Genomic DNA, 44,452 nt, shown 5'->3' with positions numbered 1-44,452 from the left:
ATGTCTGATGTCAGCATACTTTTTAGAACACCACCAAAAATTGGTTTATAAAAACTAAAAAAGCTGGGTAAGCACCCAGCTAATCGTCAATAAATTTGAGTTTTTATAAAAGTATTAAGCTATCCATGTTGCTCGCGTTCTACATAATAAAAGTAGGGCAAGCAACAATGGTTAATCTAATTTAGCCTTTTATTGACCATTTATTAACTAATGGATAACGGCGTTCACGTCCAAAGGCTTTGTGGCTAATTTTGGTGCCAATTGGCGCTTGTAAACGCTTATATTCACTATTGTCTACCATCTGGATGACTTTTGCGACCATTTCAGCCTCAAAGCCTTTATTAACAATGTCTTGATAGCCCATATCTTCATCGATGTATGACATTAAGATGCCATCTAACACATCATAGTCAGGCAAGCTGTCTTGGTCTTTTTGGTCTGGGCGTAACTCAGCAGATGGCGGGCGAGTGATGACACGCTCAGGGATGACTGGGGTGTCTTCCAAGCGGTTGCGATAACTGGCCAATTTATAAACCTGCGACTTATAAACGTCTTTTAACACATCAAAGCCGCCTGCCATATCACCATATAATGTTGAATAGCCGACTGCTAACTCAGACTTATTACCAGTGGTGATGACCAAGTGCCCAAACTTATTGGACAGCGCCATCAGTACCACACCGCGCGCACGCGCTTGGATATTTTCTTCAGTGGTGTCTGCTGGCGATTTGTTAAATAGTGGCGCTAAGGTATGACGGATGCCTTCAACCGCATCAAAAATAGGACAAACCGTATAAGAAACATTTAAGCGGCGAGCCTGTGCTTGAGCATCTTCTAGACTAATCTGAGAAGTATATTCATAAGGCATCATTACCGCATATACCTTGTCAGCACCCAAAGCATCAACAGCGATACATAGCGTTAAGGCAGAATCAATACCACCTGATAGACCAAGGATAATACCAGTGAATCCTGAATGGTTGACATAATCGCGCAGGCCAACGACCAGTGCTTGATACATCTCTGACTCACGGCTCAGTGTTAATGGCGCTTTAGTTTGACTATTAAACTTGGCAGTTTTGACGTCTAAAGTAGCAAGAAGCAACTGATTCATAAAACGTGGTGCTTCGTGGGCAACGCTACCATCAGCTTGCACCGCCATAGAACCACCGTCAAACACCAAGTCGTCTTGACCGCCAACGGCGTTGACATATACGATAGGCAAATTATTCTCACGGCTACGCTTGGCCAGCATCGTTTTACGATTGTCTTGTTTTTCGATCTCAAAAGGTGAGGCGTTCAAGCTAATAATCAGATCAGCACCTTGCTTTTTAAGCTCGGCAATAGGGCCTTTTTCCCACAAATCCTCACAGATAAGCAGACCGATTGTGATGCTTTTATAGTCAAATAAAACTTGGTTACGACCTTTATCAAAATAACGACGCTCATCAAATACGCCATAATTTGGCAAGATTTGCTTATGATAAAAGCCTTTTTGATGACCGTTATGCAAGATAGCAGCAGAGTTGAAAGTACCATGATGGTCGACATGTGGATAACCGACAATCATCACGATGTCATCGATATCACTTAAAGTAGACAAGGCGCTTTTGATGCGACCAGATAAGCTTGGGCGTAGTAATAAATCTTGCGGTGGGTAACCTAATAAAGCAAGTTCTGGGAAAATAATGACATCCGCACCTTGCTCGCGAGCTTGCAATGCGAGTGCACGCATTTTTTCAGCATTGGCAGTGATATCACCAACCAAAAAATGCGACTGAGCCAACGCAAAAGTAACGGTTTCTTGGGTTTTATTGGTCTTACTGGCCTCAGTTGAGGGAGTTATATTGGGATTATCATTGTCTTTTGACATTGTTATTGTTCCTATCGATATATGGTTTAAAATTTGTTGGGTCGTTGTTGATTTAAAATAAAATCAAAGTAGGTCCGAAATTCACTCAAAATAGCACTCTGTCATATCGAATTCTAATAGTGAACCGAGATGATGAGCTTGCTTACGCACAGTATCCAACGTTGTAACGCCCCTCTACAGGTTTGATCTTATGATAGTCTATAGAAAGACGATAAAAGAGGGCTGTAGCGCATCGTCTGAAAAATGTTATATATGTAGAATGATCCAAATAAATAAGAACAAACGAATTTAATGCTATTAAAAAGCTTAAAATAATTGCTTTAGTATAGCATCAATTATCGTTGCAAATAGAACGCGCCAGTGAATTACCTTTCAATAAGTCAGTTTACAGTATGAATGTAAAATATCCTTTTAGTGCCTTGTTTTTACATGTTAAATCTATGTGTCAACTTCTATCTATTAATGTCATCATCTAGTAAGCTTATACAGAGAAAGTTGTAAGTAAAGATTACAACATATCGTTATATCATTATCGTATTTTGCGGCATAATAAGCCGTGATAATCGCTTGATATTTATCTTGCGTTAGTCAAAACTATCGTCCGTAAGTATGTTACGGTATGCTACGATTTGATGCTCTCAAAGCAGGTTTACTGGTACTGATTGTTTACACCCCTCGCTAATGAATACCGCTAATGGACAGGGTCTTTTTATGGGCACCGTCTGTGAGTTGATATTCATCACACATTTATAAACTTGCCAGCAAGGTCGCGATAGATCTTCGCTGTCTGCTCTTGGTTTATACGCTATGATTGAAAATTGGACAAAAGAATTTATTATTCAGCGCTTATTGGCTATTACTCTGTTGGTGGTGCTGTTCGTACTGTGTTTTCAAGTGGTACAGTTTTTTATTGTACCCGCATTATGGGCGGCGATTTTAGCGTATGTTACCTTTCCTATTTATAACTTTTTTTACGAAAAAGTAAAGCTGAGTCCTAATTTTAGCGCTGCTATTATGACGGTGAGTATCTCCTTAATGATAGGTGTGCCACTGGTTATCGGTGTTTTTATTCTACAGCAAGAAGCCTTGAGCCTAATCAGTAACTTGATTTATCGTATAAAAGTGGGCTATTTAGATGTGCCTGATTCTATCAAAGATATGCCTATCATCGGTCAGCAAGTGAAAGATGTGCTGTGGAGAATCAATAAAAACCCAGAAGGGACGTTAGAGGCGTTTCGTATCTGGGTACAGTCACATTTATATTATGGCAAAGTAGCGTTTGATGTGGTGTTTAGTGGTCTTGCCAAGTTAGGTATGGCGCTGATGACGTTGTTTTTCTTTTATCGTGATGGTACCAGTTTGGTGCGTCAAATTCGTCAAGCACTGCGTAATATCATTGGCAATCGCATCGATGGCTATATTGATTCTGTGGGTACGACCACGCGTGCGGTGGTTTATGGCATTGGTTTGACGGCATTGGCACAAGCACTGCTCGCAGGTGTGGGTTACTACTTCGCTGGTGCACCAAGTCCTATCTTACTCACTATCGTAACCTTTATTATCGCCCTGATTCCGTTTGGCACGCCATTTGTCTGGGGTGGTGTATCCATTTGGTTGTTAAGCCAAGGTCATACTGTAGAAGGGATTGGCTTGGCACTATGGGGCACTTTGGTTATCAGCTGGGTTGACAATCTCATCCGTCCTATTGTGATTAGTGGCGCGACCAAAATCCCTTTTATTATTATTTTTATTGGTGTATTAGGTGGTTTAACGGCTTTTGGCTTTGTTGGTTTGTTTATCGGTCCTGTGGTGCTAGCCATCGGATTGGCGGTATGGCGAGAATGGATATCGCAGCATAAAAATGAGATATTTGCCCCGCAGGATTTGGTGTTGTCTGACAACCAAACGTTGCCACCAGTCAATGAATCAGAGTAGAGGCACGTAGAGGCACATAGTCATGTTAAATAAGAATACTGCAAACGTTATGCAAAATAGAGAGAACTCTATTGACAGCATTACTATCGTGGCCGATAGCAATATCGCAAGCGTAGATGCATTTTTTAATGCTTCGATGCTTGGACAGGTATCTGAGCAGACGGTCAATATCACCACCGTCGCTGGACGCGATATCAATGCGCAGTTGCTCGCAGAATTACAACCTGATGTGCTGTTGATACGCTCGGTGACGCCAGTTGGCGAGACACTGCTAGTCAATAATAACAGCGTAAAATTTGTCGGTTCAGCGACTATCGGTACCGATCATGTCGATCAAGACTATTTGGCGGCGCGAAATATCACTTTCGCCAATGCGGCTGGATGTAGTAAACATTCTGTCGCGCAGTATGTGTTGACGGCGATTTTGACGTTGCGTCCGCACTATTGGCAGCAATCCACGAAGCCATTAACATTGGGCATCATCGGACTTGGTAATATTGGTAGTACGCTCGCTCAGTATGCCATTGATTTAGGCTGGCAGGTACTAGGCTATGATCCATTACTGCCTACCTCGAATACAAATAATGCAAGCCTTGAGCAAGTGCTTAGCCAAAGCAATGTAGTGAGCTTACATGTGCCTTTAACCGATAAAAAAGATAGTACAAACCCTAGTGGCAGTGATTATCCAACAAAGCATCTGATTGACGCAACTACGCTGGCAGTGATGCCTGCGCATACCTTGTTGATTAATAGTGCGCGCGGACCAGTCATTAATGCGCGTGATTTAGAAGCAGATATTGAGCGCACAGATCGCCAAGTAGTGCTCGATGTGTTTGAATTTGAACCAGAGATTTCTGAGCACTTATTGTCCAAACTGGCTATCGCCACCCCTCATATCGCAGGCTATACGGTCGAAGGTAAACTGCGTGGTACGCAAATCATCTATGATGCGCTCTGTGAAAAGTTAGCAGTCTTGCCTGTATTGTCGATGCATAGTTTGCTACCGCTCAATACTTATCTCTGGTCTGAGCTAAAAGCACATCCAGACAGATTACAGAAGTTTTACGATATCATGCACGATGATGCTGCACTAAGAAGCAAGCTGGCTGACGGTCAAGTAAAGGGTGCTGACTTTGATCAGTTGCGCCGAGATTATCACTTACGCCGTGAATGGCAGTGGTAAAAGTTAGGTAGCCTTCAACCCTAAAGTAGCATCTGAGAACTTATTCTTATCCTTTAATTGCAGTAAATAATAATGACCCAAGCAAGTAATTCTTTTTCAAAACCCAGCTATGCGCCGACCATGACATTAGCAATGGCTCAGCAGCGTGCGCAATTGATGAGCACCGTTCGTCAGTTTTTTGCCACGCATCAAGTGCTTGAAGTGCAAACACCGCTACTATCGCAGGCTGGCAATACTGATACTTTCTTACAATCCGTCGCCGCGCAAGTGACGTATCAAGATAAACTTTGTACTTATTATCTGCATACTTCACCTGAGTTTGCCATGAAGCGTTTACTTGCCAGCTGGCAAGTGCCTATATATCAAATTTGCTCCGTATTTCGAGATAACGAAATAGGCGTACGCCATAATATCGAATTTACCATGCTTGAGTGGTATCAGCCGAATTATAGTTTGGACGATATGGCGGCTGAGCTGAGTGAATTATTAGCGGCGCTTTATGGACATTCAGTGGTAATGAGTCATTACCGCTATGTTGATGCGTTTATGGATTTTGTCGGCATACATCCGCTAACAGCTAGCCTTGATGTCCTGCAAGCAGTAGCAGAAGATAAGGGTTTGACAGGTTTTGATTTTAATAGCGACTTGGCTAACACAGAAGATGGCGAAGCAGATATTCGTCAAAGCTGGCTGGATTTGCTGTTTAGTCATGCGGTCGAGCCAAACTTGGGTCATGACTTACCGACCTTGATTATAGAATATCCACCTGCCACGGCGGCACTGGCAAAAACAGCGGTTGATAAAGAGGGCAATACAGTAGCTAAACGTTTCGAGCTGTATATCAATGGCATTGAGATTGCCAACGCTTATGATGAGCTAGCAGATGGACAAGCGTTAAAAGAACGGTTTGAGCGAGACAATCAACTGCGTAAGCGTCATAACCTGCCACAAATGCCAATCGATGAGCATTTATTAGCAGCGTCTGATGCTTTAATACCCTGTAGCGGTATCGCCGTTGGTATCGATAGATTACTCATGGTAATCACAGGCGCGAATAGCTTAGAAGATGTGATTTCGTTTCCGAGCGGTTTGGCCTAGTCGATTATTGATAGACTTAATATAGTTACCACTTATTTGACAAGCCTATTAGAAAAAAGCGAGTAACCCATTAGGCTTACTCGCTTTTTTCGTTTTAATCGCTGTAAAGTTGATTCTTATAATTTTGCAATCGCTTCATCAATCGCAGTCTCACCGTTATGCATACTAAAGACTTTCTTGATGGTATTATAGGCATTTAGGACGGCTGCCAGAGTAGTCGCCACATCGGCAATTGAGTTCTCTCCAGCATTATCATCGTTGACAGTGATTGTACCAGTTGCTTCGCGCTCTTTTAACGCCCCTGCTTGAACGATGGTGTAGTCAAGGCTACTATTATTAATCAACCACTGATCCGCGTAATGCTTGCAGATATAATATTCTTTTAGGTCAGCAATACCAGCATTGTCCCATTTACTGGTATCTAGTGAAAAGACGGTACTGAGCATGATATAGCGCTTAATGCCTTTGTCCTCTGCGGCTTGCATGGTTTTGACCGGCCCATGTAAATCCACTTCTAAGACGTCTTTGCCGCCAGACCCTGCAACGAAATAGACAGCGTCAATATCTTGGTCAATTTGCTTTTGTATAGTCTCTTTTTCGGCAGTGATATCTAAATCGAGTTGGCTATAATTGTCATCGGTAAACAGTTTTTCTTCTTGGCGTGTCGTGCCAACAACTTGATGGTTATCCGCTAATAGCTGCTTGACCAAATCCGTTCCCACTCGACCACTTGCCCCAATCACTAAAATTTTCATTGTCATTCCTATTCTTATATACGTTATCGTTGTTGTAAAAACTGACTATAGCGTATCAAGAAAAAAAGGCACACTTCGTTATGAAGCGTGCCGATTGCATAGTGTTTGGTTATGGCGTGTATACGGTTTGCAAAGTGGATAAGATCAAAAAATCAAAGACAAAGCGGGTGAAAACTAGCGTACCAACTTGTTTAATCCATCAGCAAAGGCTTTTTTATCACGATCGCCATAAGGTTTTTGACCACTCATTTCTTGTAGCTCGAGCACGCCAGTACCGCGCATGGTATCCATAAAATCACGCATATTGAGCTTTTGCTTGATATTATTTTTGTCGTAGACCATGCCGCGAGAGGTCAAGACCATACCACCTTTGTCCAGAATGTCATTAGCCAAAGGAATGTCGCTGGTAATAGCCAGATCGCCTGGCTGTATTTGCTCAACGATATAATCATCGGCTTTATCAAACCCTGATGGCACCACTGTCATGACAAGCAGTGGTGACTTACGCAGTTTGATCGGCTGATTGGCGACGAATATTGCCATGGTTTGCGTGCGTTCAGCGGTTTTGATAATCAAATCTTTGGCAATCAATGGCACTGAATCGGCATCTACCCAAATCTGCATTATTTCTTAACCTTTTCTGTTTTTGCCTTAGCGTCGATAGCCTGAGTTGTTTGGCTGTCATCGATATGGACTTCTATACTCTCTAAAATATTGTCATTGTCATTGTTATTGTCAGTAGTGATTAGACTATCTGCCGCTTTTGGCTGGCTATCAATCGCAGATGGTTTTTTCTCAAGTCCCATTTTATTGGGTAGCGTAGCGACGAGCTTGGCCAAAGCAGGCTCTAAGTCGGCAACGTCGTTTGGCATCAAGGTAATATGCGCAATTTTGCGGTCATCGCGTTCTGCTTTGTGGTAGCTATGATAGTGCGCACCATCGATATTTAGTACGTCGCTGATATCTGGATATTGCCCCAAGATATTGAGCATAATCGCTGGATGCACGTTGTCGGTATCACCTAATGGCAGATTGACGACGGCACGAATGTGGTTTTCAAATTGGCTGGTGACAGCGCCTTCAATACTCCAATGTCCTGAATTATGCACGCGCGGCGCAATTTCATTAGCGAGTAGCGTGTCATGACCACGCGCATCTTTGGTCACAAAGAGCTCAAGTGCCATTACACCAACATAGTCTAAGTGGTTCATGATCTTGGTGATGGCATCGGTTGCTTGTTTGAATAAATGACTGGTGCCAACGGCAGGCGCTTGGGTCTTGGCTAAAATACCATTATGATGATGGTTTTCGACCAAATCGTAGCAACGAACCTGACCATTTTGTGCGCGTGCGGCGATAATAGAAAGCTCGCGGCTAAAGTTAATGAAACCTTCTGCAATCAAAGGGGCGGGCGTTGGCGTTAGTGAGCCTTTACCAGTGACCGCATCTTTAAGATTTTGCCATGCCGCCTTGATATCACTGTCTTGTCTAATCACGAACTGACCTTTGCCATCATAACCGCCACGGCTGGTTTTTAGGACGATAGGCAGTCCTAATTCATGACAGGCTTGCTGCAAATCCGCTTCAGAGTTGACAGCCATAAAGGGTACAGTGGCGATCTCAAGTGAATTGAACATTTGCTTTTCTTTTAAGCGGTCTTGAGCGATATCAAGCGCAATCAATGGCGGAAACATACCTTGTTTACTACCTGATTTTGACAGATCGGTCAGCTGTTCCACTGTCGCAGTCGGTGTGTTTTCAAACTCTAAGGTGAAAACGTCTGCTGCTGCGATGAAGTCTTCCAATTGATCGCTATGAAAGACGCGACCGTATAGGCTAGCAGGGCAGTCAGCGCTGTCTTCTAAAAACACACATTGGTAGCCAAGTGGCATCGCTGCTTCGGCAAGCATCATACCAAGCTGACCACCGCCTAAAATACCGATGGTACGAATGGTTTGGGTAACAGGGTAAGCGTTCGCTGTAGTCATGGCAGGCTCTTTGAGTTAAAAATGAATAATATTTTGGGTGTAATAAAAGGCAAAAAGTCATCTATTAAAATAGGAAAAGGTGCATTACATGCACCTTGTATTAAGTAAAACCCATCTAAAAATAAACATCAAGTAAATAGCAGCTATATCTCAATAATGGGATTCAAGAACCGTTATAAAAGACAGGTAATTAGGTATTGATAATGCCTGGCGTTGGGCTGGAAAGGATGGTATCAGTTTGCATTTGGCGCAGATTGTCCAGCTTAGCCGCAATGTTCTCATCATTCAATGCTAACACTTGAATCGCAAGCAGGGCAGCATTGTAAGCGCCTGCTGAGCCAATCGCTAATGTGCCAACTGCGACGCCTTTAGGCATCTGTACGATAGACAAGAGACTATCCCAACCGCTGAGCATGGAAGACTTTACAGGAACACCAAACACAGGTAACGGCGTTTGGCTGGCACACATGCCAGGCAGATGAGCAGCACCGCCAGCGCCAGCGATGATAACTTGTAGACCGTTATCTTTTGCACTTTTTGCATAGTCAAACAATCTATCAGGGGTGCGGTGTGCTGACACTACTTCACAATCAAAAGCGATATCAAAGTCTGCGAGCAATTGCGCTGCCGCACTCATGGTTGCCCAATCAGATTGTGATCCCATAATAATGCCAACTTTCGGTTGACCAGCAGGGGAGGCGATAGGGCTGTTTTGATCCATCGTGTTAACAGTAGCTGTTGTGGTGCTCATGCTTTGATATCCTCAAAAAGACCATCATACAAAAGTTTTGTTGCTCTCGTAAAGCCAAGTTTGATTTTTAATAAGAAAGCGGGGGCAATAGTACCAATTTTATGGATTGGGGTTTGCAGATTTATCATGGTGATATTGGACAAAGTTACTGGCTCTTAGTGGCAGTGGTTGCTCAGTATTGAGCTGATAACAAGTTAGATATCCGCTGTCTACCGCCGCTGAATAATCAGTACAGGCAACTTGTGAACTCAGTGGCTCAGGCGTGCCAGTTAGCCAATAATGACCGACAAATACCGCTTTATCCGTTTTCAGAGCGAAATCAATATTTTCAGCCAACACCTCTTTTGGAATCTGAGCCAATGCTGATGCAGGCGCACGCGCCACCTCATAAAGACGGCGTTTATTCAGCCCGTCAAGCCACCAGCATACTCGAACGCGCTTGCGCTCAGTGCCTTCTTTATCGACCATGACTATGCCGTCGGGTAATGCTGTTTCTACACCTTTTAACACCCGCTCTAGCGCGTCAAATGGCGCCGTGTTTTCTTTGGCAGTGGCGACTAGCCCGTGCGGCGTTAAACAGTTATCGTCAGTCAATAGTGGCTGCAGTACCGCCATACTATCGACATCCCAGCAGGCATGAACAAAACAAGCGTCGTTTGTTTCAATCCATAAAGGCAGCTCGTATAACCGATTAAGCCAATATTGATGACGCTCTGAGCCAAAAGCTATTTCGGCTAAAAATGCCGCATGTTGGCGTGTATGTATGTCATTGTGCGAGCGCAGATATTGGCTGGAGTTATCAGGGTCAAGTGTGGCAAAGGCGAGGGCGTTATATTCATGATTACCCATTATCGCATCTGCCACGTTAGCGTCTAACATGGCAAAAACAATCTCTAAGGTAGCCAATTGCTGTGGTCCTCGGTCAATCAAGTCACCGATAAATAACGCCCGATGCCCTGCTGGCGGTACAAAGTACGTGCCATTATGAACGTAACCTAGCTGCTCTAATAAGCCAATTAACTTGTCTGCGTAGCCATGAATATCACCGATAACATCTATCATCATAATAATTATCAAATTCTTAAATAGTTTGTTGAGTATAAGTTTGTGCAAAACATAACGCGACGTTAATCATCGCTTAGTTACTTAAACTGTCATCATAACCCAAGTGCTCATTTCAATTTTTATCACTGAGTTTTATTTCAATTTTTACCACTGAGCTTTATTACTAAATTTAAAACCCAGGTGATAATAGCGCATTGATAAAATGCGGTAGGACTTGCGGTTCTAAAATAATCGTGGCAATAACCCCAAACGCGCCGCCCCACATATGCGCCATATGATTGATATTAGAGCCGCCCCGTTTGTCTGCATAGATACTATAAGCGATATAAGCGACGGCGAATAATATCGCAGGTATAGGAACAATCGCGAATAGGTAGATTTTCTCCCACGGTGCCAGCAAAATAAAAGCAAACAATACGGCTGATACACCGCCTGACGCGCCAAGGCTCAAATAGCTCGCATTGTTTTTATTCTTGAGGTAGCTTGGAATCATCGCAATGATAATAGCCAATACGTAAAAGACCACAAAACCATAACCAAATAAGAACGGCTGATACAGCCCTTCAATAGCACGACCAAAAAAATATAAAGTAAACATATTAAAGAGCAGGTGCATGCTATCGGCATGAATAAAGCCATGCGTGACAAAACGGTCCCACTGCCCATTATTTACCGCTGGCGGATAAAAAATGAGTCGATTAAATACTGTCTTGTTTTGCCATGCCACTAAGCTGACAATAACCGTGATAATAATAATAAGGGTCGTATGATTGAACAAAGGAAAATCCTTAGGCTGCGCCTGATATGTGACAAGGTGATGAATAACAATGTTCAAAGCCTACGCATTATGGCTGAGTGCAAACTAAATAGGACTGACAAGCAATTATTAAGCATGAGATATTTATAATAAAGTAATACTAACAGTAGTTATGACAATGCAAAAACTTATTATGTGACAAAATAGTGCATTTATATGCTTTTATAGTGAATAATATAGCAGGCTGTCAGGCAAATTGAGTAATGCTTCGTATCTTGACGGTAATGGTGGGTTAAATGAGAGCGGTATCCAAGAATACAGACGCTAACGACAAGTAAAATAAACGTTTCATGCGTTGGTAAATTTAAAATAAAGGCCGAAAGAGGCAGTAATCTATGAGTATTATCGACGAATTAGAAAAGAGCGTAACGCCAGCTGTCATAGGTGAGCGCAATAGTCATGATAGTGTGGCTTACATTAGCTTATTGGAGCAGTTTTATGCCATCTTGGCATCACGTCTCGCCTTGCCGCAAGTGTACTCACAATTTATCTGCGCCGAGCAAGGGATGGTTGATAGAGTCACAGAAAGTCCACTGTTCGAACAACTGTGGCAAGATAAAAGCATACAACAGCTTATGATCCGAGAGCTGTCTGCCACCCATCATATTGATGAGTCTGCTACGTTACAGCTGCTCATCAATGCCGCGCCACTGGCTTATCGTGAGCTGACAGTATTGGCAAACGGACAGTTTTTGCCAGCGTTTTTGCAGGGAGAGCAGGCAGCATTGCGTCAGTATTTACCGATGTGGTCAGCACCTATTATTACTGCTCCTCAAAACGTCAATAGCGCATCAGAAGCACACCCACACATCGCCGCAGATATTGATAGCGTACCAGTGCGCGACACCTCTTTGGATGGACGACAAAATTCTCATATAGACACCAGTACGATCGCCGCAGCGCCAGCCGCTTATAGGCAAAATGCTGATACAGCAGATAAAATAGATATTGGAAATACTGATGTAGAAAGTATGAAGATAGGTGATACCGATGGTCATTTTAGCGCTCATACTGGCGCCATTCATGCCAATCCATCCGCGCATCATTTGGCAGAAAATAGCAGTATGAAGCAAGAAAAAGTACGTACTCGCAATCAACGTAATGATTTACTGGTACGGGTGGGTTTATTAATAGTAGCCATTGCCGCGATAGGGCTTGCTGCTTGGGCAATATTGATCAGACCGAACAACGCGCCGCCTGTAGAAGCCGCTGCGACAGTGCCTGTTGTGGTAGCACCAGCGCCCGCACCAGTAGCGCAGGTAATGACTCCCATTGAGCTAATCGTTGGCGTAGATAACAGCGGTAATCTGTATGCCTGTAGCGCTACCATTGGCGATGCAGCGCTGCAAAGTACCTTGCAACAAGCGCTCAATACCAGCTTTGGTGAGCAAGCGAGTATTTGCGAATTAACAGTGCAGGCTGGAGTTGCCAGTAGTATTGCTAATTTACCAGAGGAAGTACTGCCCAATGTCTTGACGATGATTAGGTCTACGCCATTTGCACGCCTACATTTGCAGAATGATCGTCTTATGTTAGAAGCGCCAGACAGTATGCTCTTGCAACGACTGGTTACGGATATGCGTACTTTGATACCTGCCATGGTCATCGATAGTACTGCACCATTACCATTGCCTGAAAATAACGATGCCAATGCAATGAATAATACGAATAATCAGTTTGAAAATGAGGGAGCTGCCAACAATCAGTATGCTAATGACTATAACAACAGTGGGTCTGGAGAGTTCCAAGCAGCAGATGATGATACAGGCGATCGTATCGTACCTAATCCTGCACCCAACAATTATAGTAACAATGCCAACAATATTCCCAGCAACATTCCTAACAATATCCCTAACAGTGCACCGATGAATAACAGACCGTCAGGTTCTATTTCAGAATCGGAGGTAGATGATATGGCAAGCACACTCATCATTGCTGAACCTGCGCAAGTAAGGAATAAATAATTGGATAATAGAGGTGTTTAACGATTGTTTGATCAATTTATCCATTGAAACAAGTTATCAAGTAAAGATGGTGGTATAAGTTGCTTATACCGCCATTTTTTCTGCTGATACCCAGTTGGAAGTATCTAAAAAACCATAAAGTATCTGAAAAAAGGATGTATTTTCTCCATTTATACATAAGTTTTACTGTTTCTTTTATGGCTTCTCACTGGGTTAATGATTGGTTGTTTGCCATGTTTTTGGTTACGTGTGACACTTGAAATATTACCTAACGTATCATTTGTACAACAACCTGTTGATTGTTAACACTGACTTAATACTTTTATAATGATGAAAATTGAACAGGGTCAAGATGGTTTTAGCTGTCATGGTTCTTATTTCAAATCATTATTTTATCTGGTGTTTTTTGAATATTTTAATTATATAAATCGATACTAATATAGGCATTAATAGGAGAATTGTATTATGGATATTATCAGTCATTTGACGCGTACAGTCAGCCCAGCCGTGCTGGAAGATGATCATAGTCCCGCTAAAAAGGGACTGCTTGAACAGTTCTACGCTATTTTTGCGGCTCGCTTAGCGGATAACGATACTTATAATCGTTTTGCAAATGAGAATATCACTCGTGATGATCAAGGGTTTTATGACCGTGTATGGAGCGATGATGCGCAACGTGAGCAAATCGCTCGTGAGTTGGCAGGTAAGCATAATGTTGATGCGACGTCTTCGCGCGGACTGATAGCGATGGCAGCGCCACTGGCTTTTCACGAAATCGAAAGCTTGGCAGGTACTACACCAGTGCCGCAGTTCTTAAATGATAATCTCGACAGTTATCAGCGTTATATCCCTGCTTGGGCAAGCGCCGTTCTGCCAGTCGGTATGTTGGCAGCGACGCCTGCTGCTGGCGCGCGTATTTCTGATACGGTTAGCACCGCTCCATTGCAACGCGAAGAAGAGCAGCAAGGCAGCTTTATGAAAGCATTGCTCCCCATTATTGGCTTGATTATTTTAGGCGCATTGGCTTGGGCTTTACTTCGTGGTTGCCAAGAGAACCCTGAGCCTGTCGCCACACCGGTAGCTACGGCTCAACAAGCAGCGCAGGGAGAGGGTCAGTTGGCAGTGGCAGGTGATATTGAGCCTGCATCATTGCGCATTGCGACTGGTGAAAATAGTGAGCTGTATGCTTGCCGTATGAATGTGGGCGACGAGACCTTGCAGACCAATGTAATGAATGCGTTAACCAGTGCATTTGGTGAAGAAGCCAATAAATGCCGTGCTGATGTCGATGACAATTTTGCAGTAGATATGCCAGCAGCGGCTCAGCTAGCTACTATCTTGCCTATCGTCAAAAATGTACCAAATGCTAGCATGATCATTAAAGGCGATGTTATCACTGTCAATGCGCCTGATGCAGCGGCATTAGATAAGCTAGTGGCTGACCTACAAGCGGCTGTTCCTGCGATGACCATACAAGCCGAAGGGCCGTTAGATTTGCAGGGTGAGATTGATAATAGTTTGGCAGCTGCGGATGTTGCTATGACCAATCTTGGTAAAAACCCAGATCCACGTGATGTGGCTCGTGCATTGAGTATTCAGGTTATCAACTTTGAAGTGGATGAAGCGGTCATTCCTGATGTCAATAAAGAGCTGCTTGACCGCGCTGCTAAGATTATCAACGAAGTACCGAATATGAAGCTGACGATTATCGGTCATACTGACAGTCAGGCATCAGATTCTTACAATGTAGAATTGTCTCGTGATCGCGCTGAGGCAGTGAAAGAGTATTTGGTATCTCAAGGTGTTGATGCTAGTAAACTGATGACGAAAGGCATGGGTGAATCAGAACCTATCGCTGATAACTCAACGGAGCAGGGGCGCTTCCGTAATCGCCGTATTGAATTTATAGTCAATGACGAGATGGCCAGTGCGAACGATGGTATGATTATTAGTAATAATGCGCTTGACCCAGACTTAAACCCTCTGGATAGCAATAACGATGACTTATTGCCTGATGGTGATGATGCCACTCAAGGTACGGCAGTAGATCCAACCAATTAATGTACAACAGCTTGATTGAGAAGTTGTTCATTCTAAAAAACCGCATCTTATAAAAGGTGCGGTTTTTCATTTTGTTAAGGCTGTTGTTTTGTTTATAGGTGGCTAATGATAAGTATCTAATGCTAAGCGATTATTTATAAGCGGTCGGATCTTTTAATTCAATAGCGCTACGAGTTGCTTGTGCCTCAGATTGAGTACTAAAAAAGGTTTGAGTCACGTTTTGCTTTGCCTGTTGCCAATAGTCAAATTGTTGACAAGTTGATTCCAGATCACCTTGCCATGTTGGTATCTGTCCGCACATTGTTTTAATACGGTTTTGATTGGGATAAGGCAGCTCTTGTGCGGTCTCTGCGGCTTCATGGGCGGCGACGCGATCATTACAAACCAGCGCAATATCACAACCCGCTTCAATCGCGGCTTTCACACGTGCGCTGACATCGCCTGCGGCTTGAGCACCTGCCATACATAGATCATCAGAGAATAAGACCCCATCAAACTTTAGCTGATCCCGTATGATGTCCTTGAGCCAAATTTTAGAAAAACCTGCTGGCTGGTCATCGACTTGCGAAAAAATAACATGGGCAGGCATTAACGCGTCAAGCCACGGTAGCGTTTGGGCAAAAGGCTGCATATCGCTATGCATAATCTCATCCAAGCTACGCGTATCGATGGCCTCAGCCACATGGGAATCAGGGGCAATCGCACCATGACCGGGGAAATGCTTACCTGTGGTTGCCATGCCAGCGGCTTTCATACCGCGCATAAACTGCGTCGCCAGCGCAGTGATCGCTTGCGGCTCTTGATGAAAACTACGATCCCCAATGACTTGGCTGATGCCATCTCTGTCAAGTACTGGGGCAAAACTGAGATCAATGCCCACTGCCAACACTTCTGTTGCCATTAGATAGCCACAATCGTAAGCACAGCTTAGCGCATGGCTAGGCTCTTGATTAAATAATTCCCCAAGCCTGCCCATGGCGGGTAGTGGGGTAAAGCCATTGCGCAGGCGTGCGACTCGTCCACCTTCTTGGTCGACGCCGATTAATATATCTGGGTTGTGATAACGTATGTCGTCACACAACGCCCGTACTTGTGCGGCATCTGCAACGTTTCGGGCAAATAAAATCACCCCGCCCACTTGTGCCTGTTTGATTAAGCTGACATCTTCTGCTGTCAGTGCGGTACTATCGATATCAATCATTAAAACGCCGTACATTGCGTAATCCTTATGGTGTTATATATTGTTATATGATCGGTTCAGCTTCAAATAAATAAATGATGATAATTGGCAATGCGCCACTATTATCAAAACTGCTTTATTATGACAGTTATTATTAGATGAGCATAATGTGGCAGATGAATAGACTCAAATCAATTCATGAGTGGGCATTGAATCGTCAATAAATGACCCAAATAATGATGAACAATAAATGTCATAGAAAGTTTGGTATGTGCAGGCGTAGCGTGTAAGATTGCTTATACAGTTTGAGACAGTTGGATATCTATGTGCATGATAATATTGAGTGATTTTTAACAATATATTAGCAAACAGCAATGGCATTTAGTGACCATAATTATTCAGAAAATAGCATTTTAGAAAGTATCGTTTTAGATTTTAGAAAGTATCATTGAATACATATTCGATTGATAATGGTAGATAAGTATTTCGTGACTTAAAGATAAAGCATTTATAGGCGGCGATTGATTCAGTCACTTTTGATTTTTATAAAACAAATAATATTATTAACGTAAAATAACTAGGTATATATGATGAAAAAACAACCAGCACAGTGGTTACTCAGTGCAGCGTCAGTGGGCATCGCCGGTATTATTCTCACCCAGAGCTATGGCACGGCAATGGCCGACACCAATACTGAAGGCTTTGTACAAACCCCTGAACAAAAAGTCACCACTCGCCAAGTAGCCGCATTGCTGGATCGTAGCCACTATTTAAATCAGCCGCTAGACAGCAAAACGGGCAGCGAAATCTTGTCTATGTATATCGATAGCCTTGACCCAAACCATACGTTGTTTTTGCAGTCTGATGTGGATGAGTTTAAGAAAAAATACGCCGATGAATTTGGTGCTCGCCTCAAGCGTGGCGACTTGTCTGCAGGAGTAGAGGTCTTTGAACGCTATCGCAAACGCTCAAATGAGTATTTTGCGATGGCGAGCAAGATGCTAAAAACCGATATTGATTTGACGAGTGATGATACGATCGTGCTCGACCGTGAAAAACTCAATCATTTTAAAACCAAAAAAGAGCAGCGTGATTATTGGACGCGTCAGCTTAAGTTTCAGCTGATGAGTATTACCTTGGGTCAAGAAGATGAAAAAGCCAAAGAAAAAGTATTTCTGAGCAATCCAGATATTACTCGTGGACAAGACTTGGTGCGCAATGACCAACGTACACCAAGCGAGATTTTACAAAACCGTTTATCGCGACAGCAAGAGCAGTTTAAGCGTCTCACAAACGATGAAATCATGGAAACCATCTTAAATACGGCGATGCTGACTTACGATCCGCACAGTAATTATTACGCACCGATTCAGGCCAACGAATTGCAAATCCAATCTAGCTTGCAATTAGAAGGCATTGGCGTCTCTATTCGCCCTGATCGTAAAAACCCAGATTATACCCGCATCGTGACCTTGGTCGATGGTGGTCCAGCAGCCAAATCTGGTCAGATTAAACCCAACGATTTGATTATCGGTATTGCCAAAGATGGCGAGAACATGACAGATGTGGTTGGCTGGTCAACGCGTGAGATTGTGAGCTTGATTCGTGGTAAACGTGGCACATCAGTGACCATTAAAGTGCGTCAGCCAAATACCCCTGATGCCAGTGCCCGTAACGTGACGGTGGTTCGTGACATTATTCAACAAGAAGAGTCAGGGGTTACCCAGCGCGTGGTAGAAGTACAGCGCCCTAATATTGATAAAACGCCAAAACGCATCGGCGTCCTTGAGATACCAAGCTTTTATCTGAATTATCAGGCACGCCGTAACGGTGAGGATTATCGCAGCGTCAGTATCGATACCGAAAAAGCATTGAAAGCGTTGAATAAAGAAAATATTGATGGCCTCGTGGTTGATTTGCGCAATAATCCAGGTGGTTCATTGGATGAAGTAGCAAAAATGCTTGGCTTCTTTATCAAGAGCGGACCGATGGTGCAAATCCGTGACAATCGCGGCAACATTCAGGTCTACCGTGACGATGATGGCGGTGAGCAACTTTATGATGGCAAAGTGGTCGTTATTACCAACCTAGCGTCTGCCTCAGCCAGTGAGATATTTGCCGCGGCTATCCAAGATTATGGTCGTGGGCTAGTGGTTGGCAGTACGACAACGGGTAAAGGTTCAGCGCAGATTCAACTCGATAATTTGGCATTGGGTTCAGCCACTTTAACTCAGCGCAAATTCTATCGCATCACTGGTGGTAGTACGCAGAATAAAGGTGTGGTACCTGATGTAGAGTTGGTCAATATCTACGATGATGCCACTTTTGGCGAACGTGCGCAGAAAAAAGCGTTACCTTGGGATACCATCAAAACGGCGCCTTACAAGCCTGAAGGTAAGTTCACTGATACGACGCTGGCGACACTTAACCAGCAGTCTAAAATTCGTCAAGAGCAAAACCCACAGTTTGTTTATCTCTCAGCGCTAAACAACATTCGCGATATGGAAGATGAGAAAAAACCAATTCCACTGGATATCAATAGCCGCCGAGCTAAGATGCAGTTGATTGAAAAGCGTTCACTAGAGGCTGAAAATAAACGTCTTATTGCAACGGGTGAGCGCCCTTATGCCAATTGGAATACCTATCAAGCAGCAATGGATGCAAAATTTGAAGAGCGCAGCCGCATGAAAGCCAAGGAGCGTCCAGAGTTACCTGAAGACGAAGCCTTCATCAACGAAGCGGCCTATATTATGCTAAGCGCTGAACCCAAAGCATTGTTAAGCCCTGAAGAGAAGCTATAAACTGTCAATATTGTCAGCCAAAAAGGCTGTGATTAAAATCCATGTAAGCATATGCTTACATGGATTGACGTTTATACCTCTTACTAACCATGAGGCAATCTGCGATTATAACTGTACGGCACGATTGAACGAAAAGGTTCATTGATACTAGGGATTGGTATCTTAAAGGTCGCATCAGGGATAGGTGGTTTGCTGATTAAGGATGATAAGGCTGTATGCCTGTCAGTTATAGGATACTCCGGGATTAGGTATCATATAACGATAACATGGATGGTTAGTGATAAAAGCCGCATAACGCTTGTCGTTATGCGGCTTTGTTACGTCTGGACATTAGTAGTTTTTATGGTAGATTTTTTAGAGAGACATTGCTCAAGTTTAATATCACTGTAGAAGTAAATAGCGCTCAGCTTATAGATAAGTATATTTATATTAATATTGAACTTATCATAGAATAAGCATAAAAAAGGCCAGTAACCTTATCAGCCACTGACCTTTTTTGACCAAATGGCAGTCTTAATAAAGACTACCATTTAATATTTCACTATACTCTAGAAGAGATTAGTGCTCAACGCCACCAGCGCCATGGACATGACCATGGTTTAGTTCGTCTTCAGTTGCTGCACGTACTTCTTGGATTTCAACATCGAACGTCAAACGCTTACCAGCCAATGGATGGTTTGCATCAACGGTCACTTCTTTGTCATTTACTTCAGTAACGGTAACTAGCATTACTTGGCCGCCAGCTTCTGACTGAAACTGCATACCCGGCTGGATATCTTCAACGCCTTGGAAGTTATCACGTGGTACATGTTGTACCGCTTGCTCTTGATATTCGCCGTAGCCATCAGCAGGTTCAACAACAGCATTGACTTGTTCGCCAGCAGATTTACCTTCTAGCTGTTGCTCAAGGCCTGGAATGATGTTGCTGTGGCCATGCAAGTATGCAAGTGGTTGACCTTCTGGTGATTGGTCAAGAATGTTGCCTTCGTCGTCTTTTAGTGTGTAATTGAATTTGACGGCAGTGTCTTTTGCAATAATAGTCATAAGTTATCCTAAATATATCTATGTAAAAAATTAAATACGGTTGCAATAAACCTAAAAAATCCAATCAGCAAGCCAAATAGCCACGTCATTAGTCAATTATCATCAGTTTATTAAAGTAACTTTAGCAGTTAGCATCTTTAATTGAGATGGCTCATATAACTTTCAAGGTAAAAACAATAAAAAATGCTATTTTATGAAAATAAACACAGTTTTTTGTGGTTTGAAGACCGTAAATGGATATTCGGGGTTTGCCAGTTGCGTTTTTGGACAATGGCTTTTACCATAATGATATAAATAAGGATAAAAAAACAATGACTTCATTTGCCAATAATTCACGCAGTCAGCTATCAGATGCTAATACAATCAGCGATCACCATAAAGCTAAAGCTGATATCAATTATCGACTCAATTTCGAGCGGTTTTCTGAGCACTTGGTTGATGTGTCGCTCAATTTTACGGCAGTAAATGATGCACCTCAACTTTGGATGCCAGCGTGGATACCCGGTAGTTATCTGATGCGTGAGTTTGCGCGCAACATTACCGCGGTGCATTATAAGGTGTTAGACAGCCAGGTGCTAGATAGTAAAGCGTTAGACAGCCAAATCATGGATGATGATAATCATCCTAAGGTTTATCGCGCGCACAAAATAGATAAAAACACGTGGCAATTACCAAAAGCTAAGGCAGGGCAAGCCATCGGTGTCCACTATGAAGTGTACTGCTATGATTTATCGGTACGTACTGCCTATGTCGATCAGCAACGTTTGTATGGGAATTTTACCTCCCTGGCATTGGCTGTAGAAGGGCAGGAGCGTCGAGCTGTACAAGTCAGTTTAGCAGTGCCAGCAGCATTTTTAGCAGGTAAAGACGAGAGTCGGCTGCTATTGGCATGTGGGTTAGAGTCTACTCATCTACGCCTTGATGGGCAGCATAGCTATGGACTACAAGCAGACAGTTATCACGACCTTATTGATTACCCGTTTGAGATTGCAGAACAAGATAAGTTTGACTTTATTATTCAAGACAGTACGCATCAGACGCTACATCATCGTTTTTATCTCTCAGGTAAGCACAGCGCCAATATGGGCAGGCTACAGCAGGATATCACTCAGATCTGTCAGTGCTATTTAGATTGGTTGGGTAATGCGCCATTTAATGATTATACGTTTATGACCTTTGCCAGTGGTCAGGATTATGGTGGACTTGAGCATATCAATTCAACTAGTCTCATTACGCCGCGCCGAGACTTACCAACTCTTGATGAGCCAAAAATACCAAGCACCGATTATCAGCGATTTTTGGGCTTATGCAGCCATGAGTATTTTCATGCATGGTGGGTCAAAACGGTACGCCCAGATGTCATGTTGGATGTCGATTTGCGCCGCGAGGCATTTACACCACTGCTATGGGTATTTGAGGGATTTACTTCGTATATCGATGACTTTATGTTGCAAGCGTCGGGCGTGATTGATAAGCCAAGCTATCTCAAGCTACTGGCTGAGCAAATTAATCGTTACTATCAAACCGCGGGTCGCGCGTATCAAAGCGTTGCAGAGTCGAGCTTTGATGCGTGGATTAAGCTATACCGTAACGATGAAAATACAGGCAATGCTGGTATCAGTTATTACAACAAAGGCGCATTGGTGGCGTTATGTTTGGATTTGACGCTGCTCCAAAAGAGCAATGGTCGCTATCGTCTGTTTGATGTGGTCAAGGCTTTTTATACTCAAGCAAAGCAAAACGACAATAAACGCATTGGCATCAATAGTGCTGATATGGGTACAGTCATTGGGCAGTTCATGCCATTAGCGGATTGGGAAGACTTTGAGTATCGTTATGTCAATGGTGTTGAAGAGTTGCCAATTGAAGCGCTGCTGGCGGCAAACGGTATTAGCATGCATAGTAATAGCAAAGAGACGGCTGACAAGCATGTGCCTTGGGGCATGCGCTGTACTGAAACACCTGCTGGACTCAAAGTCAATCGCGTGACACGTGCTAGTGTCGCTGCTAGTGCAGGTATTTCAGCGAACGATGTCATTGTGGCGCTTGACGGTATCAAAGCTGACAGTAAACAATTGGCGTTGCTGAGTAATGTGGAGCGTGACATTGAGTGTCATCTGTTTCGCCGTGATGAGTTGATGCGTGTTAATGTGCTGCCTAAGGCGGCTGATGAAGCCATCGACAAAGCATCTCCGCATAAAGTGAGCTTGCACTTAACAAAAGCAAATCAATCGTCAGGAGTCAGTGATAACTCTTCTCCAGGCGATGCAGGCTGGCAAGCATGGCTTAACGCTATAGAGCGTTATCAAAGTTAAATACATTGCTAAATGTATTAATGTGAATGTACTTTTTCTCACTATTCTGTTCAATAATTTATTAAAAATAAAACCCCTGCCAAATAATATTATTTGGCAGGGGTTTTGTGTAATGACTGGCAGTCTTTTTCAAACGTAATAAAAATTAATAGGTAAGTCAGCGTTTAGTAATTCAGCACCTAAGAAGCAGCTTGCTCAGATTGTTGATGATTATCCGCTTCACTTGTGCCCTGTGCCTCTTTAGCCTTGTTATCGGTATTAGCATCTGCAATCCATTGTTGCATACGCGCAATCTCCATCTGCTGACCATCGATGATATCTTGTGCCAATTGACGCATCTCTTCATCAGTACCATATGTCAGCTGAATGTTTGCCATCTCTACCGCGCCAATGTGATGCGGCAACATGCCACGTGCAAATGCCATGTCAGGCACAGGATCGGCGATACCCAATACCATCTCGCCATTTAAGACATCCATGCTTCTGGCATACGCTTGCTGCATCGCTTCAGTATTGGGTTTAGGTTTGGCTGTATCAGGGTGGCTAGCAAGCCATTTATTCAAAATATCGATTTCAACTTGCTGAGCGGCGATAATCTCTTGTGCCAATTGACGCATCTCTTCGTCAGTACCATATTTCAGCTGAATTTTTGCCATTTCTACGGCACCGCGGTGGTGTCCAAGCATCGCTTTAGCAAAGGCTGTATCAGGATCGTTATAACCCATACCGATCATCATCTCATCATGCATTCTAGTCATCGACCGTGTATAGTCTCTGAGTATGTCAGTCATTTGACTCTCATCCGCGCTGTTTTCGCCAGCTACTAGGTCGTTATCAGCGTCAACGTCATTTGGAGCATCGACGATATCAGTCACAGGTGGGGTCGTTGCATTAGGGTCTGTGTCATCGTTGTCTTTTGTCGGCTTACAGGCGCTCAGTATAAGCGCAGTAGAGACGCTAGTGGCCAACAAGATCCAACGATGAGAAACAAACATAACATATCCCTATAATAAAAAATCAAATAATAAGTGGATGAGACTTATGATACCTAAATAATGGTGTTCTGAAGCTTAGCAGATAAACCTTGCTCGTTCGAGACGCGATGTTTAGCAAGTCGTAATTGGTTTTAATTGCTATCAAAGCCAATGACTAAGACGTATTCTTATTTAAAAAAGCTGATAGAAATAAGGATATGCCCTAATAAGCAGATGCCAGTCACGAGCAATCAGCAATGAGATACCAGTAGATTGATAGTAATAATTAATCGAGAATGCCTAATTGCTGACAGCGTTCGCTAGTGAGATGAATGCGCACAAACTCACCAACGGCTAAATCACCCAATTCAAACCCTGCCACTGACCAGCGTATCAAACGCAGGCAAGGCAGTCCAACCTGCGCTGTCATACGTCTGACTTGGCGATTCTTACCTTCATAAATCGTCAGCATGAGCCATGAAGTCGGTACATTCTTACGCTCACGAATAGGCGGCTCACGTTGCCATAAATCAATGGGTAAGTTTGCCTCTTCTACCATGAGAGCCGTCGCTGGTAGTGTCTTGCCATCTTTTAAATGTACGCCAGAGGCAAGCTCATTCAACTGCGCTGGCGTTGCTGTGCCTTCAACTTGAACCAAGTAAGTTTTGCCCTGCTTATGACGGTTTTTTGCAAAATTAGCAGCAGAAGGTGGCTGGGTAATGGCTTTATTGACTCGACCATCACTCGTTAAAATCAGCAAGCCCTCTGAGGTGGCATCAAGCCTACCAGCAATCCGTAAAGACTTATCGGTAAAATACTGTGATAGGGTGGTGTGATCATTGTTGCTGTCATCACGAAACTGACTTTGCACCCCATAAGGTTTATTGAATAAAATCAGACTAGAGGTTGACATGGTTTGGGATTTCCTAAATTTGAATCATTATTTTGTGCGTATTTTGAGGTTAGAGCGTGTCCTCAATTCACCATTTTTAAAACGAGGACATGCCCTAATAAAACGTTATTTTTTTAAATCAACGCTATAAGCTGCAAATTTGTTGATTTTATATAAAGTATCTTTGTTATTTTGCGCGTTATTATAACAGTCTGTGTGGATGCTATTTTACTAAAGGGATTTTTACAGTATCGTTAAGTCAATAAATCGTTAAGTCAATAAATGATTATTCAGTGCATCACTATTTTACTTATTCATTTTTTAAACCATTTATCAGCATATCGCAACTTACCTATTGCTCAAAGTTTTTAGTTTGGCTAGCCCGCGTTTAAAGCGGTATAAATAATCATAATAGAGTGGCTAGCATAACAGAGTGCTAAGGATGCTTGCGATATCTAACATACAACCAAGGAGTTTTATCCATGTCTTATGAGAAGGTTATCGTCCCAAGAGACGGCGAAAAAATTACCGTAAATGCTGATCTTTCGCTAAATGTACCCAATCATCCTATTATCCCGTTCGTTGAAGGCGATGGCATCGGGATCGATATCACGCCGGTCATGATAAAAGTGGTCAATGCGGCAGTGGAAAAAGCTTATCATGGCAAACAGTCCATCATTTGGATGGAGGCTTATCTTGGCGAAAAAGCCGCTAAAATATATGATGGTGACTATCTGCCAAGCGAGACGCTAGAGATTTTAAAAGACTATGTTATCAGTATCAAAGGCCCATTGACCACGCCAGTTGGCGGTGGTTTTCGCTCATTGAATGTAGCGGTACGTCAAGAGCTTGACCTCTATGTGTGTCAGCGCCCAGTTCGCTGGTTTGAAGGTGTACCAAGTCCTGTTCAGCATCCTGAGCTGACAGATATGGTTATTTTCCGTGAAAATTCAGAAGATATCTATGCAGGTATCGAATGGAAAGCGGGCAGTGAGGATGCTAAGAAAATAATCAAATTCTTAAAAGAAGAGATGGGCGTTACGAAGATCCGCTTCGATGATGATTGCGGTATCGGCATCAAGCCAGTATCCAAAGAAGGCTCGCAGCGTCTGGTACGTAAAGCCATTCAACATGCTATCGATAATGATTTGCCCAGTGTGACTTTAGTGCACAAAGGCAATATTATGAAGTATACCGAAGGCGCATTTAAGGAATGGGGCTATGAGCTGGCCGCAGAACGCTTCGATGCAGAATTATTAGATGGTGGTCCTTGGATGACAATGAAAAATCCAAAAACAGGCAATGATATTATTATCAAGGATGTTATTGCTGATGCCTTTTTACAGCAAATCTTGATGCGTCCTGCGGATTATTCAGTCGTTGCGACGCTAAACTTAAACGGTGATTATATCTCAGATGCCCTAGCAGCCGAGGTGGGCGGTATTGGTATCGCACCGGGCGCTAACAAAGGCGGTGCAATTGCAGTTTATGAGGCAACGCATGGCACAGCACCTAAATATGCGGGTCAGAATAAAGTAAATCCTGGCTCATTGATTTTATCAGCTGAGATGATGTTACGAGACATGGGCTGGACAGAAGCCGCTGATCTCATTATCAGTGGTATCCAAGGTGCGATTGCTAATAAAACGGTCACTTATGACTTTGAGCGCCTCATGCCAGATGCTATCTTGCTCAGTACTTCTGAGTTTGGTAAAGCGGTTATCAAGCACATGGATGTTTAAAAAGTATATAGAACTGAGTCAGCAGTTATTAGAATTTTATAGTATTGATAAAAGTATCAATATTCACAAAAGTATCGCTGAACATAGCAATGTCAAAAAGCCACCTAAAGTTATGTAGGTGGCTTTTTTATTGGCAGTTTTTTGCTGTTTATCAGTGATATTTTAAAAGTAACGTTTTAAACATACTATCTTATGTTCAAGCATAAAAAACACCGCTTAAGTCTGATACCTAAGCGGTATTTTTATTTTGCATAACTGGGTTCAAAAGTCTTTATAAGTAAAGAAAATTAAGCCCAGCTGTCTGCTGTATTAGCACACAACTCAATTACAATGAGGCGATTGCTGCATTGAATAGCGTGCTTGGACGCATCGCTTGTTCAGCCAATGCTTCGTCTGCCAAGTAGTAACCTTTTAAGTCGACAGGCTTGCCTTGAGCTTCATTTAGCTCTTTGACGATAGCAGCTTCGTTGCTCTCAAGCTTTTCTGCCAGTGGTGCAAATTTTGCTTTAAGATCAGCATCTTTATCTTGTGCCGCAAGCTCTTGTGCCCAGTACATCGCCAGATAGAAATGACTACCACGGTTATCGATTTCACCTGTTTTACGTGAAGGACCTTTATTGTTTAACAACAGTTTTTCTGTCGCCGTATCTAGCGTATCCGCCAAGATTTGCGCTTTAGCATTGTTATCGTGACTGGCCAAATGCTCCAAAGACACGGTCAAAGCTAAGAACTCACCCAATGAATCCCAACGTAAATGGTTTTCCTCTAACAACTGTTGAACGTGTTTAGGTGCAGAACCACCAGCGCCCGTTTCAAACAAACCGCCGCCTTTCATGAGTGGTACGACTGACAGCATTTTTGCACTTGTGCCAAGCTCTAGGATTGGGAACAAGTCAGTCAAGTAATCACGTAAAATATTACCAGTCGCAGAGATAGTATCCAGACCACGGGCAACGCGCTCTAGCGTATAACGCATCGCACGAACCTGTGACATGATTTCAATATGCAGGCCTGTAGTATCATGGTCTTTTAAGTAAGTTTGAACTTTTTTGATCAGCTCGTTTTCGTGTGGACGGTAAGGGTCTAGCCAAAAGATAACAGGCGTATCTGATTCACGAGCACGGCGTACCGCAAGTTTTACCCAATCTTGGATAGGCTCATCTTTAACCTGACACATGCGCCAGATGTCGCCGTTTTCAACCTGCTGCTCAAGCAATACCTCATCAGTATCTTCGTCGACAATACGAGCCAATCCTGAACCACTCGCCTCAAAAGTCTTGTCATGCGAGCCATACTCTTCGGCTTTTTGCGCCATCAAACCAACGTTAGGAACCGTACCCATCGTCGTTGGGTCAAAGTTACCATGCCATTTACAGAAGTTAATCATTTCTTGATAGATACGCGCAAAAGTAGACTCAGGCATGACCGCCTTACAGTCATACATTTTGCCATCAGCGCCCCACATTTTACCGCCTGAGCGAATCATTGCAGGCATAGACGCATCAACAATCACGTCACTTGGCGAATGAAAGTTGGTGATGCCTTTTGATGAATCAACCATCGCTAGGCGTGGACGATGCACTTGGCAAGCATGTAAATCGCGTTCGATTTCTTCACGTTTACTGGCAGGTAGCTCAGCGATCTTTTCGTACAAACTTGCCATGCCGTTGTTGACGTTGATACCTAGCTCGTCAAAGAAAGCACCATGCTTATTAAAGGCATCTTTATAATAAGTTTTGACCGCATGACCGAACACGATAGGATGCGATACTTTCATCATCGTGGCTTTTACGTGCAGTGAAAACAAGATACCAGCTTCGCGGCAATCTTCCATTTCACGCTCATAAAACTCAAGTAGTGATTTTTTGCTCATAAACATTAAATCGATGACTTCTTTATCCAGCAAGGCAATGCCTGTTTTGAAGACATGAATAGTGCCATCTTCAGCCACGCGTTCCATACGTACGCTACGTGCTTTATCTAAAGTGATAGATTGCTCACCAGCATAGAAATCGCCACTGTGCATGTGCGACACGTGGGTCTGTGACCATTGCTTCCATTCACCCATAGAGTGTGGATGCTTGCGTGCATAGTTTTTAACCGCTTTTGGTGCACGGCGATCTGAGTTGCCTTCACGCAATACTGGGTTGACAGAACTGCCCAAGCTTTTGCCATAACGCTTACGGATCTCTTCTTCTTCTTCTGTCTTAGGATCATCTGGAAAATCAGGGATAGCGTAGCCTTTGCTTTGCAATTCTTTGATACAAGCTTTTAGCTGCTGAACAGAAGCACTGATATTAGGCAGTTTAATGATATTGGTGTCTGGATCTTGAGTCAGACGACCCAGCTCAGCCAGATTATCAGGAACGCGCTGCTCTTCCGTTAAGTACTCTGGAAACTCAGCCAACACACGGGCAGCAACAGAGATATCGCTGGTTTCAACTTCGATGCCTGCTGTTTGAGTAAAAGCTTTTACAATTGGTAAAAATGATAAGGTTGCTAGCGCTGGTGCTTCGTCAGTTTTTGTATAAATAATTTTAGACATTAGTTGGGCATTCCTTTTAGTTGTAATTAATAATAAGGCTCAAATATAAGTTAATAATTCCATGCAGCTCTGACGTAATAATGGATCATGCAACGATACTAAATAATGTGTCGCGAGTTTTTTGTAGCCAGTTTCTTGAAAACCATCGAGTCTGCTTAGAATTTTTCTTCGTTAAGCGGCAGTTTGACTGTCTTGTCTGAACGACCTGCTCATATGAATGACTTAAAAATAGAGTGCGGACGCTACATCATAGTTAACTGATTATAAATCTGATACGATGTCAATATCGCATAATGAACTAAGTGTAGTGTTTTCGGTTGTTTCTAATATGTCTTAATTACATTAAGCTGTTAAGAGCCTTATTCTACCAGTCATCGATAAAAATTTCATCCTTTCTATACAAACACTGCCTGCTAATATTCGTCATAAAACAATGAATAATACAATCATTATTCAAAAAACTGCCAGTCATATCATAGATATGAGTCACGACTAAGTGATTCTTACTCTTCTGTCAGACATGAGCTGACAAACCAAATTATCTATGTTTTTAGAGATGATTTTACTGGGGTAGCTTTTATTGTCGAGAGCGCATTGTTATCTATTTTATTCGTAATATCTGAAAATTATGAGAGCATAATTGTGACAGAGTTTGAGTAGAATTTTGCTAGGCCAGTCATATACGAAACAAGGTATAAAAAACTACGCCCATATAAAAATAAATAGTGAGTATTATGAGTTTACAATATGCATTACTCAATGACACCAGCTGGCAGAGTCAAACAGACTGGCAAACCCCCGATACCCCTTTTATGTCGTTTGCTTTTTGGCAAGCGTTAGCCGACACTGGCGCGATTGGTGAGCAGGCAGGCTGGTTGCCGATATTTGTGTTGGTACATCGTGTCGCAGATAGTCAGAGCGACAGCTCGATAGACCACGCTGACCATAGCGAAAACCATTCTGCGATTAACGAAGCTGCGCAAACAGTCGCGCATCCTGTGGCGGTGTTGCCAGTATTCCTCAAAGGTCATCACCGCGGCGAGTTTGTGTTTGACCATTCATGGGCAGAAGCCTATGCGCGCTATGGGGTGGATTATTATCCAAGGCTGGTCACCAGCGTGCCCTATACACCGATTACGGGTCAGCGGCTTTGGTTGGCAAAAGGTGAGACGTTAACCACCGATATTATAAAGACAGCTATCGCAGGCATCGATGATATTGCTCAGCAAGTAGGTGCCTCAAGCTGGCATGGATTATTCATCACGCCTGAATTGGCTACAATTGCCACGGCATCTATGCCTACGGATATTGATATAGCGCATTTGCTAGCCGCTCAAGATAATGGTTTAGAATCAACCGCAATTGACATGCCCATACTGGAACGTCAAGGCTGCCAGTTCTTATGGCAAAATAAAGACTTGCTACAAGACTGCCAACCGTTTGCTGATTTTGAAGCATTCTTAGCGACGCTAAAAGCCAAAAAGCGCAAAACCATCCGTGCTGAGCGTCGTAAGGTTGCTGAGCAAGGCATCATTTGCCAACGTAAATGCGGTGCCGCTATTACTGACGAGGACTGGAAAGCCTTTTATCATTGTTATGTGATGACCTATGCAGTACGTGGACAACAGCCTTATTTGACAATAGATTTTTTTATGGCACTGGCAGCGACTATGTCTGAGCACTTAATGCTCGCACAAGCGTTAGATGCCTCTGGAGAAATTATCGCCAGTAGCTTGTTTTTATACGATGATCGCCATAGCGAAAATGCCACTCTTTATGGTCGCTATTGGGGGGCACTGGGTGAGTACGACAGCTTACACTTTGAGCTGTGTTATTATCAAGGTATTGAGTTTGCCATCGAGCAAAGGCTTAAGTATTTTGATCCGGGTACGCAAGGCGAGCATAAGCTGGTTCGTGGTTTTATTCCAACGACGACACACTCTATCCACCGTATTTATGATCCACGTTTTGTGCCAGCTATCGCCAATTTTTGTGCCCAAGACCGTGCGCATATGGCGCAGTATCGTCAGCAAGCGTTTGAGGCATTGCCCTTTAATGCGGATAATATGCCAGCCTTTGATATCAATCAATAGTCTTTGCTTAATACGCCTAACGCTCGCTTTCTTTTTTATTATTATGTCACTATTAGCCGTTAACTATGTCCAGTACTCAATTTTTTTGTCCTACCCATTTGTCTCCTCCTAGTGAGCTACTCTCGTGGCTCAATGTCGCAGGCTCTCTCACGGCGGTGTTGGAGGTGAAAGCAGGGCAGCCCTTGCGCGTGGAGCGTAGCTTTGAGGGCTACCGATTGCTGTCATTGGCACAAAAAAAACAATTGAATGTCACAGGTGCCATGCTAAATCGTCCCATGCTAGCATGGGTGCGTGAAGCGCAACTGTATGGTAATGACGAGTATCCGTGGGTGGCCGCGCAAAGTATCTTTCCGTTACCCAGTCTCAAAGGTCACGCCCGCCGTTTACAGCAGCTCAAAGGTACACCCATCGGTTATGTGTTATTTAAACGCAGTCGGACTTTGCCCAATCAGCGTTTTATCCAGCAGACAAGTGAGGGCTGGCAACGGCAAACACGTTACGATTGGTATGGTCGCCAGCTGCTGATCAGCGAAACTTTCTTGCCAGCATTTGTCACTACTGACAGTTAAATATCCGTTAAGTAGCCAGTCAATAGATAAAGATTGCTACTAATCTGCTGACCAACAACAGGCTAGGAGCAATATGATAGCGGTAAACCATTTATTTTATTGGCTATTTATCTGCGTTATATCACCATTTAATTCACTCAGCTTACAGTGAGGTTTTTTTGCGCTCACCGCACAAATTTTCATGTTACACTTAATGTTTAGCGATGATTTTGATGCCAGCGCGTATCGAGTTTATTGCCGAATTGGACAAGTTAATGACAGGCCTATTGCCTCTGCTTACTCCTACTTATCTTTGCTAATAGACTCAATTCACAATAATGGTCATACCATAAAACTGAGCGTAAAAGTACCACTGGTACTTTGAGCGACGTTGACACAGTAATTGTTTTATTGTGGGCAGCCTATAAGCTTCTTTTCAACGACATTTTTCAATGACAGTCACTACCTAGGACATCACTATGTTTAAAGATATTTCTATCAAAGATTTTGATCCAGTACTTGCTGAAGCGATGGCTGCAGAAAGCGTTCGTCAAGAAAACCATATCGAATTGATTGCGTCTGAAAACTACTGCTCGCAAGCAGTGATGGAAGCGCAAGGCACAGATCTAACCAACAAATACGCTGAAGGCTATCCTGGTAAGCGTTATTATGGTGGTTGTGAGCATGTAGACGTTGTAGAGCAATTGGCGATTGATCGTGCAAAAGAGTTGTTCGGTGCTGAGTACGTCAACGTCCAGCCACATTCTGGTAGCCAAGCAAACTCTGCCGTATTTTTAGCGTTACTTGAAGCAAATGACACCGTACTAGGCATGAGCTTAGACGCAGGTGGTCACTTGACTCACGGCGCACACATTAACTTTTCAGGTCTGAACTACAATGCCGTACAGTACGGCTTGGTCGAAGGCACTGGTCTTATCGATTATGACCAAGTTGAAAGTTTGGCAAAAGAGCATAAGCCTAAAATGATTATTGCTGGTTTTTCAGCGTATTCACAGGTAGTCGATTGGGCGCGTTTCCGTGAAATCGCTGATGAAGTTGGTGCTTATTTGCTAGTAGATATGGCACACGTTGCTGGTCTAGTTGCTGGTGGTGTTTATCCAAACCCAGTACCGTTCGCTGATGTGGTTACGACGACTACGCACAAAACCCTACGTGGCCCACGTTCAGGCATGATTTTGGCGCGTGATGAAGTACTTGCTAAAAAGCTCAATTCTGCCGTATTCCCAGGTAACCAAGGTGGCCCGTTGATGCATGTCATCGCGGCAAAAGCGGTTTGCTTTAAAGAAGCGTTAGAAGATAACTTTTCTACTTATCAGCAGCAAGTGGTCAAAAACGCTAAAGCGATGGCAAAAGTGGTTCAAGACCGCGGTTATGAAATCATCTCTGGTGGTACTGAAAATCATCTCATGCTGATCAGCCTTGTTAAGCAAGAAATGACGGGTAAAGAGGCGGACAAATGGCTTGGCGATGCGCATATTACTGTGAATAAAAACGCCGTACCAAATGATCCAAAATCTCCGTTCGTGACGTCTGGTATTCGTATCGGTACGCCAGCAATCACTACTCGCGGCTTCAACGAAGCGCAAGCGGGTGATTTGGCAGGTTGGATTTGTGATGTACTAGATAGCCGCGGTGATGAAGCCGTCGCTACTGAAGTACGCGGTAAAGTAGAAGCGATCTGCAAAGAGCTACCAGTTTACGAAAAAAATCAGTAAGCCGTTTCTCTTTATTTTAGCCAGCGCTTGTTAAGCGTTGTATAAAGTAAAAAACCGCTTAGCGTTTGCTAGGCGGTTTTTATTTTTTTAATAAAAGGATAATTTGATGATGCTACGAATTCATGCTCTTTACCATGTTGATTTTGAAGAGCTCAGCCATATCAAGCAGTGGGCAGATAATCGAGACCATAGTATTACGGTCACACGTTTTTATAAAAATGAACCATTACCCGCGCAAGACAGTTTTGATTGGTTAGTCGTTATGGGTGGACCAATGAGCATTCATGATGAAAGTGACTTTCAGTGGCTAGCTGATGAAAAATCTTTCATTCAGCAAAGTATTAATGACGGAAAAACCGTGATTGGTGTTTGCTTGGGTGCACAACTGATTGCAGATAGCTTGGGGGCGAAAGTTGCGCCATCAGGCATAAAAGAGGTTGGCTGGCTGCCCATTCAATTGACCGAACAGGGGCTTGCGCATCCGCTGCTAGCAGATTTGCCAAAGAATGAATTCACTGTATTTCATTGGCATGGCGATGGTTTTGAGTGTCCCAAAGGCGCGATGCCAATAGCAACGTCACATACTTGGGCCAATCAAGGTTTTGTTTATCAAACATCAAAGCATAAAGAATTAGGTACGTGGGTGCTTGGTTGGCAATGTCATTTTGAAGTGACTAACAAGAGTATGGTAGATATGGTGTCGCATGGACAGACGTATATACAAGAAGCGATGATTGATCATCCTGACTCTGTGCAAGCGGCTGATGAGATCCTAGCACTAGGGGACACGTCTATTGCAGATAACAATGCATGGCTCTCGACCATGCTAGATAAACTAGCTAGATAATTCAGTGAAACGCGATTAATAATCTGTAGCAGGTGAAAATTCAGTATAAAGAAAAGCGCTAAAATGACAGATGAGCAAACCAGTCAAGACTGTGGGTTTTACTTATCTTACTTACATAATAATACTCGCTATTGATTACTTAACCTGCGACCTATCTTTTATACAATCTCATTGAACTGAAGAAAGAACCATTTAGCTTCTGCTAGGTGGTTTTTATTTTTAATAAGAGATAAGGGGAGTACGATGCCTATTTCTACATCTATGTCATTTTGTTTTTGTAGTGTTCGTGAGGAAAATTTAGCAAGTATGCTAAATGGTAGTATTACACTTGATGAGCTAAGAGAAAATCGTGACAACCAATACTTGGATGTGAAACAAGCATCTTTTGAACACTATACGGAAGAATTGATTGAGCTGTTGGGAGAGGGACATTACGCCTTGTGCGATCTGTTATTTTTGGCAGACAACACGCCTCTGCATGAGCAGCATGACGGGCTATTATATGATGTGGCCGTCGTGCCTAAGATTGTCAAAGCGTTTGCCGCGACAGACTTAAAAAAATTGGTACACGACATCGGTTACCACGAAGCAGAGAGCCAAGAAGGTTTGAATACGTTTCTTGAGAATTTAAATCATGTTCATAAGTTATTTGAGTTTGCAGAAGAGAACAAGCTCAATGTGGTTAGGTTTACGCTTTAATATATAAAAATTTGCGTTAAGTATTTGTTACTTGAAGTACTTTAAAACTTGAGCGTCTTAGTTTGATGTGAAAAACCGCTCAGCTGAATGGCTAGGCGGTTTTTTTGTGATTAAAATTGGTAGTAGTTTTTGAGATTTGGGTTGAGCTTATGTTTTAATCTAGCTTTCATTTTTTGTAAAATGACAATGTTTTGACGCAACACAAACTAATCCTTCTTCAGCGCATGACTGTCTTCTAATATGCCCATAAATCTCTCATATAACCAAGGTTCAGCATCATCGATGGCTTGGTTATATATTTTAGAGCCGATCAAGTCCACCATAAAATCGAATAAGAACTTGGCAGGCAAATTACCGATATCCAAATCAAACTCTTCGCTCATATAATCTCTCAAATTATCTAACAGCGCTTCTTCCTCTTCCTTCGATAACTTGATAAGTTTGTCTTTACTCATATCATTCTCTCAATACTAGGTAATGATCTAGCTTAGTTCAATCATATCTTTATAGGAAGGTTGAATAACCAATAAAAAAGGCTGGGTTACGATAGCGTAGCCCAGCCTTATTCAGGTTAATTCGACTTTATTGCTTATAAAATTACATAAACGGCAGTTTAGTAAATATCTGCAAGATCGTCGCGTTGACGATATCGACAAAGAATGCACCAACCATTGGCACAATCAAAAACGCCTTAGGCGAAGGCAGATAGCGATCCGTGACCGCCTGCATATTGGCAATCGCCGTTGGCGTCGCACCCATACCGAAACCACAATGTCCAGCTGACAAGACCGCTGCATCATAGTCTTTACCCATCACCTTAAAGGTTATGAAATAGACATAAACAACCATAATGACCGTCTGTACCAATAAGATAATCAACACAGGACCTGCCAAATCAGTCAGCTGCCATAGCTTCAATGACAGCAGCGCCATGGCTAAGAACAGACTCAAAGAAGCGTTACCAAATACGTCGATAGAGCGATCAAACATATCAAAATTAAAGATAGTGGTTAAGACATTACGAATAATCACACCACCTGCCAACGCCCAAACGAAGGTAGGTAGCTCAAACCACGTGCCTTGGGCAACAAGCGTCATGACATCGGCGAAAGCCAACGCTGCGGCAAACAATGCCAATGTCTCAATAGTAGAAGAGGCGGTGATAAAGCGCATGCTGTCAGGTCTTTCGAAAATTTCTTTATTGCTACTCGCCGAATCTTCATCATGTTTGGTGCTATAAAGCGACTGCGCACCAGCGACTTTTTCGATGTCACTAGGATTGGGATTGGCGGGCGTTGGTTTTAACCCCAGCTTTTGAATCAGGCGACGGGCCACAGGACCGCCAATGATACCACCAGCGACTAAGCCGTAGGTGGCAACGGCGATACCAAGTGTCGTTGCACCGACCACACCGTAATCTTGCTCCAAGGTGATACCCCAAGCACCTGCCGTACCGTGACCACCAGTCAGGGCGATAGAACCTGTCACTAATCCAAGTAGTGGATCAAGTCCCAACGCGCTTGCCATGGCCACACCAACGACATCTTGCAAGACGATAAAAACGGACACAACGATGGTAAAAATCAACAATGGCGTACCACCAGCTTTGAGTCTACTAAAATCAGCACTCAAACCAATAGAGGCAAAAAACATCAGCATGGTAGCCGTCTGTAATCCTTGATGAAAGTTAAAACTATATCCCCAAATGATATTTAGAATATAGACCACTATTGCCGCGACCAAACCACCAGCAACAGGCTCTGGAATGTTAAAATCTTCTAAGAATTTAATTTTCTTGACCAAAAAGCGCCCAAGCAGCAGCACTAGAGTGGCTAGTATCAGCGTGTAATAGCCGTTTAGGGTAATTTCCATATATTAATCCTTTCTATAAAAATAAATTAACCTGAATTCGGGATAAATATGGTTTTATCTCGAATTCAGGTTTGTGTGGTGATTGGCGACTAGGCATCATCCACGGACGGCATAATAACCCATAATTGCGGCTTGCTAAAATCTCTGTAAGCATCTTCAATGATGCTTTTGAAAACATTAAAATCTTCGGTGTTTATTTTTTTCACCGCTGTTAGATCCAGCATCAGGTGAGTCACTTCGCTGTCCGTTAAACAGTCCCATGCGCTATCCCAGTTATGTGAAAAATAGCTGGGAAAATCACAGGCATTGGCTAAGTTTGTTAATAATGTGGTTTTATTGAGTATCTCGTCTACCGGTATGTTAACAGTCTGAGCGGGCATGCTAGCATTTAGTGCTGTAGTTTTTTGGTTAATATCTTGGTCAAAACCCAGATTAATATAGTGGATGGCTTTACTCATATTATTTTACGTCCAGTCTGCGAAAGCTATCATAGTGATCAACGGTCAAGTAATATACGGTCGGTGGATGACCACCTGTGACGATACGCCGTGCACCGCGATGTGACACGCCAGGGGTAGGCACGGTATATTCGCGGTAGTAGCCTTGCGACTGCGCGGGCAATCTGCTCTCACGATTATAAAATGTCGTGCCATCTTTATGAGGATAAGGAAAAGGCCCGCCTCGTTGTATAAGGGCAATGGTATTGTCTATCTGAGCATCGCCCGTGACGCCGCTTGTCTTTGCTGGCTGTGCCTCTGATGAAGTTTCTGATACCGTCGTTGGGTTAATACTATCGGTCAAAAACCCAGACGACAAATCACCAAAAAAATAAACAGCGACGGCAATAAGGGCAATCACACTAAATAGGGTAGAGCCTAAGCTTCTCTTGTTTTGATTGCCACGCTGATGATGGCTATTGTCAGGGGTAGTGTGTCGCGGGTTTTTGTTATTATCAGTAGAGTTGTTTCGGCTGCCAGTATTTGAATAGTGATTGGTTATATTTGAGTTTGGAGTGGCTAAAATACTCAATTCGTTGGAAGTGACTTCAGTGGCTCGTAGTTGGTTTTTATCATTACGCTCACTATTAAAATAGACGCTTTGACCAACGGTTATCGGCTGTGATAATCGCACTTTACTCACATGAAAAAACACGTCTTCACTTTGATTGTCTACATCGATAAAGCCATAGCCTTTATCTGAATTCCAGTGCTTGATTTTACCACTCTGCATAAGCCCACTTTCCTATCGCCTGTTTTGTTATCGTGCCGCATGACTTCTATCATACATATGGTTTTGATGCCGCATATATAACATATTTGACACTACTAAAAAACGCCAGCAATTGAGCTGGCGTTTTTTTGTGGATTATACGTTAAATGAGAGAGTGGATGATAGGCTAAGCGATAAGACGTTAGGCGCGAGTCTCACCATGACCATACACGATCCATTTTTGTGAGGTGAGACCTTCAAGTCCTACTGGACCACGAGCATGGATTTTATCGGTCGAGATGCCAATCTCGGCACCCAATCCATACTCAAAGCCATCGGCAAAACGGCTAGAGGCGTTAATCATGACGCTCGCCGAGTCGACTTCACGGATGAAGCGTTGCGACTTGGTATAGTTGTCGGTAATGATAACGTCGGTATGATGGCTGCCATGAGTGTTGATATGTTCAATGGCTTCGTCAATACCTGACAAAACTTTTACTGCTAAGATAGGCGCTAAATATTCGGTATCCCAATCCTCAGCAGTGGCTGCAGACAGATGTCCAGCAAGCTTAGCATTGTCATTTAAGATGGCTTGCGACTTGTTATCAAGGCGCAATTGCATCGCATCATCAGCGGCGATGATGGCTTCGGCAATCTTTGGCAATAGCTCACCCGCGACTGATTCGTCGATCAATAGCGTCTCCATAGTATTACACGTACCGTAGCGATGGGTTTTTGCATTGACGCTGACCTTGATGGCGATTTCGGCATCCGCATCACTATCGATAAAGGTATGGCAGTTACCGTCTAAATGCTTAATTACAGGTACTTTTGCATCGTTACTGATACGCGCAATCAGACCTTTACCGCCACGTGGCACGATGACATCGACATAATCTGTCATGGTGATCAGCTCGCCGACAGCAGCACGATCCGTCGTTTGTAATACTTGCACACTGTGCTCAGACAGCCCGACTTTTTGTAGTCCTTCCAAGATACACTTGGCAATCGCTTGATTGGATTCAAACGCTTCAGAGCCGCCGCGCAAGATAATAGCGTTGCCTGATTTTAGCGCCAATGAAGCCGCTTCTAAGGTCACGTTAGGGCGCGACTCATAAATCATACCGACCACGCCGAGCGGCACCCGCATTTTACCCAAATGAATCCCTGATGGCTGATAGGTCATGTCGGTGACTTCGCCGATAGGGTCTGGTAATGAAGCGACGTCTTTTAACCCTTGGAGCATGCCGTCAAAGCGGGCATCATTTAGCTCTAAGCGATCCAGTAAGGCTGCCTCTAAATCGTTGTTTTGTCCATTATCCATATCGGTTTTATTGGCGGCCAAAATATCTGATTTGGCCTCTTTTAACACATCATGAATCGCCATTAATGCTGAGTTTTTGTCACCAGTGTTTGCCGCAGCCAGCACACGAGAAGCCGCTCTTGCTTGCTTGCCGACAGCTTGCATATAGGCAGTAACGTCTGTGGTATTCGATTGACTCATAAATTATTTTCCTTATGTTATAAATGTTTTAAGCAAATGAAAGCGCCCAAAAAGGCGAAAGTGTGGCAAAAAGATGATTTAGATACCTATCAGGTATTATGTTATTTAACATAGAGGAGATTGAGGCGATAGTAAAGATGATTTTGTGAACAGTGCCTGCTTTACATAGCGTTTATGAGCATAGTCGTCGCGTCATTTTACTGACTTTACCATTACTGAGTCCTTGCCATTTCATGACACAAGCACCGTTTTAGAGAAAGCAGAAATGCAAGTTTGCGGTTACGTGGTTTTAACAGAACTGCGTTGTAACTACTAAGGTAGCTAGCATTAATCATACGTATAGTAGAGCTTAACTAGTAGAGCTTAACGATGCATCAAAAAGCAATTAAAGGGCAGACATTCATGAACGAATGGTTGCTCGTCAAATACAATTCAATAAATGAAATAATGATGGAGAATAAAAATGGCTATTAGAAATGACACTATCGACAACACCACGCGTAAAAGCTTGCTGACAGTTGGTTTGGTTGCCGCGGCATTGACATTGGGCGCTTGCGGTAAGAAAGAGGAAGCCCCTATGGAAACTGCTCCAGCCGTTGATGCACAAACAGCAGTAGAGGATGAAGCTACTGGTGTTGCGACAGCAGGCGAAGGTGATGATATTGCAGTTGCTAGTGCCGATGATGGCATGGCAGTGGGTAATAATGACGATGTGGCGATAGCAACAGCAGATGACGCCGAAGTGATAGATGGTACTGAGAGCGAAGAACATGTCTCGACGTATTAAATCGCTACTTTGATTAACTGACTATCATTAGTTAATGATATAAGCGAATAAAACTAGATAATCAGATAAAACTACGCCCAGTACACGAAAGTGATAAAATAAGGCTCAGCGCTGTAAATACAGTCTGGGCTTTTTTGTGTTAGCTATTTAGTGGCTTATTAATATGTATTTACCACTGATTGAGCGTTGATTGAGCCTCTGGTTCAATACAGGATTTGCCTTTTTGCTGTGTAATAAGAGACAATGTGACATTTTTTCTATTTGTGTCACGAATCATTGCCTTATCACAATAATGTTATGATTGATGCTGATACTATTTATGCTGCCTATGCCGCTATTTTTTATTCATTTTTATTCGTGTTTTCACTCATATTTATTGGAAGTCTGCTGAACCATGCTTGATATTGCAAAAGATCCGACTCGGCCTATCGCCTTAGATTTACAAGACGTCCATAAAAGCTATGGCTCATTGGCAGTTCTAAAAGGGGTGTCCCTTACCGCATATGACGGTGATGTCATCTCTATTTTGGGCTCATCAGGCTCAGGTAAATCTACCTTGCTGCGCTGCATTAATTTGCTCGAAAAGCCCAATCAAGGTCGTATTATTATCGGTAATGATGAGCTGATGCTCAAGCCTGCTAAGTCAGGTGAGCTGCAAGCGGTCGATATTAAGCAATTGGAAAACTTGCGCGCGCGCGTGGGTTTTGTCTTCCAAAACTTTAACTTGTGGCCGCACAAAACGATTTTGCAAAACATCATCGAAGGACCAACGCAGGTTTTAAAGATTAAAAAAGATCAAGCCATTAGCGATGCTGAAAAGCTACTCGATAAAGTCGGTTTGCTTGATAAAAAAGACGCCTATCCAGCGAATTTATCTGGTGGTCAGCGTCAGCGTGTCGCTATTGCTCGTGCGCTTGCCATGCAGCCACAAGTGCTGTTATTCGATGAGCCAACCTCAGCCTTAGATCCTGAACTGGTTAATGAAGTGCTCGCTGTCATGCGTGAGTTGGCAGAAGAGGGGCGTACTATGCTTATCGTCACCCATGAGATGCGTTTTGCGAGAGAAGTATCAAGCAAAGTGGTGTTCTTGCATCAAGGCGTGATTGAAGAGATTGGCACGCCTGAGCAAGTTTTTGATAATCCTACCTCTGAGCGTGTCAAAGACTTTATGGCATCGCATCGTCAGAACTAGCCTCGTATTTAGTATTCGTTTTATATGCAAAAATGGGGTGGTAATATTCTTACCACCCTATCGTCATTTTATTTTAAGCATAAAATTACTGCTTAGTAAGCAGCGTTGACCGTTTATTACTCGTTAATAACAGTCGGTATGTAAAACGTTTGTTTTTGATATTTTACTCAGGTATTATCAGAAGGTTTACAGGTGGTCGATAATGACGGCTGCTTGTGTATTCTGCTATCTATATTGCTTGTCTGGCAGGGACGTCAGAGAACAAAATATCAGAACCCTACATTAAAAACCCATCAGAATTTAAGGAATGTATGATGTCGAATTCTCGCCTATTGTGGTCATCGATGACCGTTACCGCCGCATTGATGCTGAGCGCCTGTAGTCAACCGGCTAATGAAACTACTGATAGCAACACTGACGCCACTGCAGCAGAAACGGCTGGCAAGACCATTCGTATCGCGACCGAAGGTGCTTACCCTCCTTTTAACTACACCAATGCTGATGGCAGCTTGGCAGGCTACGATATTGACGTTGCCAATGCCTTGTGTAAACAGATGCAAGCCAAATGTGAAATCGTCGCTCAAGATTGGGATGGTATTATTCCGGGTCTTTTAGCACAAAAGTATGATGCAGTGATTGCGGGTATGTCTATTACACCTGAGCGTCAAGAAAAAGTCGACTTTACCGAGCCTTACTTTGCCAATACGATGGTTTGGCTGACCGATACCAAAGGCAGTTTTGATCCTATGGCGATCAAAAACTTGACACTTGGTGGTCAACGTTCAACCACGCCTGGCGCTTATTTACAAGATAACTATGAAGGCAAAGACGGCAATACTGTGCAGTTGTATGACAATTATGACAATGCTTATCTGGATCTAAAGTCTGGTCGTAGCGATGCGGTATTGGCGGAAAAAGTCTCTGCCAAATCATGGTTGGCAGACAACCCTGAAGGCTTTGGTATCGTTGGTGACGAAATTGACAATGACGATAATATTGCCATTGCTGTTCGTAAAGGTGACGCACTCAGAGACGACTTTAATAAAGCACTCAGCGAAATCCGTAGTAACGGTGAGCTGGCCCGTCTTGAGCAAGCGAACTTTGGTCAATAATCTTCTGATTGAAAAATGAAGGAATAGCAAACATGACAATATCAATGACATCATCATTAAAAACTAAGGCGCTTTGGCTTGCGCCATTAAGTGCCGCGATGCTTATGCTGGCTGGTTGTAATAATAGCGCCACGCCAGAAGATGGGGCGGCAGCTGACACCACAGCCGATGCACCTATGAACATAAAAATTGCCACCGAATCAAGCTATAAGCCGTTCAGTTATACCGATGCTGATGGCAAGTTAATTGGTTATGAGATTGAGCTGGTCGACGCTCTGTGTGCACAAATGAAAGCAAAATGTGAAGTCATCTCACAAGATTGGGATGGTCTCATTCCTGGTCTAAATGCCCAAAAATTCGATGCAATTATCGCAGGTATGTCGATCACGCCTGAGCGTAAAGAAGTGGTTGAATTCACTGACCCGTACTTTCACACCGGCATTATCTTGATCGGTAAAAAAGGTGATGACATTCGCGTCGATGCATTAAAAGGTCAGCCCATTGCCTCACAGCGCTCAACCGTCGCTTCACAGTACTTGCAGGATGAACATGCAGATGCTGATATCAAGCTTTATGATACCCAAGATAATGCGTATCTGGATCTGACTTCAGGTCGCGTACGGGCAATGATGTCCGATAAAGTCACTGGCATCGATTGGCTAAAAACGGATGCTGGCAAAGACTATGAAGTGAAAGGACAAGAAATCAGCACCGACGAAGATGCCATGGGTATCGCGCTTCGTAAAGGCGATCCATTGGTCGCTAAGTTCAATAAAGCGTTGGCTGAATTAAAAGAAAACGGTACTTATGACCAAATCACAGGCAGCTATTTTGGCACCAGCTCTACTGCTGCTGCGCAAAAAGCCGTGGCAACCACCGACGTAAAAGAAGTGATGGTGGTTGAAGGTGATGATGCTGTTGAAGTAAAAGAAGAATCAGCTGAAGCGGCGACTAACTAATATCATAGCTCATCTCTGTGCTCGGCTGATATGGCTGTCACGTATGGCGATATTCACTCATAGAGATGAGTGTTACTTTACTCACAAACCCCAAGGATGATCATGAACAACCATTTTGACCAACACCGTGCAATCGCGAACGCATCCGTTATCAATGGCATCAAGGCGCGACGTTTTTCAGCGCCCTTGCTTGCGATGGCGGCGCTTTTAACCTTAGCAGGGTGTAGCAATGGTCAAAATGATGCAAATGATGCAAATGATGATGTCAGCCCAGACGCCGCTGAGACCGCAGCGACGGGTGATGTGTTACGTATTGGTACCGAAGGCGCTTATGCCCCCTTCAACTATACCAATGCGGATGGCACCCTTGGTGGTTTTGATGTTGATATTGCCAACGCTATCTGTGCCGATATGAAGGTAACGTGTGAAATCACGGCGCAAGATTGGGACGGTATCATCCCGGGTCTAAAAGCGGGTAAGTATGATGCGATTGTGGCCGCTATGTCGGTGACGCCTGAGCGTGAGCAACAAGTCAGCTTTACAGAGCCGTACTTTAGCAATACCTTGGTGTTTTTGGCAAAAAAAGACAGCAGCTTCGATCCCAGTAATAGCGATGATATCAATGCGCATTCTATTGCCGCTCAGCGCTCGACCATTTCTTCGCAGTGGTTAGAAAAGGTTTATCCAAATGCTGACATGAAGCTTTATGACACGCTAAGTAATGCGTTTTTGGATTTGGGCTCGAATCGTGTTGATGCGATGGTGTCTGATAAGCTGCCAGCGCTAGAATGGCTTGGCTCCACCTCAGGCAGTCAGTATGCGCTCAAAGGTCAAGAGATTGACATCAATGATAATTTTGCCATCGCGGTGCGCCCAGGCGATGCATTGCAAGCAAAAATCAATAAGTCATT

The 44,452-nt window shown here is 43.3% G+C and carries 35 protein-coding genes (1 of these 35 running past the window's edge); 18 read left to right on the top strand and 17 right to left on the bottom strand.

Annotated elements, in window-relative coordinates; genetic code table 11:
- Nucleotides 1-181: 181 nt before the first annotated feature.
- A complete protein-coding gene (locus INT03_RS04275; RefSeq protein WP_193007772.1) occupies nucleotides 182-1,873 on the bottom strand; it encodes an NAD+ synthase in 1,692 nt (563 codons plus the stop codon).
- 807 nt (nucleotides 1,874-2,680) lie between these two features.
- Between INT03_RS04275 and INT03_RS04270 the strand changes: the two genes are divergently transcribed.
- From INT03_RS04270 to epmA, 3 genes are all read left to right on the top strand, one after another.
- Nucleotides 2,681-3,808: an AI-2E family transporter gene (locus tag INT03_RS04270; protein WP_045455346.1), complete on the top strand. Its 1,128-nt coding sequence runs from the start codon at nucleotides 2,681-2,683 to the stop codon at nucleotides 3,806-3,808.
- Nucleotides 3,809-3,878: 70 nt separating this feature from the next.
- Nucleotides 3,879-4,991 (top strand): 4-phosphoerythronate dehydrogenase, encoded by a 1,113-nt coding sequence (locus INT03_RS04265; RefSeq protein WP_193007779.1) that lies wholly within the window; start codon nucleotides 3,879-3,881, stop codon nucleotides 4,989-4,991.
- A gap of 72 nt (nucleotides 4,992-5,063) precedes the next feature.
- On the top strand, nucleotides 5,064-6,089 hold the full coding sequence (gene epmA, locus INT03_RS04260; RefSeq protein ID WP_193007771.1) for an EF-P lysine aminoacylase EpmA: 1,026 nt from the start codon (nucleotides 5,064-5,066) through the stop codon (nucleotides 6,087-6,089).
- Nucleotides 6,090-6,205: 116 nt separating this feature from the next.
- On the opposite strand, the gene INT03_RS04255 is transcribed toward epmA, so the two are convergent.
- The 6 genes from INT03_RS04255 to INT03_RS04230 form a co-directional block, all read right to left on the bottom strand.
- Entirely contained in the window at nucleotides 6,206-6,844 is a 639-nt protein-coding gene (locus tag INT03_RS04255; protein WP_193007770.1) for an NAD(P)H-binding protein, read from the bottom strand.
- Between the two features lie 174 nt (nucleotides 6,845-7,018).
- Nucleotides 7,019-7,468: a YaiI/YqxD family protein gene (locus tag INT03_RS04250; protein ID WP_087813938.1), complete on the bottom strand. Its 450-nt coding sequence runs from the start codon at nucleotides 7,466-7,468 to the stop codon at nucleotides 7,019-7,021.
- The gene (locus INT03_RS04245) at nucleotides 7,468-8,832 is read right to left on the bottom strand and encodes a 5-(carboxyamino)imidazole ribonucleotide synthase (RefSeq protein WP_193007769.1); all 1,365 of its coding nucleotides are present in this window, start codon (nucleotides 8,830-8,832) and stop codon (nucleotides 7,468-7,470) included. The genes INT03_RS04250 and INT03_RS04245 overlap by 1 nt, the downstream gene beginning before the upstream one ends.
- A 190-nt stretch (nucleotides 8,833-9,022) precedes the next feature.
- The gene (gene purE / locus INT03_RS04240; RefSeq protein ID WP_193007768.1) at nucleotides 9,023-9,583 is read right to left on the bottom strand and encodes a 5-(carboxyamino)imidazole ribonucleotide mutase; all 561 of its coding nucleotides are present in this window, start codon (nucleotides 9,581-9,583) and stop codon (nucleotides 9,023-9,025) included.
- Nucleotides 9,584-9,682: 99 nt separating this feature from the next.
- Nucleotides 9,683-10,648, bottom strand: coding sequence for a metallophosphoesterase (locus tag INT03_RS04235; RefSeq protein ID WP_193007767.1), 966 nt, complete (start codon nucleotides 10,646-10,648; stop codon nucleotides 9,683-9,685).
- 169 nt (nucleotides 10,649-10,817) lie between these two features.
- Nucleotides 10,818-11,426 (bottom strand): rhomboid family intramembrane serine protease, encoded by a 609-nt coding sequence (locus INT03_RS04230; protein WP_193007766.1) that lies wholly within the window; start codon nucleotides 11,424-11,426, stop codon nucleotides 10,818-10,820.
- A gap of 374 nt (nucleotides 11,427-11,800) precedes the next feature.
- On the opposite strand from INT03_RS04230, the gene INT03_RS04225 reads away from it, so the two are divergent.
- Nucleotides 11,801-13,429: a hypothetical protein gene (locus INT03_RS04225; protein ID WP_193007765.1), complete on the top strand. Its 1,629-nt coding sequence runs from the start codon at nucleotides 11,801-11,803 to the stop codon at nucleotides 13,427-13,429.
- Nucleotides 13,430-13,894: 465 nt separating this feature from the next.
- Nucleotides 13,895-15,490, top strand: coding sequence for an OmpA family protein (locus INT03_RS04220; RefSeq protein ID WP_193007764.1), 1,596 nt, complete (start codon nucleotides 13,895-13,897; stop codon nucleotides 15,488-15,490).
- A 130-nt stretch (nucleotides 15,491-15,620) separates the two neighbouring features.
- Here the strand turns inward: INT03_RS04220 and nagZ are convergent, their stop codons facing one another.
- Entirely contained in the window at nucleotides 15,621-16,706 is a 1,086-nt protein-coding gene (gene nagZ / locus INT03_RS04215) for a beta-N-acetylhexosaminidase (RefSeq protein WP_193007763.1), read from the bottom strand.
- 554 nt (nucleotides 16,707-17,260) lie between these two features.
- On the opposite strand from nagZ, the gene INT03_RS04210 reads away from it, so the two are divergent.
- The gene (locus INT03_RS04210) at nucleotides 17,261-19,471 is read left to right on the top strand and encodes a carboxy terminal-processing peptidase (protein WP_045443512.1); all 2,211 of its coding nucleotides are present in this window, start codon (nucleotides 17,261-17,263) and stop codon (nucleotides 19,469-19,471) included.
- Between the two features lie 558 nt (nucleotides 19,472-20,029).
- On the opposite strand, the gene INT03_RS04205 is transcribed toward INT03_RS04210, so the two are convergent.
- Complete coding sequence (locus tag INT03_RS04205; RefSeq protein WP_045443514.1) at nucleotides 20,030-20,515, bottom strand: FKBP-type peptidyl-prolyl cis-trans isomerase; 486 nt, start codon at nucleotides 20,513-20,515, stop codon at nucleotides 20,030-20,032.
- A gap of 311 nt (nucleotides 20,516-20,826) precedes the next feature.
- Here INT03_RS04205 and INT03_RS04200 point away from each other — a divergent pair, with 311 nt between their 5' ends.
- Entirely contained in the window at nucleotides 20,827-22,830 is a 2,004-nt protein-coding gene (locus INT03_RS04200; protein ID WP_193007762.1) for a M61 family metallopeptidase, read from the top strand.
- Between the two features lie 179 nt (nucleotides 22,831-23,009).
- On the opposite strand, the gene INT03_RS04195 is transcribed toward INT03_RS04200, so the two are convergent.
- Together INT03_RS04195 and INT03_RS04190 are read right to left on the bottom strand one after the other, a co-directional pair.
- Nucleotides 23,010-23,825 (bottom strand): DUF305 domain-containing protein, encoded by an 816-nt coding sequence (locus INT03_RS04195; protein WP_193007761.1) that lies wholly within the window; start codon nucleotides 23,823-23,825, stop codon nucleotides 23,010-23,012.
- Nucleotides 23,826-24,090: 265 nt separating this feature from the next.
- A complete protein-coding gene (locus tag INT03_RS04190; RefSeq protein WP_055123471.1) occupies nucleotides 24,091-24,717 on the bottom strand; it encodes a pseudouridine synthase in 627 nt (208 codons plus the stop codon).
- A 461-nt stretch (nucleotides 24,718-25,178) separates the two neighbouring features.
- Between INT03_RS04190 and icd the strand changes: the two genes are divergently transcribed.
- Complete coding sequence (icd, locus tag INT03_RS04185) at nucleotides 25,179-26,438, top strand: NADP-dependent isocitrate dehydrogenase (protein WP_055123470.1); 1,260 nt, start codon at nucleotides 25,179-25,181, stop codon at nucleotides 26,436-26,438.
- A gap of 325 nt (nucleotides 26,439-26,763) precedes the next feature.
- Here the strand turns inward: icd and INT03_RS04180 are convergent, their stop codons facing one another.
- Nucleotides 26,764-28,983 (bottom strand): NADP-dependent isocitrate dehydrogenase, encoded by a 2,220-nt coding sequence (locus INT03_RS04180; protein ID WP_193007760.1) that lies wholly within the window; start codon nucleotides 28,981-28,983, stop codon nucleotides 26,764-26,766.
- Between the two features lie 734 nt (nucleotides 28,984-29,717).
- Between INT03_RS04180 and INT03_RS04175 the strand changes: the two genes are divergently transcribed.
- The 5 genes from INT03_RS04175 to INT03_RS04155 all read left to right on the top strand — a co-directional run bounded on the left by INT03_RS04175 (nucleotide 29,718) and on the right by INT03_RS04155 (nucleotide 34,906).
- Nucleotides 29,718-31,076, top strand: coding sequence for a GNAT family N-acetyltransferase (locus tag INT03_RS04175; RefSeq protein ID WP_193007759.1), 1,359 nt, complete (start codon nucleotides 29,718-29,720; stop codon nucleotides 31,074-31,076).
- Nucleotides 31,077-31,141: 65 nt separating this feature from the next.
- Entirely contained in the window at nucleotides 31,142-31,645 is a 504-nt protein-coding gene (locus INT03_RS04170) for a chorismate--pyruvate lyase family protein (RefSeq protein WP_193007758.1), read from the top strand.
- Between the two features lie 458 nt (nucleotides 31,646-32,103).
- A complete protein-coding gene (gene glyA / locus INT03_RS04165; protein ID WP_055123466.1) occupies nucleotides 32,104-33,360 on the top strand; it encodes a serine hydroxymethyltransferase in 1,257 nt (418 codons plus the stop codon).
- A 106-nt stretch (nucleotides 33,361-33,466) separates the two neighbouring features.
- Nucleotides 33,467-34,207, top strand: a complete 741-nt coding sequence (locus INT03_RS04160; RefSeq protein ID WP_193007757.1) for a type 1 glutamine amidotransferase — start codon at nucleotides 33,467-33,469, stop codon at nucleotides 34,205-34,207.
- Nucleotides 34,208-34,450: 243 nt separating this feature from the next.
- The gene (locus INT03_RS04155) at nucleotides 34,451-34,906 is read left to right on the top strand and encodes a hypothetical protein (protein ID WP_193007756.1); all 456 of its coding nucleotides are present in this window, start codon (nucleotides 34,451-34,453) and stop codon (nucleotides 34,904-34,906) included.
- Between the two features lie 206 nt (nucleotides 34,907-35,112).
- Here INT03_RS04155 and INT03_RS04150 read toward each other — a convergent pair whose 3' ends face one another.
- The 5 genes from INT03_RS04150 to INT03_RS04130 form a co-directional block, all read right to left on the bottom strand.
- On the bottom strand, nucleotides 35,113-35,361 hold the full coding sequence (locus INT03_RS04150; RefSeq protein ID WP_055123463.1) for a DUF2164 domain-containing protein: 249 nt from the start codon (nucleotides 35,359-35,361) through the stop codon (nucleotides 35,113-35,115).
- A 142-nt stretch (nucleotides 35,362-35,503) separates the two neighbouring features.
- A complete protein-coding gene (gltS, locus tag INT03_RS04145; protein ID WP_045453577.1) occupies nucleotides 35,504-36,778 on the bottom strand; it encodes a sodium/glutamate symporter in 1,275 nt (424 codons plus the stop codon).
- A gap of 89 nt (nucleotides 36,779-36,867) precedes the next feature.
- Nucleotides 36,868-37,236 carry a barstar family protein gene (locus INT03_RS04140; protein ID WP_193007755.1) on the bottom strand — a complete coding sequence of 123 codons (369 nt, stop codon included), beginning with the start codon at nucleotides 37,234-37,236 and terminating at the stop codon, nucleotides 36,868-36,870.
- Nucleotide 37,237: 1 nt separating this feature from the next.
- Nucleotides 37,238-38,008 (bottom strand): ribonuclease domain-containing protein, encoded by a 771-nt coding sequence (locus INT03_RS04135; protein WP_193007754.1) that lies wholly within the window; start codon nucleotides 38,006-38,008, stop codon nucleotides 37,238-37,240.
- A 181-nt stretch (nucleotides 38,009-38,189) separates the two neighbouring features.
- Complete coding sequence (locus INT03_RS04130; RefSeq protein WP_193007753.1) at nucleotides 38,190-39,491, bottom strand: glutamate-5-semialdehyde dehydrogenase; 1,302 nt, start codon at nucleotides 39,489-39,491, stop codon at nucleotides 38,190-38,192.
- 463 nt (nucleotides 39,492-39,954) lie between these two features.
- Here INT03_RS04130 and INT03_RS04125 point away from each other — a divergent pair, with 463 nt between their 5' ends.
- From INT03_RS04125 to INT03_RS04105, 5 genes are all read left to right on the top strand, one after another.
- Nucleotides 39,955-40,278 carry a hypothetical protein gene (locus INT03_RS04125; RefSeq protein WP_193007752.1) on the top strand — a complete coding sequence of 108 codons (324 nt, stop codon included), beginning with the start codon at nucleotides 39,955-39,957 and terminating at the stop codon, nucleotides 40,276-40,278.
- Between the two features lie 394 nt (nucleotides 40,279-40,672).
- Entirely contained in the window at nucleotides 40,673-41,470 is a 798-nt protein-coding gene (locus tag INT03_RS04120; RefSeq protein ID WP_045443533.1) for an ABC transporter ATP-binding protein, read from the top strand.
- Nucleotides 41,471-41,781: 311 nt separating this feature from the next.
- Entirely contained in the window at nucleotides 41,782-42,582 is an 801-nt protein-coding gene (locus INT03_RS04115; protein ID WP_173936682.1) for a transporter substrate-binding domain-containing protein, read from the top strand.
- Nucleotides 42,583-42,614: 32 nt separating this feature from the next.
- The gene (locus INT03_RS04110; RefSeq protein WP_109590919.1) at nucleotides 42,615-43,541 is read left to right on the top strand and encodes a transporter substrate-binding domain-containing protein; all 927 of its coding nucleotides are present in this window, start codon (nucleotides 42,615-42,617) and stop codon (nucleotides 43,539-43,541) included.
- Between the two features lie 102 nt (nucleotides 43,542-43,643).
- On the top strand, nucleotides 43,644-44,452 hold the 5' portion of the coding sequence (locus INT03_RS04105; RefSeq protein WP_226950232.1) for an ABC transporter substrate-binding protein. It continues 112 nt past the right edge of the window; only the first 809 of its 921 coding nucleotides appear in the window; its start codon is at nucleotides 43,644-43,646; its stop codon lies off the right edge, out of view.

This window comes from Psychrobacter sp. PG1, from assembly GCF_014897815.1.
Classification (GTDB): Bacteria; Pseudomonadota; Gammaproteobacteria; order Pseudomonadales; family Moraxellaceae; genus Psychrobacter.
This window is presented reverse-complemented; position numbering and strand designations above follow the sequence as displayed.

Excerpts from the sequence above, each read along its gene's own strand:
- INT03_RS04275 (WP_193007772.1), bottom strand. The coding sequence starts at position 1,873 with ATGTCAAAAGACAATGATAATCCCAATATAACTCCCTCAACTGAGGCC.
- INT03_RS04270 (WP_045455346.1), top strand. The coding sequence starts at position 2,681 with ATGATTGAAAATTGGACAAAAGAATTTATTATTCAGCGCTTATTGGCT.
- epmA (WP_193007771.1), top strand. The coding sequence starts at position 5,064 with ATGACCCAAGCAAGTAATTCTTTTTCAAAACCCAGCTATGCGCCGACC.
- INT03_RS04255 (WP_193007770.1), bottom strand. The coding sequence starts at position 6,844 with ATGAAAATTTTAGTGATTGGGGCAAGTGGTCGAGTGGGAACGGATTTG.
- INT03_RS04250 (WP_087813938.1), bottom strand. The coding sequence starts at position 7,468 with ATGCAGATTTGGGTAGATGCCGATTCAGTGCCATTGATTGCCAAAGAT.
- INT03_RS04245 (WP_193007769.1), bottom strand. The coding sequence starts at position 8,832 with ATGACTACAGCGAACGCTTACCCTGTTACCCAAACCATTCGTACCATC.
- purE (WP_193007768.1), bottom strand. The coding sequence starts at position 9,583 with ATGAGCACCACAACAGCTACTGTTAACACGATGGATCAAAACAGCCCT.
- INT03_RS04235 (WP_193007767.1), bottom strand. The coding sequence starts at position 10,648 with ATGATGATAGATGTTATCGGTGATATTCATGGCTACGCAGACAAGTTA.
- INT03_RS04225 (WP_193007765.1), top strand. The coding sequence starts at position 11,801 with ATGAGTATTATCGACGAATTAGAAAAGAGCGTAACGCCAGCTGTCATA.
- INT03_RS04220 (WP_193007764.1), top strand. The coding sequence starts at position 13,895 with ATGGATATTATCAGTCATTTGACGCGTACAGTCAGCCCAGCCGTGCTG.
- nagZ (WP_193007763.1), bottom strand. The coding sequence starts at position 16,706 with ATGTACGGCGTTTTAATGATTGATATCGATAGTACCGCACTGACAGCA.
- INT03_RS04210 (WP_045443512.1), top strand. The coding sequence starts at position 17,261 with ATGAAAAAACAACCAGCACAGTGGTTACTCAGTGCAGCGTCAGTGGGC.
- INT03_RS04205 (WP_045443514.1), bottom strand. The coding sequence starts at position 20,515 with ATGACTATTATTGCAAAAGACACTGCCGTCAAATTCAATTACACACTA.
- INT03_RS04200 (WP_193007762.1), top strand. The coding sequence starts at position 20,827 with ATGACTTCATTTGCCAATAATTCACGCAGTCAGCTATCAGATGCTAAT.
- INT03_RS04195 (WP_193007761.1), bottom strand. The coding sequence starts at position 23,825 with ATGTTTGTTTCTCATCGTTGGATCTTGTTGGCCACTAGCGTCTCTACT.
- INT03_RS04190 (WP_055123471.1), bottom strand. The coding sequence starts at position 24,717 with ATGTCAACCTCTAGTCTGATTTTATTCAATAAACCTTATGGGGTGCAA.
- icd (WP_055123470.1), top strand. The coding sequence starts at position 25,179 with ATGTCTTATGAGAAGGTTATCGTCCCAAGAGACGGCGAAAAAATTACC.
- INT03_RS04180 (WP_193007760.1), bottom strand. The coding sequence starts at position 28,983 with ATGTCTAAAATTATTTATACAAAAACTGACGAAGCACCAGCGCTAGCA.
- INT03_RS04175 (WP_193007759.1), top strand. The coding sequence starts at position 29,718 with ATGAGTTTACAATATGCATTACTCAATGACACCAGCTGGCAGAGTCAA.
- INT03_RS04170 (WP_193007758.1), top strand. The coding sequence starts at position 31,142 with ATGTCCAGTACTCAATTTTTTTGTCCTACCCATTTGTCTCCTCCTAGT.
- glyA (WP_055123466.1), top strand. The coding sequence starts at position 32,104 with ATGTTTAAAGATATTTCTATCAAAGATTTTGATCCAGTACTTGCTGAA.
- INT03_RS04160 (WP_193007757.1), top strand. The coding sequence starts at position 33,467 with ATGATGCTACGAATTCATGCTCTTTACCATGTTGATTTTGAAGAGCTC.
- INT03_RS04155 (WP_193007756.1), top strand. The coding sequence starts at position 34,451 with ATGCCTATTTCTACATCTATGTCATTTTGTTTTTGTAGTGTTCGTGAG.
- INT03_RS04150 (WP_055123463.1), bottom strand. The coding sequence starts at position 35,361 with ATGAGTAAAGACAAACTTATCAAGTTATCGAAGGAAGAGGAAGAAGCG.
- gltS (WP_045453577.1), bottom strand. The coding sequence starts at position 36,778 with ATGGAAATTACCCTAAACGGCTATTACACGCTGATACTAGCCACTCTA.
- INT03_RS04140 (WP_193007755.1), bottom strand. The coding sequence starts at position 37,236 with ATGAGTAAAGCCATCCACTATATTAATCTGGGTTTTGACCAAGATATT.
- INT03_RS04135 (WP_193007754.1), bottom strand. The coding sequence starts at position 38,008 with ATGCAGAGTGGTAAAATCAAGCACTGGAATTCAGATAAAGGCTATGGC.
- INT03_RS04130 (WP_193007753.1), bottom strand. The coding sequence starts at position 39,491 with ATGAGTCAATCGAATACCACAGACGTTACTGCCTATATGCAAGCTGTC.
- INT03_RS04125 (WP_193007752.1), top strand. The coding sequence starts at position 39,955 with ATGGCTATTAGAAATGACACTATCGACAACACCACGCGTAAAAGCTTG.
- INT03_RS04120 (WP_045443533.1), top strand. The coding sequence starts at position 40,673 with ATGCTTGATATTGCAAAAGATCCGACTCGGCCTATCGCCTTAGATTTA.
- INT03_RS04115 (WP_173936682.1), top strand. The coding sequence starts at position 41,782 with ATGATGTCGAATTCTCGCCTATTGTGGTCATCGATGACCGTTACCGCC.
- INT03_RS04110 (WP_109590919.1), top strand. The coding sequence starts at position 42,615 with ATGACAATATCAATGACATCATCATTAAAAACTAAGGCGCTTTGGCTT.